Source organism: Candidatus Mycolicibacterium alkanivorans, from assembly GCF_022760805.1.
GTDB classification, from domain to species: domain Bacteria; phylum Actinomycetota; class Actinomycetes; order Mycobacteriales; family Mycobacteriaceae; genus Mycobacterium; species Mycobacterium alkanivorans.
This window is the reverse complement of sequence record NZ_JAIVFL010000001.1, coordinates 1,540,496-1,595,613: the sequence shown is the minus strand read 5'-3', so window position 1 is coordinate 1,595,613 and position 55,118 is coordinate 1,540,496. Positions and strand designations below refer to the sequence as shown.

Sequence of the window (55,118 nt, the reverse complement as noted above, 5' to 3'; positions counted from 1 at the left end):
GATGGCGCTGCAGGTGATTGCACCCCGCGGTCCGCTGACCAGGGCCTGTGTCGCTCGTTTTGGGCGTGCGGCGCGGTGGCCAGTACGATGCCTCAGGCGTCGCGGCACCCTGGGGACACCGCGCCGGCACCACCGGAGTGCCGTGGCGGTAGCCGCGACTCGCCGACTCCGGATGGAACCCAAGGAGCCGATGTGAGCACTCGTACCAAGACCCTCGGCGTGGCCGCAGCTTTTGCCGCGATCGCCGTCGCAATCCCGACGGCCGTCCAGGCCTACGCCGAACCGGCCCCCACGCCGACCGTCACCGCGGCGCCGAGCACCTCGGCGATCCCGGTTCCCAGCGTCACCCAGCTGCCCGATCCGCAGGGGCCCGCCTGTGACGCCTACAAGAACGCGGTGCCCACCGGAGCGGGTTCGTTCACCGGCATGGGCAGCGAGGTCGCGTCGGCGGCCATCGCGGCCAACCCGGATCTGAGCACGTTCAGCTCGGCCATCTCCGGCAAGCTGAATCCGGCGGTGAACATCGTCAGCGTCCTCGACGGCGGGCCCTATGTGGTCTTCGCCCCGACCAACGACGCGTTCGCCAAGCTCGACGAGGCCGCACTGGCCAAGCTGAAGAGCGATCCGACCGTGCTGCTGCCGACGCTCTTCTACCACATGGTGCTCGGCTACCTCGGCCCGGAAAACGTGGCGGGCAAGATGCCCACCCAGGACGGCCGGCTGGTCAGCGTCGAAGGCAAGGGCGGTGACATCAAGATCAACGACAGCGCCAAGGTGGTCTGCAGCTACGCCGCCAAGGGTGCGTACATCTACATGATCGACACCGTGCTGACCCCGGGTGAGGGCGGCACGCCGTCGACCTCCAGCACGTCGAGCACCTCGAGCGCCGAGACGACGCCGTCGGCGCCGAGCACCTCCACCGGGGCCCCGGCGGCTCCGGCCACCACGTCGGCCGCGCCGACCACCACCAAGGCGCCGAACGCCTAGCGCGCTTTCCAGACCGGCTTGCACTTCTCGGCGAACGCCAGGGGACCTTCCCTGGCGTCCTCCGAATTTCATCAGCGAGCCGATCTCTGCACCACCTCGTGGATCTGGTCACCACCGTGTTGCCGGTCATCGCACCGGCCCTGGCCGAGGGATTGAATCTGCCTATCCCCCAGCGCAACAACGCCGCCGGAGTCGCGTCCAACGCCGCTGACGCGGTGCGCATCGCCGGGTGTTCATCGCGGCGGCGGTGCTCGGCCAGCTCCTCGGCGATCAGCCGGGGCCCGCTCGGGGCGATCGGCCGCGACATGCAGCCTGACCCCAATGCTGCGGAAGTTGTTGTGCGCGTGGGCAAATCCGGCTTTTGTCATCGGCACCTCGGCGCCCAATTCCGACGGATCCTCCCCGCGGGCGGCTAGGTAGCCACCGAAGGCCCGGCAATTGCTGTCAGCGCGCCGACGGTCACCGTCGGGCCGGGCAATCGATCGCGACGGACCACGACCGTCCGCAGCACCGGTGCGCCGCTCGGCGCGGCGTTGATGCTCGGCAGCGGCCGTGCGCGCGCCGTCGCCCAACGCGTGCGAGATCTGGACGATGGGGGCCGTGTTGCCACGTGCATCGACGTCTTCCGGACCCCGGGGTCAGCGCCCGCAGCTACACAGAGGGGGCGGCGAGGTCGATCCAGCGCGGTTGTGGCATCGCCGGCTAGATCGGGTCGAAGCCGGCAATCAGCCAGTGGCCACTGATCTTGTCGAGGGTGACCCGCACGCTGGAGGTGGTGTTGGTCGGCGCGTCGGTGCCCACCGTGACGGTCTGGTCGACGAACAGCAGGACGACGGCGTGGTCGGGTTTGGCCGACACCGAGGCCGCCGCGGGTACGGTGGCCAGCGCCGAGATCTTCTTCTCCTTGGCGCCGGGGATGACGACGGTGTTGACCAGCTGGGTATAGGCGTCGAGGAAGTCTCCGGTCAGCCGGTCGCGGGCCGCGTTGAGGTCCTTCTCGACGGTGTCGGGCTGGTAGCTCAGCAGCGCGACGGTGGCGTCCCTGGCCGTGGCCACGGCATCGATTCGTGCGGTGTCGGCGTCGCGCCGCGACGAGTCCTCCCACCTGAGGAAACCCGCCGCCGCACCGAGCAGCAGTGCGACCAGAGGCAGGATCACGAAGGCAACCAGCCGTGACCAGCTGAACTTCTTCTCGGGCGCGGCCTCGAGCTCATCGCTCTCGGTCACCTCGACGGCGCCCTCGTCCGTCACCTCGGGTGTACCGGGCTTGCCATCGGATGTCGTCACGGTACGAACTCCACTTTCGAGACCTTTGCTTCCTCGGCGGCGGTCTTCTTGACCGTGAGCCGCATCCGCCAGTTGCGCGGCGGCTGGTTCTGCGCGCCCGCGTTTTCCGTCTTGACGGTGACGGCCACCAGGACCTGACCTTCGTTGCCGCTCACCCGCTCCAGGCCAGCCTCGTTGATCGTGCCGACGGACTTGGACTTGGCCTGCTTGACGACGTCGACGAACGGCTGGGACCGCTTGGCGAAGTCGTCGTAGAACGCGTCGGTCGACGAGTCGAGGATGCGCTGGACATCGGCGTCGGCATGCTCGAAGTCGATGGTAGTCAGATTGATCGCACCCTGGCGGCCGACGCTGACCACCAATTCGCGCAGCTGCTCGGCCTGCCGGACCTGGTAGGCACGATAGCCCAGCCAGCCCGTCAACCCACCCAGCGCCACCACGACCGCCAGCCCGACGACCATCGCGAGTCGGACGTGCGACCTGGGCTGTTCGGGGCCCGCCGCCGCCGCCTCCTCGACCGCCTCAGCGTCGGTTTCGGTCTCCGTCTTTGCGTCGGTGACTGCGACGTCGCCCTCGGGGACGTCCGGCTCGTCGGCCACTCTCGCTCCTCTGTCGACACTGGGGTCGTTTGCCCACACTCGGGCGAAAGGGTACCGGCAGTGCCTGGGAGCAGCGTCAGCGGTCGGCCGCCGCGGCCTCCAGATCGGCGATCACGATCTTGCGCATGCCCAGCATCGCCCGGGTGGCGGCGATCGCGCGGGACTCGTCGGGATCACTCGTCAGCTCGAGCAGCCGGGTGGGAACTACCTGCCAGCTCAGGCCGAACCGGTCTTTGAGCCATCCGCACTGGGACTCCTGGCCGCCGTCGACCAGCGCGTCCCAGTAGTAGTCCACCTCGTCCTGGTCTCGGCACTGAATCGTGAACGACACCGCCTCGTTGAACGAGAACACCGGTCCGCCGTTGATCCCGATGAACCGGGTGCTGTCGAGCACGAAGCCCGCGGAGACCACCTCGCCCGGCGTACCCGGGCCCGCCTCGGTGTAGCGGTTGACGAATTCGATCGACGAGTTGGGGAAGACCGACGTATAGAACGTCATCGCCTCCTCGAGGTTATCGTCGAACCACAGCGACGGCGTGATGTTCGGCATTGCTGTCTCTCCTTCCGGGGTTCGAGTAGTCAGACCGCCAGGGGCGGTGAAAGTCATCGGCCCCACACTTGGGTAACGTGCAAGCCAGGCTCAGCGGAAGGATGCCGTGCGCGACGCCGTGGTTGGCTTGAGCCTCTGCCGTTGACTCAGAAGCCACGCAGGGAGTTACTCGGACTTCTTCGGCGCAGGTTCTGACTCAACGCTTCCCTTCGCCTCGGCGTCGGGATCGGCGAGGCGCTGGTGCAGCCGGGCACGGATCTCGTCGGGGGTGTAGGCCTCGCGACAGCGCTGGTCACGTGCGACCAGCACGCCGCCGGCGACCACGCCCGCCGCACCGGCCAGCCCGATCCACTTCCAGATGTTGCGCATGCGACCACATTAAGCTGCCCTGGTGGCCGAACAGACCGTGTCGCTGACGCAGGCGTTGAGCGAGACCCGCACCGGGGATGTGTGGCTGTTCCGCGGCGCGTCCGGGCCTGACCGCGCGATCCGGGCGCTGACCAACGCGCCGGTCAATCACGTCGGCATGACGGTCGCGATCGACGACCTGCCGCCGCTGATATGGCATGCCGAGCTGGGCCACAAGCTGACCGACCTGTGGACCGGCACCAACCACCGCGGCGTGCAGCTCAACGACGCACGTGAGGCCGTCGAACAGTGGATGTTCCACTACAAACAGCGGTGCTGGCTGCGCCAGCTCACGCCGCACGCCGACCGCGAACAAGAAGACCGGTTGCTCAAGGTGATCGCCCGCATGAACGGCACCCCGTTCCCGTCGACGGCGCGGCTCACCGGCCGATGGATCCGCGGCCAGCTGCCGACGGTCAGTGACTGGACCCGTGGAATTCCGTTCCTGCACAAGAAGGTTCGCCAGTCAGCCGAACGCCGCAAGGCGGTCAAGCGGGAGGCCGGCCTGGAGACCGCGTACTGCGCCGAGACGGTGGCCCTCACCTACGAGGAGATGGGCCTGCTGCGAACCGAGAAGAACGAGAACTGGTTCGACCCCGGCAGGTTCTGGAGCGGTGACACTCTACCGCTGATCGACGGCTACCGACTGGGCGGCGAAATCGAGGTCATCTCCGGCTGATTCAGACGCGGTTGCCTGCGCCGATGCCGAAGGGCGCCTGTCCGCGCGGGCACGACAAGTCGACGTCGACGGTGGTGACTGAAGTCAAGTCGCCGCCGGAACTGTCGGGTTGTTAATGGCCACCGCTCGCCCAGATCGCCAGCATCTTGCCCTTGGGGTCGCGCAACCCGATGGCCGTGATCGTCGCGCCGGCCGGCACGTCGTAGGCGACGTGTCCGTCGATCTTCTGCCCCTGGGGCAGCTGACCGGAGTTGATACCGGGCTTGACCGCGCCCACGGCCGGGGCGATGGCCACGCCGCCGACCTGCTTCGCACCCCGCATGAGCGAATCTTAGCCAGTCAAGCTACTTCTGGAGCGTGAACTGGCCGAGGTTGGTGTAGCCCTCGCGGAACAGGCGCACGCAACCGTTGAGGTACTTGTCGTAGCGGTCGAAGACCTCTTGGGACTGAGCCGCGATGGCTTCCTCCCGATGGTCCTGCAGCGCCTGGGCCCACAGTTGAAGCGTTTTCACGTAGTGCGGGCCGAACATGTGGACGCGGGCCACCGTGAAGCCGGCGTTGGCGGCCTTCTCCTCGATCATCGGCACCGACGGCAACCGGCCGCCGGGGAAGATCTCGGTCATGATGAACTTGGCGAACCGGGCCAGTTCGAACGTCATCGGCAGCCCGAGTTCCTGCCCGTCGGCGAGGTTCACGCCGGTGATGGTGTGCAGCAGCATCGACCCGTCCGCCGGCAGCGCGTCGTAGGCCATGTTGAAGAAGGCGTCGTACCGGTCGTGCCCGAAGTGCTCGAATGCGCCGATGGACACGATCCGGTCGGCCGTGCCGTCGAACTCCTCCCACCCCTGCAGCCGCACCTCGACGTTGCGATCGGTGGCCACCTTCGCCAGCTTGGCGACGGCGTACTCCTGCTGGCGTTCGCTGAGGGTCAGCCCGATGACGTTGACGTCGTAGTTCTCCAGCGCGCGCTGCATGCAGCCACCCCAGCCGCACCCGACGTCGAGCAGCGTCATCCCCGGCTCGAGGTTCAGCTTGCCCAGCGCCAAGTCGAACTTCGCGTTCTGCGCCTCGTCGGTGGTCATGTCGTCGCGTTCGAAGTACCCGCAGGTGTAGCCCATCGTCGGGCCCAGGAACAGCTCGAAGAACTCGTTGGAGATGTCGTATATCGACTGCAGTTCCTCGTACTTCGGCTTCAAAGCGGCCATGTCCGTCCAATCCTCGGAGAAATCAGGCGAAACCCACCCTCAAGGGAGAGGCCATTTCGCTCATTCCTATGTATCGGCAAATGAGAGTCGCCTTCAGCGTATCCCGCGCACGTCGATTGACCGCGTCCATCGGGCCCTGACACACGAACCGTGCGGGGTGCGCAGCAGCACGAAAGCCCCGACGGTCAGCTTGACGTGACCAACGCCCCCTGGAGTCTGCGGACACCGTGCGGCGCGTGGTCGCGACATTCAAGAACACCGCGTCACAGGAGTGCATCGTCGGATATCCAGGTGCCGACCTGGTGACCCCGGCCGGGGGCGTGCTGATCAACGTCGCCCGGCGCCCCGCGAACGCCGCCCACCGCCTTAGGCTGACGCCCGGGGACAAAGCCATCGCCGACGTCCAGTCCTACGCCGTGGCCCCAAGACGGGAACCGCCTGCCCACGCTATGGAACGCTGGTGGTCGCCCCGCCAAACGGATCCCAGCCGCGAACGCTTCCCGTCGACCTACCGATCTGCGACGCGAGTCAGCTCCGTTGACTGAGGAATCTCGTAGACGAAGTGCGAGCAACCCTGGGCGAGCTTCCTCACTCAACGTCGGCCGCAATCGTTGACTCATCGCGCGGTCACACCGCAGCGCGGGCTGCCCAGGCTGTAGCAGTGACGGTGAACGGCCCACTGCCCATAAGTTCGAGCGCCACTGACTGCAGACGTGCTCGACCGTCCTCATCGAGTCGCTGCACGTAATCACCGGCCGGGCCGACACCGAATGTGTAAGGCTCCCACCACTCCTCGAAGGTCGGGTGCACAACGTCGACCGCAATGGACTTCTCTTCCACGTCGCGCAGGCCGGCAGCTTCGAACAACTCTCTCAGGTGCCCCCTACGGGCCCCGGAGAACAGTGCTTCGTCCTGGGCTTCCGGCTCGATCGTGTGGACCGCGTCCCAGAACGGCGCCAGGGCGCCGGTCGGCCCGTCCCACACGCATGCTCCGATGAGGCCGCCACTCCGAGTCACGCGGGCCATCTGCCTGATGCCGGCCACCGGATCCGTCATGAAGTGCACCACCAACTGCGCAAGAGCGGCGTCGAAGACGTCGGCGTCGAAAGGCAGTTCCTCCGCCGTCCCCCGACGCACGTCAATGTCTGGGAAACGCGCACGGATTGCGTCGATGAACGGCGGCGAAGGATCGATCGCCGCCACCTGGGCTCCGACCGACAACAGATGCGCCGTAAGAGCACCCGGCCCGCAGCCGACATCAAGCACATTGGCGCCTGCCCCCACACCGACGAATCCCGCGAAAGCCGCCGCGAGCGGTTCGGCGTAGCGGCCCATGAATCGCGCGTAGCGCTCTGGCGCGACGGCAAAACTCACTCACGCATGCTACCGTCGCAGACACGGGGTGCAGTCTGCCCTCGACAAGACGAGGCTCAGTTGATGAAGTCCAAGTGGGTATCGAAAGTGCGGAAGTGGTGGCTGGACCGCAAGTACGGACGTTTCTACCGGCCACCACCCAATCACCACCGCGGCTAGACCGCGCAGACAGCCGAAGCCGCGGACGACCTTTGGGATCGGTAGCCACCACGACGCCTTCTACTTGTCGCAACGGCGACGCGACCACATGCGGAATCTCGACGCAAGGAGGCCGCACATCGTGAACGCCGCCTGCAACATGCGGAAGGCCATCGTCGGAGGACTCGTGGCGGGCGGCGTCGCGCTGGCCTCAGCGCAAACTCACGGCGACGGCTCGGTACGCGTGGCCACCCGCTAGACGTTGAAGCGGAACTCCACCACGTCGCCGTCGGCCATCACGTAGTCCTTACCCTCCATGCGGACCTTGCCCGCGGCCTTGGCCGCTGCCATCGATCCGGCCTCGAACAGGTCGTCGAAGGACACGATCTCGGCTTTGATGAAACCCTTCTCGAAGTCGGAGTGGATCACCCCGGCCGCCTTCGGCGCGGTGTCACCGCGATGAATCGTCCACGCGCGCGCCTCTTTTGGCCCCGCAGTCAGGTACGTCTGCAGGTTGAGTGTGTGAAAGCCGGCCCGCGCCAACGCATCCAGGCCGCGCTCGGTCTGGCCAATCGACTCCAGCAGTTCGGCGGCCGAGTCGTCGTCGAGCTCCTGGAGCTCCGACTCGATCTTGGCGTCGAGGAATACCGCGTCGGCCGGCGCCACCATCGCCCGCAGCTCGGTAATCTTCTCGGCGTCGGTCAGCACCGACTCGTCGCAGTTGAACACGTACAGAAAAGGCTTGGTGGTCAACAGGTTCAGCTCGCGCAGGAGCTCCGAGTCCACCTTTGAGCCGGCGGCGAACAACGTCGTCCCGGAATTGAGCAGTTCCTGGGCCACCACCGCAGCCTCGTGCACCGGCTTGCGTTCCTTGTTGTTGCGGGCTTCCTTCTCCAGCCGCGGCACTGCCTTCTCGAGGGTCTGCAGGTCGGCCAGGATCAGCTCGGTTTCGATGACCTCGATGTCGGACTTGGGGTCTACCTTGCCGTCGACGTGCACCACGTCGTCATCGGCGAAGACCCGCACCACCTGGCAGATGGCATCGCACTCACGGATGTTGGCCAGGAACTTGTTGCCCAGGCCCGCGCCCTCGGAGGCGCCCCTGACGATTCCGGCGATGTCGACGAACGTCACCGGCGCCGGCAGGATGCGCTCGGAGCCGAAGATCTCCGCCAGCTTGGCCAGCCTGGGGTCAGGCAGCGGAACCACGCCCTCGTTCGGCTCGATGGTTGCGAACGGGTAGTTCGCGGCCAGCACGTTGTTGCGGGTCAGCGCATTGAACAAGGTGGATTTCCCCACATTGGGCAGACCGACTATTCCCAGGCTCAGGCTCACAGGGACCACAGTCTACGAGAGGCACGACGCGACCGGGCGGCGCCGGCAGCTCACATCCATCCGAACCCGGTACGGTCTACTTGTGTCAGCTCAGCGGACAAGGTCGTCGGTGGCGGCCGAAAGTCGCTCCCCGCACCCGAATCTGCCCGGGGTGCCGTGGTGGGCAGCTGTCCTCATCGCTGTGATCGCCACCACTATCGGCTTCGCCATCGACGCGGGTTCGAGCAACAAGCAACTCGGCGGGGTGTTCTCCGCGATGTATGCCCTCGGGTGTGTGGCCGCCGTGCTGGCTGTGCGCCAGTCCGGAATTTTCACCGCCGTGATTCAGCCGCCGCTGATCCTGTTCGTGGCCGTGCCGGGTGCCTACTTCCTGTTTCACGGTGCGAGTTTCACCGGGATCAAGGACACCCTGATCAACTGCGGCTACCCGCTGATCGAACGCTTCCCGCTGATGCTGTTCACCACGGCCGGAGTGCTGCTGGTCGGGATGGCCCGCTGGTACTTCGCCATGGCCGGACACTCGGCGGCATCGGCCGCCGACGCGACGGCTGCGCCGAGCAAGCTCGCCGAGCTGGCGGCCAAGTTCAGCGCGCTGTTCAACCGCGAGGACGCCGAAGAGCTCGCCGAACCGAAACCCACGCGCAAGCACAGCATCGACCGCCCGGCTACCGCGGAGAAACGCCCCCGTTCCGGGCGCCCCGCCAAACGGCCCGCAGCGACACGGTCCCGGCACGCCCGTCCCCCGCTGGAGGACATCACCGAGGCGGGAGACGAACGGCCGCGCCGCCAGACCACCAGGCGCCGGGCGCCGGAGTTCGACCCGGCAGAAGAGCCGCCGCGTCGCCGCCCGCGTCCACCGCGTGACGGTGACCCCCGCACGCCGCCGCCGCGCCGCCGCGAGCCACGTGAGCCCCGCGACCCGTACATTCCTGCGCCGCGGCGCGAGTACCCGGCCTACGAGCCCTGGCGGGCCCACGACCCCTACCCCTCGTCGTGCCCGCCGTACGAGCCGCCGCCGGCGGGGCGTCGCCCACCACCGGTCCCGCCTAGCGGGGACACCACGCATCACCCGGTGTCCCGGGTGCGGTATCGGGGGTCCGAGGACGACGAGAACCGCGGCCGTCCTCGCTACGAGCGCTGAGCGCTACGAGCGGGCCGGGCGGATCTCGCGGGGCAGCGCGAATACCAGCGTCTCGTTGGCCGTGGTCACCGATTGCACGGTGTCGTAACCGAACTCGGCCAGCCGCTCCAACACGCCGCGCACCAGCACCTCGGGAACCGACGCACCCGAGGTAACGCCGACGGTCGTGACACCACCCAGCCATGCCGGGTCGATGTCTTCGGCATAGTCCACCAGATGTGAGTCCTTGGCACCGGCGCCCAGCGCCACCTCGACCAGCCGCACCGAGTTCGACGAGTTGCGCGAGCCCACCACGATCACCAGGTCGCACTCCGGGGCCATGGCTTTGACCGCGCCTTGCCGGTTCTGGGTGGCGTAGCAGATGTCATCACTCGGCGGGTCCTGCAGTGTCGGGAACTTCTCGCGGAGCCGGGCGACGGTCTCCATCGTCTCGTCGACGCTCAGCGTGGTCTGCGACAACCAGATGACCTTGTTCGGGTCCCGCATGGTGACCTTGTCCACCGCGTCCGGGTTGTCGACGACCTGGACGTGATCGGGCGCCTCACCGGCGGTGCCGACGACCTCCTCGTGGCCCTCGTGGCCGATCAGCAGGATGTCGTAGTCGTCGCGGGCGAACCGCTTGGCCTCGTTGTGCACCTTGGTCACCAACGGGCAGGTGGCGTCGATGACCTGCAGGCTGCGGGCGGCGGCGGTTTCGTGGACGGTCGGGGCGACGCCGTGCGCGGAGAACACCACGATGGCGCCCTCGGGCACCTCGTCGGTCTCCTTGACGAAGACGGCGCCGGCCTTGGCCAGCGTGTCCACTACGTGCTTGTTGTGCACGATCTCGTGGCGGACGTAGACCGGGGCGCCGTGCTTCTCCAGGGCCCGCTCGACGGTCTCCACCGCGCGGTCCACGCCGGCGCAGTAGCCGCGGGGCTCGGCCAGCAGGACGCGCTTTCCGCTCGCGCGGTCGGCGGCCGTGCTCGACGCACCGGGAATCCCCACGTTGACGGTTGGCGGCATGGTTTCAGGGTACGTTCCCGCAACGCGGCCGGGCCAGCCGTAGGCTGGGGCCCATGGCAACAGCACCATATGGGGTTCGCCTGCTGGTCGGCGCCGCCGTCACCGCGATCGAGGAGACCCGCAAGCTGCCCCAGACCATCCTGATGTACCCGATGACAGTGGCCAGCACTGTCGCGCACATCGTGATGAAAGTGCAGCAGGACCTCGCGGACCTGGTGACCAAGGGCGACTCGGCGCTGGAGAGCATCTTCCCGCCCAAGGACGAGCAGCCGGTGTGGGCGACCTTCGACGAGGACCTCCCGCAGGACACCGAAGCGCCGGCCGGTGACGGTGAGCGCCTCACCGAGGGCCGCTTCGCGCTGTATTCGGTGGCTGACGGAGTGGAGACGCGCAGTCAGGAAACGGTCACCAAATCCGACCGCAAGAGCGCCACCGTGACGGCGCCGCCGATCGCCGAGGAACTCGACTACGGGTCGCTGACTCTGGCGCAGCTGCGGGCGCGGTCGCAGTCGCTGAGCGTGGCCGACCTCGAGGCACTGCTGGCCTACGAGGAGGCCTCCAAGTCCCGCGCGCCGTTCCAGACGCTGCTGGCCAACAGGATCACCCGCGCGACCGCCAAGTGACCAGCGCGCTGGGCGGCTCTGCAGAGAACCCGTTCCCGGTTCGCGCCGTCGCCATCCGGGTCGCGGGCTGGATCGACAAGCTCGGCACGGTGTGGGTGGAGGGCCAGCTCACCCAGATCAACCCTCGCAACGACTCCAAGACGGTGTTCATGGTGCTGCGCGACCCGGCCGCCGACATGTCGCTGACCGTCACCTGCCCGCGTGACCTGGTGCTCTCGGCGCCGGTGAAGCTCACCGAGGGTACCCAGGTGGTGGTGTGCGGCAAGCCCACTTTCTACACCGGCCGTGGCTCGTTCTCATTGCGGCTCAGCGAGATTCGCGCCGTCGGCGTCGGCGAGCTGTTGGCCCGCATCGAGCGGCTGCGCCGCCTGCTCGACGCCGAGGGCCTGTTCGACCCGAGACTCAAGCGGCCGCTGCCCTTCCTGCCGTCGACCATCGGACTGATCACCGGACGGGCCAGCGCGGCCGAGCACGACGTGACGACGGTGGCCGCCCAGCGCTGGCCCGCGGTGCGGTTCGCGATCCGCAACACCGCGGTGCAGGGCGCCAATGCGGTGGCGCAGATCGTCGAGGCACTCCGTGAGCTGGACGGCGATCCTGAGGTCGACGTCATCGTGATCGCCCGCGGCGGCGGCAGCGTGGAGGACCTGCTGCCGTTCTCCGACGAGACGCTGTGCCGGGCGATCTCAGCGTGCACCACGCCGGTGGTCAGCGCGGTGGGACACGAGCCCGACAACCCGCTGTGTGACCTGGTCGCCGACCTGCGGGCGGCCACCCCGACCGATGCGGCCAAGAGGGTGGTTCCCGACACCGTCGCCGAGCTGGCGCTGGTCGGCGAGCTGCGCCAGCGCAGTGCGCAGGCGCTGCGCAACTGGGTCGCCCGTGAGCACCGCACCCTGGCGCAGCTGCGCAGCCGTCCGGTACTCGCCGACCCGCTGCGCGCGATCACCCAGCGCGGTGAGGAGGTGGCGCGAGCCCGCGCCGCGGTCCGTCGCGACGTCAACCGGCTGGTGGCGGCGGAATCCGATCGGGTCGGTCATCTGGCCGCGCGGCTGGCCACCTTGGGACCGGCGGCCACCCTGGCGCGCGGCTACGCGGTGGTGCAGACCGTCGACCGCGGCGCGATCCTGCGTACGACCGCCGAGGCACCGGCAGGGGCCCGATTACGGATCCGGGTTTCCGACGGCGCGCTGGGCGCCACCAGTACCGGCCCGACGGATGGAGCCGCATGAGCGACGAGACGACGAAGCCCGTTAGTTCACTCGGGTACGAGGAATGCCGCGACGAGCTGATCGAGGTGGTGCGCGTCCTCGAACAGGGCGGCCTCGACCTGGACGCGTCGCTGAAGCTGTGGGAACGTGGCGAGGAACTGGCTAGACGCTGTGAAGGGCACTTGGCCGGAGCCCGCAAGCGCATCGAGGACGCCCTGGGTGCCCGCGAGGTGACGGACGGCTGATCCGACGTCGCCCTGGTGCACGCCGCGCAGGCGGGCCGGGGTCAGCGGTTCGTCTGCACCGCATCTGACAGCGTGGTGATGGGTGGCCAGCGCATCGCCGGCGGAGTGGCTGCACTTCCGGTTCGGCCTGCCCCGGGCCGCCGCTAGCACCCCTTGGGGTGGAACGGTTTTACCTCGACAACTACTTCTCCATCGACACGGCGCGCCGTGACTCGGCTACCAGCCGCTGGACACCACCGAAGAGGCGTTGCAGCACTGCCTGCCGTACGGCACCGATCTGTGCGCGCAGATCAATGGCGCCGGAAAGCAGACGGTCACCGTAGCTGGTCAGCGCCCGGCGATGGCGTTCATGACCACCCGACCGTAGGCGGCCTTCTGAGCGTCGTTCACGGTCTTGTCGAAGACCAGCACGATGTCCTCGACCTGCATCATGGCGGGCATCGCGCTGGCATACAATTCGGCGCGGCCGGTGCTCGCGAACTTCAGGATCATCACGGTGTCGGTGGCGCGAGCTTCCGCACACCCCGCCTCCGGGCAGGTGGCGGCTGTCGCGTCACGGGCGTTGACCGCGGGTAACTTGGCCTTGGTGATGGCGTCGAGGACGTCAGCGGTGGAGACGTCGTTGAGTATGGCGGGTCGGTGCCCGGCGGCCGGGGCCTTGTCGCCGCCGTCCCGGCTGCCACAACCCGCGAGGGTCGCCGACAGCACGAGTGCGGCCATGGCCAGTCCGCAGGTTCTTCCGCCCCGCATGTACTGAGCGTAGTTGTGGGTTCGGAGGGTACCGTCCACTGGAACCTGCTCTTAGGGAGGGATGTCGATGTCCGATGCTGTGCCGGTCACCGGCGCATTCGGATTGGTGGGTACCGCAACGGTCGAGCATCTGGCGGCAGCAGGGCGCCACGTGGTGGCGACCGATCTGGACACGGCCGCCAACCGCGAGGCCGCCGCGGCGTTGCCACGCGGTGTGACGGTCAATGACACGCCGATGCGGCCCTGCGACATCTGCGGCGGGCACAAGGTGGAGGCAGAACACATCGTGCGCGGCTCGGCGCAGGACTGGGTGATCCTGCGAATCGGCGGTGACGACAGCCACCGTCTTACCCAGGGCGAGGTGGGGCCACCGCGGCGATGGGACTTGTCGGAGCAGTGGCCGAGGGCCGCAAGGGAAATCCGGACGACGACGCCGGCGCGTCGGGCATCGGCTGGGGGACGGCGCAGGAGCTGGCCGGCGAGGGCTGGCGGGTGACGATCGCCGACCGCAACACCGACCTGGCGTCACCGCGGGCAGCCGAGCTGGGCGCGCCGCACAGCTCGGCGGCGGCGGAGGTCACCGGGTACGTCGAGAACACCGCGCTGGGCCGGCCGGGTACCCCGGAGGAAATCGCCGAGGCGGGGGTCTGGCTGTGCTCGCCACAGTCGTCATGGATGACCGGTGAGATTCTGGACCTCAACGGCGGGGCGCACCTGAAGCGGTACCCGAACATCAACCAACACTTGACCCGCCTGATGAATCAGTAGCATTGAACACAGAATTCACCCTCACCCAGAAGCGCGCGCTGGCGGCGGTCACCGTTATCGCACTGCTCTTCGGTGCCTACTTCCTGCGGCACTACTTCATGCTGGTGGTGATCGCCGCGATCGTCGCCTATCTGTTCACCCCGCTCTACAACCGCTGCCGGGGGCGGTTCAACACCGGTTTATCGGCCACGTTGACGGTACTGGCCGCGCTGGCAACAGTGATCGCGCCGGTTGGTGCGCTGATAACGGTTGCGGTGCTTCAGGCTTCACAGATGGTGGTGCACGTCGCGGACTGGGTGCAGACTGCTGATCTGTCGACGCTGGGCACCCAGGCCATCGAGTTCGTCAACAACCTGCTGGCCAAGCTGCCGTTCGGCCACTTCAGCGTGACCACCGAGTCGCTGCGCGAGACGATGGTCAGCGTCTCGCAGAACGTGGGCCAATGGTTGCTGCACTCCCTGACGGGTGCAGTCGGCGGGGTAATCGACGGGGTCACGTCGGCGATCATCTTCCTCTACGTGCTGATATCCCTGCTGACCAACCAGCAGGCCCTGCTGACCCTGGTACGCCGGCTCAACCCACTAGGCGACGAGGTCACCGACCTCTACCTCGCGAAAATGGGTGCGATGGTGAAGGGAACTGTGAAGGGGCAGTTCATCATTGCCTCCGTTCAGGGCGTCCTCGGAGCGGTGTCGATCTACATCGCCGGCTTCCACAACGGATTCTTCATCTTCGCGATCTTCCTCACCGCGCTGTCGGTGATCCCGTTGGGCAGCGGCATCGTCACCATCCCGGTCGGCATCGGGATGATCCTGTTCGGCAACATCGTCGGCGGCCTGTTCGTAGTGCTGTTCCACATCCTCGGCACCACCAACATCGACAACTTTCTGCGGCCCATCCTGGTGCCACGCGAGGCGCGACTGGACTCGGCACTCATGCTGCTGGCGGTGTTCTCTGGGATTGCGATGTTCGGGATCTGGGGCATCGTGCTGGGTCCAGTGCTGATGATCATCATCGTCACCACCATCTCGGTGTACCTGGCCGTGTACAAGGGTGTCGAGATGACGGTCGACGAGCCACCGGAGAAGCGCCGCCGCCTGTTTCGGCGCCGGATCAGGGCCGAGGTGGCGGCCGCTGCCGACGGTGGCCCCTCAGTCGACTAGGAACGGGATGGGCGGGCACTTCCGGATTTCGGGGCCCTCCGGCGGCGGGTCAGGGCCTGGGCGGTGCCCGCGGCCCCGGTTACCGATCCCAAGATCTAGAACGGTGCGTCGGTCGCGGTTCCCTCGGTGACGCAAGAGCCGGCCCGAGATCTGATGGGCCTGCGCTACGTCAGCAGCGATCGGTTGCCGCAACGCCCGCACAGGTTGCAGGGCAACGCGTTTGCCCTCGATCGCTAGACCAGTGAAGCGCTCACGCCAGGCCCCAAACAGGGCTAGGCTCGTAGATGTAAAGGATTGGAGGCACCGTTATGACCTGGTCAGGAATCCTCGGAAAGACCGCGGCGGGATTGGGCGCGCTGACGGTGCCAGCGATGTTCGCGGTTGCCGGAGCGGGGCAGGCCGCAGCAGATCCCGGTATCTGCGTCAGCGGCCCTTGGGGATATACATCCGCATGCGTCGACGGGCCAGGATGGGTCGACTGGAATCCGGGCGTCAATTGGGATTCGCCCGGCCAGATCAAGAATGCATGGTGCCCCTGGAACCCGCCCGGTCACTGGAAGGGTGGTCCACACGGCATTCCCTGTTCCTGACGTCAGTTGAGGTTTCCCCGTGGTGCTGTCCGTATCACCGTGCCATCGGGCAGTTGCCGGTCAGCCAGCACCAAACGTTCTTGAGAAGATGGTGATGTCGGCAGTAGCACTTGATGTTTGGACGGATGTGTCGGCCCTAGTGGCCACGGGATGGTGTGCGGCGATCGCCGAGCACACCCGATAGCTCAGGTACCCCTCCATGAACAGCTCGGCAACCCGCGGCAGCCGATAGCGCGGAGACAGTCCCGGATGCATCTCGCCGGACGCGCCCCGCGGCTGATCCCGAGGGCAGCGCCGATCTCGGCGGCCGTGGCATCCCAGGGATCGCACGCCCAGTACGCCTTGTCGTCATCGCCGCAGCGGCGGCGGACCAGTTCGCTGATCGCCCGCGACGCGTCTGGCGGCGGTCCTGGCCTCGCTTTCAAACATGTGTTCGAGTATGCCACCGGTGTGTGACAGATATTTGCCGCTAGATATGCCCGGGCATTCCCGGCACATCCGACATGCCGCCACCGATCGGCGGCTCCATGGGCATCGGGCTCAGGCGTCGGCGGAGGCGAAGCCTGCGGCGGTGAACGGCTCGCGGGTCCACCCGGTCAGATCGGGTTCCGGTCCGGGCTTGGGCGTCTCCTATTGTCGGCCGGGCACGATGGGCTGTTGGGTTTGCGTCGCTCCGGCGAGCGTACGGAAGTCCTCGTTGCTGCCGGCTCCGGTGATGGCCAGCTGCGCCGGGCCGCGCGAGCTGTCCAGCCGCGTCGTCCACACCGGTTCGGCGTCTTCCCCGCCCTCGTAGACCACCCACTTGACGCCGTCGACGTCCTGGGCGCCGGTCGGGACCATCGAGTGGTGGATGGAGCTGACCAGAGCGTCCTCGTCGGCGTTGCTCTGAGTAAGGCTGACGAACATCTTCGACGGGGCGATGTAGCCGACCTTCGAGGTGACGGCTTTCTCGCGTTGTCCGGTCTTCGGGTCGGAGCGGCCGGCGTCGATGCCGCCGCGGGCACCGGAGTTCGCGTGCCAGCCGTCAGGCAGCCTGGGCGGCCGGATCGGAATGCCCAGGGCGTCGGCGTCGGCCTTCAGCGCGGCCGCCGCGTCGTAGGACGGGACTGCGCCGTCGGAGGGACCGCTGGGCCGAAACGAGCACATGCCGACCAGACCGGCCAGCACGACGCAGGCCACGACCAGCGGAGCCAGCGACCAGAACATGTCGCGGCCGTCCTGAAGCAGGCGCGGCTTGGCTTCCTTCGGCGCCGGAGCCGCCAGGCCGGCGACATTTGGCTTTCGCGTCACGCCCGCCAGTATCCCAGGTCCGAAGCACCCACCGGCTTCTGGGACAATCTCAGCCATGCCTGACGCCCGTCGCCGCGAAGCACCCGATCGAAACCTTGCCCTGGAGCTCGTCCGGGTCACCGAAGCGGGAGCCATGGCCGCGGGCCGGTGGGTCGGGCGCGGCGACAAGGAAGGCGGCGACGGCGCGGCCGTCGACGCCATGCGGGAGCTGGTCAACTCGGTGTCGATGCGCGGCGTCGTGGTGATCGGCGAGGGTGAGAAGGACAACGCCCCGATGCTCTACAACGGCGAAGTGGTGGGCAACGGCGACGGGCCGGACTGCGACTTCGCCGTCGACCCGGTCGACGGCACCACGCTGATGAGCAAGGGCATGCCCAACGCGATCTCCGTGCTGGCGGTGGCTGAGCGCGGCGCGATGTTCGACCCGTCGGCGGTGTTCTACATGAACAAGATCGCCGCCGGGCCCGACGTCGCCGACTTCATCGACATCACCTCGCCGATCGCGGCGAACATCCAGCGCATCGCGAAGGTCCGCAGGGCGTCGGTCTCCGACATCACCGTGTGCATCCTGGACCGGCCCCGGCACACCAAGCTGATGGCCGAGGTCCGGGAGGCCGGCGCCAGAATCCGGCTGATCTCCGACGGTGACGTCGCCGGCGCGATCTCGGCCTGCCGGCCCGAGTCGGGCACCGACATGCTGGCCGGCATCGGCGGCACACCAGAGGGCATCATCACCGCGGCAGCCATCCGCTGCATGGGTGGCGAGATCCAGGCTCAGCTCGCTCCGACCGGCGACGAGGAACGCCAGAAGGCCATCGACCGCGGCCACGACCTGGATCGGGTGCTGACCACCAAGGATCTGGTCGCCGGGGATAATGTCTTCTTCTGTGCCACCGGCGTCACCGACGGCGACCTGCTCAAGGGTGTCCGCTACTTCGGCGGCGGGTGCACCACCCAGTCGATCGTGATGCGCTCGAAGTCCGGCACCGTCCGGATGATCGACGCCTACCACCGGCTTTCCAAACTCAACGAATACTCCGCGGTGGACTTCACCGGGGACAAGTCCGCGACCCACCCGCTTCCCTAAGAAAGGCAATTGATGAGCGACAACGGCGTCGAGGGCGAGTACCGCATCGAGCACGACACCATGGGCGAGGTCCGGGTTCCGGCAAAAGCCTTGTGGCGCGCGCAGACTCAGCGGGCCGTCGAGAACTTCCCGATCTCCTTCCGCGGCCTGGAGCGGATCCAGATCCGGGCACTGGGCCTGCTGAAGGCGGCCTGCGCTCAGGTGAACAAGGACCTGGGCAAGCTGTCGGCGGAGAAGGCCGACGCCATCATCGCCGCGGCCGGTGAGATCGCCGACGGTCTGCACGACGACCAGTTCCCCATCGACGTGTTCCAGACCGGTTCGGGCACCAGCTCCAACATGAACGCCAACGAGGTGATCGCCTCGATCTGCGAGCGCAACGGCGTCACGGTGCACCCCAACGACGACGTCAACATGTCGCAGAGCTCCAACGACACGTTCCCCACCGCCACCCACATCGCGGCCACCGAAGCTGCTGTGCGCCAGCTGATTCCGGCGCTCGAGGTGCTGCACGAGTCGCTGGCCGCCAAGGCCCGGCAGTGGCGCACCGTCGTCAAGAGCGGCCGCACCCATCTGATGGACGCAGTCCCGGTGACCCTCGGTCAGGAGTTCGGCGGTTACGCCCGCCAGGTCGAGGCCGGCGTCGAGCGGGTCAAGGCCACCCTGCCCCGGCTCGGTGAGCTCGCCATCGGCGGCACCGCCGTCGGCACCGGCCTCAACGCACCCGAGGGCTTCGGCGCCAAGGTCGTCGACGTGCTGGTGGCGCAGACCGGTCTGGCCGAATTGCGCACGGCCAAGGACTCTTTCGAGGCTCAGGCCGCCCGCGACGGTCTGGTCGAAGCGTCCGGTGCGCTCAAGACCATCGCGGCGTCGCTGACCAAGATCGCCAATGACATCCGCTGGATGGGCTCGGGCCCGCTGACCGGTCTGGGCGAACTGCAGCTGCCCGACCTGCAGCCCGGCAGCTCGATCATGCCGGGCAAGGTCAACCCGGTGATCCCCGAGGCCGTCACGCAGGTGGCCGCCCAGGTCATCGGCAACGACGCCGCCGTCACCGTCGGCGGGCTGTCCGGTGCGTTCGAGCTCAACGTCTACATCCCGATGATGGCGCGTAACCTGCTGGAGTCCTTCACGCTGCTGGCCAACGTGTCGAAATTGTTCGCCGCCAAGTGCATTGACGGCCTCATCGCCAACGAAGAGCACCTGTGCGAGCTCGCCGAGTCGTCCCCGTCGATCGTCACGCCGCTGAACTCGGCGATCGGCTACGAGGAGGCCGCCAAGGTCGCCAAGCAGGCGCTCAAGGAGAAGAAGACCATCCGCCAGACGGTCATCGACCGCGGGCTCATCGGCGACAAGCTGTCCGAGGAGGAGCTCGACAAGCGCCTCGACGTGTTGGCCATGGCGAAGGTGAAAGACGGCGAGTAACTTTCGTTCGCCGAGTGTGCGGCTAGGCGCCGTTGTTGGCCCCGCCGGAGTTGGCCCCGGTGATGTCGGTGATCGGGATGTTCGCCATCGGCTTGGGTGACGGTGTGGCCGGCAGCGTCGGGATGTCCGCGGCCGGGATGTCCTGCAGCGCGTTGGCCGGCGGGCCGTTGTCCCGCGAGCCGTAGACGCTGCCGGGTGGACGCGGGCCGAGCATCTGACTCACGGTCACCAGGTGATAGCCGTTGGCCTTGAGGACGGGGATGAACTGATAAACCAGATCGACGGTGGACGAGTACGTGTCGTGGAACAACACCACCGAGCCCGGCTTGATCTGGGTCATCAGCATGTAGCGCGTGGCGGCGGTGTTGGAGTCGTTGATCCAGTCGAACGGGATGACGTCCCACAAAATGGCGGCCAGACCGTACTGGGCGGCGACCTTGTTGACCGCGTCGTTGGTCAGCCCGCCTGCCGGACGCCACAGCGACGGGGTCTGGCCGGTGGCCGCCTTGATGGCGTCATTGGCCTTGCTGAACTGAGCCGGGACGTCCTCTGCGGGGATCGTCGTCATGTTGGGGTGTTCCCAGGTGTGGTTGCCGATCTCCATCCCGGCGTCTGCGACCCGCTTGGCGCCGGCCGGGTTGGCCGCCACCTTGTTGCCGATCATGAAGAACGTGGCCTTGGCGTCGGCGTCGTTGAGGATGCCCAGCAGCCGGTCGGTGTACGGCGTGGGCCCGTCGTCGAAGGTCAGGGCGACGCACTTGACCACCGCACAGTCCACCGCCTCGGCCCTGGCGACCCGGACGTGTCCGGTGAATCCGCCGACGATGACGACGGCGACTCCCGCGCATACGCCGATCACGGTCCGCAGATAGGACCAGGACAGGCTGTCGGGAGGGTGTCGCACCCACGAAAGTTTACCGGTCCGACCTGACCGATCCCTGTCACGGCAGGGCGCCGGGGCTGATCTCCTCCAGCATCTCGGTGACCAGGGCCGCGATCGGCGAGCGCTCGCTGCGCATCAGCGTGATGTGTGCGAACAGCGGATGGCCCTTCAGCTTCTCGATGACGGCGGCCACCCCGTCGTGGCGTCCGACGCGCAGGTTGTCACGCTGGGCCACGTCGTGGGTGAGCACCACCCGGGAACCCGCGCCCAGCCGCGACAGCACGGTCAACAGCACGTTGCGCTCCAGGGACTGCGCCTCGTCGACGATCACGAACGAGTCGTGCAGCGAGCGGCCGCGGATATGTGTCAGCGGCAGCACCTCGAGCATCCCGCGGGAGAGCACCTCCTCGAGCACCGCCGGAGAGGCCAGGCCCTCCAAAGTGTCGAACACGGCCTGCGCCCACGGGCCCATCTTATCGCTCTCGCTGCCCGGCAGGTAGCCGAGCTCCTGGCCGCCGACGGCGTACAGCGGACGGAACACCACGACCTTGCGCTGGGTGCGCCGCTCCAGCACGGCCTCGAGGCCGGCGCACAGCGCCAGGGCTGACTTGCCGGTGCCGGCCTTGCCACCCAGCGAGACGATGCCGACCGACTCATCGAGCAACAGGTCGAGGGCTACGCGTTGTTCGGCTGACCTTCCCCGGAGGCCGAACACTTCGCGATCACCGCGCACCAGCTGAACCTTCTTGTCTGCGTTCACCCGGCCCAGAGCGTGCGAGCTTCCGCCCAGCAGCCGAACACCGGTGTGGCAGGGCAGGTTTCGCGCGTCTACAAGGTCGATCTCACCTTCGGCGAAGAGCGTGTCGATGTCGTCTGCAGCCACGTCGAGCTCCGACATACCCGTCCAGCCCGAAGTGATCACGTCTTGGGCGTGGTACTCATCGGCGGGCAGACCCACCGCGCCGGCCTTGACTCGCAGCGGGATGTCCTTGGACACCAAGGTCACTCGCTTGCCCTCAGCCGCGAGGTTAGCCGCGCAGGTCAGAATGCGCGCGTCGTTGGTGTCGGTCCGGAAACCCAATGGCAGCACCGTCGGGTCGGAGTGGTTCAGTTCGACCTGGACCGTACCGCCTTGTGTCCCGACCGGAATCGGCTGATCCAGACGGCCGTGCTCGAGGCGAAGGTCGTCGAAGAGCCTCAGCGCCTGCCGGGCGAACCAGCCCAGCTCATGGTGGTGGCGCTTGGCTTCCAGTTCGCTGATCACCACGAGCGGTACCACCACTTCGTGTTCGGCGAACCGGTTGCACGCCCACGGGTCAGACAGCAAGACAGAGGTGTCGAGCACATAAGTCCGACGTTCGGGCGACAGCGATTGGGTCACGGGGCGCTCCTTCGAGCAAGCAGCTGGCCCGCGCGGCCCCGCACGAACCTTCCGGCGGACGGGGCGGCACCAGGACCGGGACCGGTCCTCTCGTAGAAGAAACGATCGGTACCGCCCGGACAGCAGAGCATGTCGCTAGCCATCACCAGCGACGCTACTCCAGTCGGAGTCGGCGCGCCGCACCGGCGCGCCGCGCCGTATGGCTGTTACGCGAGGACGAATTTCTTGAGCACCGGCTCGTCGGCCAGGCCCCAGTGCTTGATGCTGTCGGAGACCACCTTGCGGGCCGTGTCGAAGTCGAAGACACCGGCCTTGGCGACATTCTGCAACTTGTCCTGGAACTCCTGGATGTCGCCGCCGATGACGCCGAACGCACCCGCGCGACGCGCGATCGAGCTGATCGTCGAGTCGCGGTTGTACTCCTCGAGGCAATAGTTCACCAGGTTGCGGAAGAAGTCCTCGTGACGCTCCTCGTCCTTGGCGATTCGCCCGACCAGGCTCTTGAGGACCGGCTCGGCGATCTTGGACTCGAGGTTGCGCATGTACACCGCGTAGGCGGTCTCCAGGAAGGCCATCAAGACCAGGGTCTCGATCTGGGTGAGCTTGTCGCCACGGTAGCCGCGCATCACGTGCGCGACGCGGACCTGCTCGTCGGCGGCCGGGTCGACGTTACGGGTGACCACCAGATACTCACGCAGCGCGATGGCGTGCAGTGTCTCCTCGGCGGTCCACCGGCCCAACCAGCGGCCCCACTTGTCCTCGAGAATGAAGTGCTCGACGAGTTCGCGGTGGTAGCCGGACAGGTTGTCCTTGGTGATCAGCATGATCTCCACGGCGTCCACGATGTCCTGCGGCAGGGTGGCCTGCGAGGGATCCCAGTCCTTGCCGCCCAGGAAGGCGAAGTTCTCGCCCTGGTCGAACGGGACGTAATCGTGGGCATACCACTCGTCGGCCGTCTCCAGGAAACGAGCCAGATTGTCGGCGACAACCGGCTCAAGTTCCAGGGTCAGCGCATTCGCGACAGGTTTCTGTGTCATACGGTAACTGTAACTCAAAGACACGTCTGGCAAAAAATCGGTCCGCGCCCGGCGTTTCGCTCGTCAGAGGGTCAGACCGGGGTACAGCGGGTTGGCGTCGAGCAGTTCGGCGGAGGCCGCGCGCACGAAGTCGGCGGTGTTGTCGGCCAGCGTGTACTTCGCCTTCGACGTGCCATCAGCCTGCGTGTTCGACAGCACGTGCACCACCAGCTCGGCGACCCGGTCGAACTCGATGGGACCGAACCCGCGGGTGGTCAGCGCCGGCGTGCCGAACCGGATCCCCGAGGTGTACCAGGCGCCGTTGGGGTCCGACGGGATGGAGTTGCGGTTGGTGACGATGCCCGAGTCCAGCAGCGCCGACTCGGCCTGCCGGCCGGTGAGCCCGAACGACTGAACGTCGAGCAGCACGATGTGGTTGTCGGTGCCGCCGGTGACCAGCGTGGCCCCGCGGCGCAGCAGCCCCTCGGCGAAGGCCTTGGCGTTGTCGGCCACCCGCTGGGCGTAGGCCCGGAACGACGGCTGGCGCGCCTCGGCGAAGGCCACGGCCTTGGCGGCCATCACGTGCGACAGCGGTCCGCCGAGCACCATCGGGCAGCCCTTGTCGACGGCGTCGGAGTACTCGGCGGTGGCCAGCACCAGACCGCCGCGGGGGCCGCGCAGCGACTTGTGCGTGGTGCTGGTGACGACGTGCGCGTGCGGCACCGGGTCCTCGTCGCCGGTGAGCACCTTGCCGGCGACCAGGCCGGCGAAGTGGGCCATGTCCACCATCAGGGTGGCGCCGACCTCGTCGGCGATCTCACGCATCGTGGCGAAGTTGACCCGCCTCGGATAGGCGGAGTAGCCGGCCACCAGGATCAGCGGCTTGAACTCACGGGCGGCGGCGCGCACGGCGTCGTAGTCGAGCAGACCCGTCGCCGGGTCGGTGCCGTAGCTGCGCTGGTGAAACATCTTGCCGGAAATGTTGGGCCGGAAGCCGTGGGTGAGGTGGCCGCCTGCGTCCAGCGACATGCCCATCAGCCGCTGGCTGCCCAGCCTGGCGCGCAGCCGCTCCCACTCCGCCTCCGACAGGTCGTTGACGTTCTTCACCCCGGCGTCGTGCAGGGCGGGGGCCTCGATCTTGGTGGCGAGGATCGCCCAGAACGCCACCAGGTTGGCGTCGATCCCGGAGTGCGGCTGGACATAGGCGTAGGGGGCGCCGAACAGCTCACGGGCGTGCTCGGCGGCGATGCTCTCGACCTCGTCGACGTTCTGGCAGCCCGCGTAGAAGCGGTGGCCGACGGTGCCCTCGGCGTACTTGTCCGACAGCCAGCTGCCCATGGTCAGCAGCACCGCGGGCGAAGCGTAGTTCTCGCTGGCGATCAGCTTGAGCGAATCCCGTTGGTCGGCGAGCTCTTTGCGCGTCGCGGCGGCGATGCGGGGTTCGACTGACTCGATGACCTGTAATGCCGCGCGGTAGGCCTCGCTGGCGGTGGCGGCATAGTCGGTGCCTGGGGTGGCAGCCGGGCTGGAAAGCGTCGAGTCTGCAGTCATGGCCCAAGCCTATCCGCCGCTGTTCAGGCCGCGTCGACCCGCAGCGCCGTGGGGATCAGCGGCTCGTCGAGCAGCCGGCCGAACCGTTCGGTCAGGCCCACCCCGGCCGGGCGTTCGTCGAGCCACGAGCGCAGCAGCCGGTATCCCTCGACGTAGGTGCTGGTGTAAGCCCGCCACAGCGGCGAGGACAGGAACCGCAGCGACTGCCGCGCGCGGGTGTGGTCGATCAGCAGCCAGCGCTGCAGGAACGCGACGACGTCGTCGACGTCGCGGTGTTCGTCGTGCAGCATCAGCGCAGCGTCCTGGCGCACGTCGGCCAGCGCCGCGGAGGCCTCCGAAAGCTCCTCGGCGAGTTTGCCGTCGAACCGCAGGCCGAGGTCGGCGTAGATCTCCGCAGCCCAACTCCCCCAGCCAGGTCCGACCGCCGCGTACAGCGCCAGGTCGGCCAGGCCCTCGGCCATCAGGCACTGCGGGGTGTTGACCAGGAAGATGGTCTGCTCCTGCTGATCCTGGCCCTCGACCAGACCGGCCTCCTTGCGGCAGTGTTCGGTGTGATGGCCGGGGTAGGTCTCGTGGGCGACCAGCCGCGGCAGGTTGGCCATCTGCTGCTTGAGGTCGGCGTTGATCGCGACCGTCGAGCGGTAGTTGCCTTCGTAGTAGTTGAAGCCCGACCACGGCTTGTCGGTAACCACCTTGTAGACGATGGTCTCGGCATCCGGCAGCGGGTACGTCGCGCGGACCTTGTCGCGCAGGGCGCTGGAGAAGGCGTGGATGCATTCCTCGAGCCGCTGCGGCGGGATCTCGTCGGCGCTGCGGTGGGCGGCCATCCGCTCGGCCAGCGGACCGCTGCCGCCGAGCACCTCGTCGATGCGAGCGTGCGCGGCGCGGTAGCGGTCCTCGTCGCCGCGGCTGATCCGCACGTCGAAGTAGGCCTGCACTTCGTCGATGAAGCCGACGGGCTCACCGGCGAACTTGCGGGCCGCACAGGCCAGGGCTTTGAGGTGGGCGCCGATGAAGTCGGCGCGCTGGTCGGTGAAGCCGTCGGCGCGCGGAACCTGCGGCAGAGCGGCCAGCAGGCGGTCGGCCTGACGGGCCAGCTCGGCCGGCTCGGGGGCGGGCTCGTCGGCCACGGCGCGGCGCAATGCCGGATCGCCGGTGAAGGAGTCGACGTAGCCCTCCTCGATGCGGTCGAAGCGCAAGCCGAGCATGAGGTAGTCGCGGATGAGGGCGCCGGGCTGCATGCCGACCACGCTAGCTGCAAGACTGTGCCGATGGCGCGGCTGAGCGAACCCAGCCCCTACGTGGAATTCGACCGGCGTCAATGGCGCGGTCTGCGTTCGTCGACCCCGTTGAAGCTCACCGAGGAGGAGCTGACCGGACTGCGCGGCATGGGCGAGCAGATCGACCTGCTCGAGGTTGAAGAGGTTTACCTGCCACTGGCCCGATTGATCCATCTGCAGGTGGCGGCCCGGCAGCGACTGTTCGCCGCCACCGCGGAGTTCCTCGGCGAGCCGCAGCAGAACCCGGACCGGCCGGTGCCGTTCGTCATCGGCGTGGCCGGCAGTGTGGCGGTGGGCAAGTCGACCACCGCGCGCGTGCTGCAGGCGCTGCTGGCCCGCTGGGAGGACCACGCCCGCGTCGACCTGGTCACCACCGACGGGTTCCTCTACTCCAACTCGGAACTGACGCGTCGAAATCTGATGCACCGCAAGGGCTTTCCGGAGAGCTACGACCGTCGCTCGCTGATGCGGTTCGTGACGTCGGTGAAGTCGGGCGCAGACCAGGTATCCGCGCCGGTGTACTCACATCTGATCTACGACATCGTGCCCGGCGAGAAGCACGTCGTCACCCATCCAGACATCCTGATCCTGGAGGGGCTCAACGTCCTTCAGACCGGGCCGACGCTGATGGTCTCTGACCTGTTCGACTTCTCCGTCTATGTCGACGCCCGCGTCGAGGATATCGAGCAGTGGTACATCGAGCGGTTCCTGGCGCTGCGCAGTGGCGCGTTCGCCGACCCGGCCTCGCACTTCCACCACTATGCGAGCCTGACCGACACCGAGGCCGTCGCCGCCGCGCGTGACATCTGGAGTTCGATCAACCGGCCCAACCTGATCGAGAACATCCTGCCGACCCGGCCCCGCGCGACGCTGGTGTTGCGCAAGGACGCCGATCACTCCATCAACCGGCTGCGGCTGCGCAAGCTCTAGTTGATCGGCGGCGGCCCGGTGAGCGGGTTGAGCCGCTGCACCGGCAGCTCAGCGCGAAGACGACCGCCGACAGCGCCGCCACGGCTACTGCCCGAACCGCCGGTGCCGGCTGCTGTAGTCGCGCAACGCGCGCAGGAAGTCCACCCGCCGGAACGCCGGCCAGTGCGCGTCGGTGAACCACATCTCCGAATATGCGCTCTGCCACAGCAGGAATCCGGAGAGTCGCTGCTCCCCCGATGTCCGGATCACCAAATCCGGATCGGGCTGCCCCGAGGTGTAGAGATTCTCCGAGATGCCGTCGATGGTGACGGTCTCGATCAGCTGCTCGGCGGTGGCGCCGTTGGCCAGTTCCTTGCTCAGCAGCGCGCGCACGGCGTCGACGATCTCCTGCCGCCCGCCATAGCCGACTGCCAAGTTGACGTGAAACGACGCCGGCGGCAGGCCGGCGGTGGAGTCCACCGCGTCACGCAGGCGGCGGGCGGGCTCCTCGCCGAGCAGCTCCAGATCGCCGACGGTTCGCACGCTCCACCGATTCGTCGGCGCGCAGATCTCCTCGACGACGTCGGTGATGATCTCGATCAGGCAGGACAGCTCACCCGGGTCACGCTGCAGGTTCTCCGTGGAGAGCAGGTACACGGTGGCCATCTCGATGCCGGCATCGGCACACCAGCGGAGCATCTCGGCGATCTTGGCCGCGCCCATCCGGTAGCCGTAACTGACGTCGTCGTGACCAGCGTCACGAGCCCAGCGCCGGTTGCCGTCGCACAGCACGGCGATATGCCGCGGTAGCTGGGATTTGGAGCGCGCCAGCTCCTGGCGCAGCCGCATCTCGTAGAGCCGGTAAGCCGGTTCTTTGAGGCGAGGCGGAATGATCTCCACGACAAACCAGACTACTGTTAGGAACAGCGATCAGGCCCTCGTGCGCGCGATGGAGGTGACATGACCACGAGCGTCGACACCCCCGACCCCCGCCGATCGAAGTCTTCCGACAACCGCGACGCCGAAGACTTCCCCGAAGCCGTCGTCGACGCCGCCGTCGAGTTCCTCGGAAAGCCCCGCCTACGTGGCTGGATCCACGTCTATGCCGCCGTCGTCGCAGCGATCGCCGGCGCGGCCCTGGTGTCGGTGTCGTGGTCGGTGGAGTCGACGCGGGCCGGCGTCGCCACGCTGATCTACACACTGACGATCGTGGCCATGTTCACCGTCAGCGGCACCTATCACCGGGTGAACTGGACCTCACCGACCGCCCGCAAGTGGATGAAGCGGCTCGACCACTCGATGATCTTCATCTTCATCGCCGGTAGCTACACGCCATTTGCCCTGCTCGCACTTCCTGAGCGCAGCGGCTGGATCCTGTTCTGGATCGCCTGGGGCGGCGCCGCCGCCGGCGTCGCGCTCAAGATGTGCTGGCCGTCTGCGCCACGGTGGGTGGGCGTTCCGCTCTACCTGCTGCTCGGCTGGGTGGCGGTGTGGTTCATCGTGCCGATCACGAACGGCGCGGGCATCGCGGCGATGGTGCTGCTGATCGTCGGCGGCGCGCTGTACAGCATCGGTGGGGTGCTCTATGCGCTGAAGTGGCCCAACCCATGGCCGACGACGTTCGGTCACCACGAGTTCTTTCACGCCTGTACCGCGGTCGCGGCGATCTGCCACTACATCGCCATGTGGTTCGCCGTCTTCTAACGGTGCTGACGTTCTCCGGGCCCCGGAAGGCCTTCATCGACGCGATCTTGGCATCCTTGGCCACGGCGTCGAGATACTGACAGGCGGTCTGGGTGATCTGCTCGGCACTTGGCATGGCCGGAAAGCTACCCGGACACTCCGAGCGCGTTGGCGAGGTCCTTGGCGCTCGTCACCGGCAGGTCGCACACCCGGCCCCGGCACACGTAGGCGGCATCCGCAGCTCCGACCCGGTCACGTCCGGCTAGCAGCGGCGACGAGTCCACCGGCCCGCCGACGACGATCGTCCCGCCGGGTGCCATCCGCCGCGCCGCCGCCAACAGCGGCGAACTCGCATCCGCAGTGGCCACGGCCACCTGCAGCGGCCCGCGCACCGCCGCCTCTGCCACCGCCAGCCAGTGCCCCGCCGACCGCGGCGCCTTGGCCAGCAGCGGGGAGTGCGCCAGCAGTGTCTCGGCCGCGTCCTCGCCGTAGCGGCCGGCCCAGTCGCCGTCGATCATGTGGCCGATGGTCAGCAGCGCCTCGGCGATCAGCGACGCCCCCGACGGTGTCGCACCGTCCAGCGGGTCCGACGGGCGGACCATCAACTGCTCGGCATCATCGGCGCTGTCAAACCAGCGGCCGGGCCGGTCCGGATCGGCGAAGTGCCCCTGCGCCAAGCCGACCAGCTCCGCCGCCGTCGCCAGCCAGGACCCGTCACCGGTCAGCTGATGCAGCGTCAGCAACCCGGTCGCCAGCGCGGCATGGTCCTCCAGAATGGCCGCGCTGTCACCGACCACGCCACCGAGGCTGGCGCGCCGCAATCGGCCGTCCACGAAGTGCAGGTCGACGATCACCGTCGCACACCGCACCGCAGCCTCCAGAAGCCCCGGATCATCAAGGGCCACACTGGCTTCCGCGAGTGCGGTGATCGCAAGCCCGTTCCACGCCGTCACGACCTTGTCGTCTCGCGGGGGCTGCACCCGCGTCGAACGCTCGGCCAGCAGCGCGCCACGAACCCGCTCGAACCGCTGCGGGTCGTCAGGATCGGCAGGCAGTTGCAGCACCGACGAGCCGTGCTCGAATGTGCCGCGCTCCGTCACGGCGAAAACCCTTGCCGCCCAAGCTCCGTCGTCTTCGCCGAGCACCTCGCGCAGCTGTGCGGGCGTCCACACGTACGTCGAGCCTTCCGAACCCGCGGCGTCGGCGTCCAGCGAAGAGGTGAACATGTGACCGTCGGCGAGGTCGTTGATCAAGAACGAAGCGGTCTCCGCCGCCACCCGGCGCGCCAGCGGATCCCCGGTGCGCCGCGCCCAGTGCGCGTACGCCCGCAGCAGCAACGCGTTGTCGTAGAGCATCTTCTCGAAGTGCGGCACCACCCAGTCGGCGTCCACGCTGTAGCGTGCGAATCCACCGGCCAGCTGGTCGTAGATCCCGCCGCGCGCCATCGCCACACCCGTGCGCTCCACCGCGGCCAGCGGCACCGGCGAACGGGTGCGCTCGTGGGTGCGCAGCAGCGCCTCCAGCAGAGCCGACGGCGGAAACTTCGGCGCCCGGCCGAACCCGCCGCGCTCGGTGTCCTCGTCGCCAAGGATCGCCGCGACAGCGTGATCGCACAGTGCCGGTTCGATCTCGGGACCACCGCCGGGCAGTCCGGCAGCCATCCGACGCAGCTCGCCGGCCACCTGGTCGGAGGCCTGCTCCACGTCGTCGCGCTGGGTGCGCCAGGTGTGGGCGACGGCGGTCAGCAGTTGGAGGAACTGCGGTCTCGGGTAGTAGGTGCCACAGAAGAACGGCCGGCCGTCGGGGGTCAGGAAGCACGTCATCGGCCAGCCGCCCTGGCCGGTCATCGCCACCGTGGCGTTCATGTACACCGCGTCGAGGTCGGGGCGCTCCTCGCGGTCGACCTTGATGCAGACGAAGTCGGCGTTGGCGGCCGCAGCGACTTCGGCGTCCTCGAAGGACTCGTGCGCCATCACGTGGCACCAGTGACAGGCGGCGTAACCGATCGACAGCAGGATCGGGACGTCGCGGCGGACGGCCTCGTCGAGCGCCTCGGCGCTCCACTGCCGCCAGTGCACCGGGTTGTCGGCGTGCTGGCGCAGATATGGGCTGGTCGCCGTCGCCAGCGTGTTAGCCGCTGGGCTCACTCGGAGACCTCCCGCTGCCGGCTTCGGCGCCCCCGCTCTGCTCGGCCACCTCTTCGGCTGGTTCGTCGTCGAAGCTCTTCGGCAGCTTCTTGAGCTGCCGGTTCATCGACCACACCAGAATGAACACGCCGATCAGCAGGAGCACCACGACCAGCAGCCCCAGCGGGCTGGCCTTGCCGAAGTCCGGCCCGCTGTTCTTGGGCGGTTCGGCCAGCACCGACACGGTTGTCGTCAACAGGTCTATCACTCGAAGATCTCGATTCCGGCGAACAGGTCGTCTTCAGGTAGGTCAGCGGGCACCCGCGAGCGAGCAAGTTCGAACTCCTCGGTGGGCCACAGCCGCTGCTGCCACTCTATGGGGGTTGCGAAGAAGAATCCGCTGGGGTCGATCTGGGTGGCGTGCGCCTTGAGCGCTTCGTCGCGCACGCGGAAGTAGTCCGCGCACGGCACCCTGGTTGTCACCCGCCCGGCGTGGACGTCGATCTCCGGGTCCCAGTTCTCCAACCACTTGGCGAACGGACCCTCCTGACCGTTCTTGGCGAACTCGTCCTGCAGCAGCTGCAGACGCTGACGCAGGAAGCCGTGGTTGTAGTAGAGCTTGCTGATGTTCCACGGGTCGCCGGACTCCGGGTGCAGCCGGTGGTCGACGGCGGCCTCATAGGCGGCGACCGACACCTGATGGCAGCGAATGTGATCAGGGTGCGGGTAGCCGCCGTTCTCGTCGTAGGTGGTCATCACGTGTGGCCGGAACTCGCGGATCACCTTGACCAGCTCGGCGACCGGCTCCTCGAGCGGAACCAGCGCGAAACAGCCGTCGGGCAGCGGCGGTAGCGGGTCGCCCTCGGGCAACCCGGAGTCTTCGAACCCCAGCCACCGGTGTTCGACGCCGAGGATCTCGGCCGCCTTGGCCATCTCGTCGCGGCGCACGTCGGCGATGCGCCCGCGTACCTCGGGAAGGTCCATCGCCGGGTTGAGGATGTCGCCGCGCTCGCCACCCGTCAGCGTGACAACCAGCACCCGGTGACCTTCGGCGGCGTACCGCGCCAAGGTGGCCGCGCCCTTGCTGGACTCGTCGTCCGGATGGGCGTGGACGGCCATCAACCGCAGTTCGGTCACTTCTCCCTCTACCCGCTTTGGTTTTTGCTGCACCCTGCGTACTGCTGAAACACTGGCAGCACGTCCTATAGTTCCTGTCCTAATAGTTTCATCCGCGCCATGCGTACCCGTAATCCCCACCTGCTGACGAGAGATGCACTCCACACCATGACCGAGAGCCCCCCGCAGCTGCCCGAGTCGCGGTACGGGCGACAGCGGATGGCCCCGGCCACGCGGCGCCGGGTGGCGATTGCCCTGGGTGTGCTGGTCCTGGCGTTCGGCATCCTGGTCGCCGTGGTCGGCTACCAGCGCTTCGAGGGCAATGACGTCGAAGGCAGCATCGCCGCTTATCAGGTGGTCGACGATCAGACGGTGTCGGTCACGATCAGCGTGACCCGAAAGGACCCGTCGCGACCGGTGCACTGCATCGTCCGGGTCCGGTCGCACGACGGCGCCGAGACCGGCAGACGCGAGGTGCTGGTCGGGCCGTCGGATCAGAAGACGGTGCAGGTCACGGCCGCCGTGGAGTCGTACAAACCACCGTTCGTCGGCGACATCTACGGTTGCGGCACCGACGTGCCGTCCTACCTGGTGAACCCCTGATCCGGTTGCCGCCCGGCTAACAGAGAACTGCGAAAATCTGAAAACCCGCCGTCTCACCGGTGGTAGACTTGGTCAATACACGGTTCCTGCTGGGAGCCGTGTATTGCTTCATTAGCGCGTTTGCACGCTGCTCTGCGGAGGCAATACACGCGGAATTATCCGCATGTTCCCGGCAGCGACAAAAGACTGCACCGCGGGCGCCGCGGAACCACATGAATGAGGAGTACGACGATGACCGACACCGTGACCTGGCTGACGCAGGAGTCATATGACCGGCTCAAGGGCGAGCTCGACCAGCTGATCGCCAATCGTCCGGTCATCGCTGCCGAGATCAACGACCGGCGCGAGGAAGGCGACCTGCGCGAGAACGGGGGCTACCACGCCGCACGCGAGCAGCAGGGCCAGGAAGAGGCCCGGATCCGCCAGCTGCAGGAGCTGCTGAACACCGCCAAGGTTGGCGAGGCGCCCAAGGTGTCGGGTGTGGCACTGCCGGGTTCGGTGGTGACCGTCTACTACGACGGCGACAAGTCCGACACCGAGACCTTCCTGATCGCCACCCGCCAGGAGGGCATCGACCACGACAAGCTCGAGGTCTACTCCCCCAACTCCCCGCTGGGCGGTGCGCTGCTCAACGCCAAGCAGGGCGAGACGCGCGAGTACACCGTGCCCAGCGGCAAGACCGTGAAGGTCACGCTGGTCAGCGCCGAGCCCTACCAGGGGTAACCTCCTGACGCGTGGCGCGCATCGCCGAAGACCTGCTTCTCCTGCTGCTCGACAACGCCGCGGCCCAGCCCGCAGTCGAGCGGGCCAGGTTACAGCGACTCATCGCCGCGGCGGTACTGCTCGATCTGGCCTACGAATGCCGGGTCCGGCCCGCACTGGCTCACGAGCCGGTGCCGCCGGATCGGCTGGTCGCGCTGGCCGGCCGGCCGCCGATCGACCCGGTGCTGCGTCCCGCGTTGGCGTTGCTGTTGCAGGCGCCGATCACGCCGGCGGCCGCGATCGGCAAGCTGCGCAAACGCGCCGAGGACGACGTGCTCGACCAGTTGCTGCGTACCGGGCAGCTGCATCAGGTGCAGTTGTCCGCACACCGGTTGCGCCGCAACACTTATGCGTGGCCGATGGCCAACCGGGCGCGGGTGGACCGCGCGCGGTCGGCCGTCGTGGCCGCACTGTTCGACGGGCAGCGTCCAGACCCCCAGACGGCTGCGATCGTCTCGCTGCTGCACGCCGTGGACGGACTGGGCACGCTGCTCAGCCTCAACGAACGCGGCTGGCACTGGGTGCAGGCCCGCGCTGGCGAAATCGCCAGCGGCACATGGGTTGACGACAGCAGGATGAGCGACGTCAACCTCGCGGTGACGACTGCCGCGGTCCGGACGGCGTTACGCTAACGCCTGCTCGAGGTCGCCGAGAAGATCGGCCGGGTCCTCGATACCGACCGACAGCCGGACCAGGTCGTCAGGCACCTCCAACTGCGAGCCCGCAGTCGAGGCATGCGTCATCGCACCGGGATGCTCGATCAGCGATTCCACCCCGCCCAGCGATTCGGCGAGAATGAAAACCTCTGTGCGCGAGCACAATCGGTGGGCGGCCTGCGCGCCACCGCGCATCCGGACCGACACCATGCCGCCGAACCCGCGCATCTGGCGGGCGGCGACGTCGTGACCGGGATGATCGGGCAGGCCGGGATAGAGCACCCGCTCCACCGCGGGATGACCGGCGAGGAACTCGGCGACCTTGGCCGCGTTCGAGCTGTGCCGGGCCATCCGCAGTTCCAGCGTCTTGAGCCCACGCATCGTCAGGTAGGCGTCGAACGGGCCCGGCACGGCGCCGGCGCCGTTCTGCAGGAACGCGAACTTGGCGTCGAGTTCCTCGTCGTTGGTCACCAGCGCACCGCCGACCACGTCGGAGTGTCCGCCGATGTACTTCGTCGTCGAGTGCAGCACGATGTCGGCGCCCAACGTCAACGGCTGCTGAAGGGCCGGAGAGGCAAAAGTGTTGTCCACCAACACCTTTGCGTCAGAAGCCGAGCCGATCTGGACGATCGCGGCGATGTCGGCGATGGTCAGCAGCGGGTTGGTGGGCGTCTCCATCCAGATCAGCCGGGTTCGGCTGGTGATCGCCGCGCGCACCGCGTCGAGGTCGGACAGCGGCACCGGCGTGTGCTCGACGCCCCACTGGCTGAACACCTTGTCGATGAGCCGGAAGGTGCCGCCGTAGGCGTCGTCGGGGATCACCAGGTGATCGCCGGGGCGCAGCACCGCGCGCAACGCGCAGTCGGCGGCGGCCATGCCGGAACTGAACGCACGCCCGAAGTTGCCCTCCTCGACCGCGGCCAGCACCGCCTCGAGGGCGGCGCGGGTCGGGTTGCCGGTGCGGGCGTATTCGAATCCCCCGCGCAGGCCACCCACTCCGTCCTGGGCGAACGTGCTGCTGGCGTAGATCGGGGCGTTGACCGCCCCGGTAGCGGGGTCGGGCCGGTAACCGGCGTGGATGGCCTTGGTCGCGAACCCGTGCACCCGATGCCGGTCTGCGGCACTTCGCTGCTCACTCATCGCCGTCGAGCCTATCTGGACGAGAAAAGGCGCTCACCCTCGGAGTGAGCGCCTTTCCCGTCCAGATCTCAGATGGGCAAGCAGACCGTCGTCATGATCTTGTCGGCCAACGTCTGCCGCTTGGCATCCCACAACGGGAACAGGTAGCCGATGTAGCAGATGATCGCGTCGACGATGTGCGCCAGCTGACGCACGATCGACAACCCGAACCCGATCGGCTGACCGGTCTTCTCGCCGACCACCTTGAACTTGAGCACGGACTTGCCGATGCTCGAGCCCGTGGTGCCCTGGCGGTAGCCGTAGTTCCAGATCGCGAATGCGAACGCGGCCAGTCCGAACACGAACGACAGGATCAGGCCCAGCGCCGACGGCTGCGACGTGCAGGCCACGCCGTAGCCGTTGTCACCGCTGGTCGAGACGCAGTTGTTCTCACCGGTGGCGTACATGATCCCTTGGCCGACGCCGGACAGGATCGCTACCGGCAGGCTGTCGATGATCCATGCGCCGACCCGCTTGACCCACGGGGTGTAGGCCTCTTTGGGCAGTACCCTCAGCGGGCCGACGCCCGGCGGCGGAGGCGGATAGTTCCCCGGCGGGGGCGGCGGATAGTTGCCGGGCGGCGGGTAGTTCCCTGGCGGCGGATAGTTGCCGGGCGGCGGGTAGTTCCCTGGCGGCGGATAGTTGCCCGGCGGGGGTCCGGGCGGAGGCGGGTAGTCACCGGGAGGTGGCTGAGTCATTCGTCAAAGCCCTTCTTCTAGAGCGGTAGGCAGACTGTGGTCATTATCTTGTCGGCCAGCGTCTGGCGCTTGGAATCCCACAACGGGAACAGGTAGCCGATGTAGCAGATGATGCCATCGACGATGTGCGCCAGCTGGCGCACGATCGACAACCCGAGCCCGATCGGCTGACCGGTATTTTCGCTGACCACCTTGAACTTCAAGATCGACTTGCCGATGCTCGAACCCGTGGTGCCCTGGCGGTAGCCGTAGTTCCACAGCAGCCACCGGGCGGTGGCGGGAATCCGCCCGGAGGCGGGGGCGGCGGCGGATAGTTCCCCGGCGGCGGCCCTGGTGGCTGTTCGGTCATGACGCCTTCCACTGCCGACGTATTAGCTGAGGTAAAGCGGCATAAATGTACCCGAGAAGTGGCAGCGCAGCCGGGCAAAGCGCAATCCGAGCTTCAGCGCCTGCGCGGACCTTCGGAGAGAAAGCCGAGAACGTCGTGCCGGGTGATTACCCCGACCGGTTTGCCGTCCTCGACGACCATCAGCGCGTCCCAGTCGCGCAACTGGGTAGCCGCCGCGCTGACCAGCTCCCCCGCACCGATCAGCGGCAGCGGCGGGCTCATGTGCAGCGACACCGCGTCGGCCAGCTTGGCCCGGCCTTCGAACACGGCGGACAGCAGTTCGCGCTCGGATACGCTGCCGGCCACCTCGCCGGCCATCACCGGGGGTTCGGCGCCGACGACCGGCATCTGCGACACCCCGTACTCGCGCAGGATCCCGATCGCGTCGCGCACGGTCTCCGACGGGTGGGTGTGGACCAGATCGGGCAACTCGCCGGACTTCCCGCGCAACACGTCGGCAACGATCGGTTCGGGTACCGAGCCGTCGAGCCGATTACGCAGGAAGCCGTAGGACGACATCCAGGCGTCGTTGAAGATCTTCGACAGGTAGCCGCGGCCGCCGTCGGGCAGCAGGACGACCACCAGTGAGCCGGGGCCGGCCTCCCTGGCCACCTTGAGCGCGGCGACCACCGCCATGCCGCACGAGCCGCCGACTAGCAGGGCCTCTTCGCGGGCGAGCCGTCGGGTCATGTCGAAGGAGTCCGCGTCGGAGACCGCGATGATCTGGTCGGGCACCGACGGGTCGTATGCCGCCGGCCAGAAATCCTCGCCGACGCCCTCGACCAGATAAGGCCGCCCGGTCCCGCCGGAGTACACCGAGCCTTCCGGGTCGGCGCCGATGATCTGTACAGCTCCGCCGGACACCTCCTTGAGGTAGCGGCCTGCACCGGTGATGGTGCCGCCGGTGCCGACGCCGGCGACGAAGTGGGTGACCTTTCCGTCGGTGTCGGCCCAGATCTCCGGGCCGGTGGTCTCGTAGTGGCTCGCCGGTCCGTTGGGGTTGGAGTACTGGTCCGGCTTCCAAGCGCCGTCGATCTCGGTGACCAGCCGGTTGGAGACGGAGTAATAGCTGTCCGGGTGATCCGGGGGCACGGCCGTCGGGCAGACGACGACCTCGGCGCCATAGGCGCGCAGGACGTTCTGCTTGTCCTCGCTGACCTTGTCGGGGCAGACGAAGATGCACTTGTAGCCGCGGCGCTGGGCCACCAGGGCCAGCCCCACGCCGGTGTTGCCCGATGTGGGTTCGACGATGGTGCCGCCCGGCTTGAGCTGACCGCTGGCCTCGGCGGCGTCGATCATCTTCACCGCGATGCGGTCCTTGGAGCTGCCGCCCGGACTGAGGTATTCGATCTTGGCCGCGACGACACCCGAGCCCCCCGGCACGACCGAAGTCAGTTGAACCAGCGGGGTGTTACCGATCAGCTCGCTGATGTGCGGCGCGATACGCATGCCTACATGGTGTCAGGCGCCCGCGCGCCATCAGCCAGTGGCTTCGCGAATGTACTCACCGATCTGGCGCAGCGAGCGCGTCGCCTCGGGCACCAGCGAGGCGGCCAGCTGGAAGTCGTGGATCTGGCCCGGCCACACCCGCACCTCGGTGGGCACACCGGCAGCGGCCAGCCGGCGCGCCGCGAGCCGCGCGTCGTGCAGCAGCACCTCCGAGCCGGAGACGTGGATGAGCGTTCGGGGCAGTCCCGGCTCGATGTGGTCGAGCGGTTCGTAGACGCCTTCGGGCTCGCCGTCGACGACGTTCTTGGCGGCCGCCCGCGCGACCAGTGCCACGAGTGCGTCAAAAGCCTTGGGCGGGAACATCGCGTCGGTGTGGATGTTCGGGTGCGTCAGCTTCGGGCCGTGGTTGAGTTGCAACAGCGGCGAGATGGCGACCAGCGCGGCGGGCTCTTCGCCTTCGGCCTGCAGCCGCTGAGCCAATGCCACCGAGAGGTAGCCGCCGGCCGAGTCGCCGGCGAGCACGATCTGGTCGGGCTCGTAGCCGCGCAGGCGCAGCCACCGGTAGGCGTCGTAACAGTCGTCGATGGCGTTGCCGATGCTGTGCTTGGGGATCAGCCGGTAGTCCACGACCAGCACCGGTGAATCGGCGTACTTCGACAGGGCGATTGAAATCCGGCTGTGGGAATTGACCCCGCACGTCAGGAACGCGCCGCCGTGCATGTAGAGCACCACGCGGCGGTTGCCGTCGGCGGGGAGCACGCCGGGCGCGCGGACCAGTTGGGCCGAGGCGTTGGTCAGACCGACGGTGGCGCGCACGGTGCCGGGGGTGGGCATGATGGCACGGGCGACGAGGTCGACCAGTCCGAAGGGCCACGGCCAGTGCGGCACGTGACTCAGGACGGCCAGGGAGGGCCACATGGTCACCCTGGTGCCCAGGGAGACAAGTCGCGCGGCGATGCTGGGGCCGTCCTCGACGACCTCGACCGGGGCGCCGTCGCTGACCGGATACCGGCGCGGGCGGGCACGAGTTCGATGTGGGGCGGAGGCCCGGACCATATTGGGTGCGGTCATCGTCAACACTCCCTACGCCTTTGTAGATGCGTGTCCCGAGACTCGCCAGCGAACCTCGGTAACTCAGCTTGTCACCTGCAATACATACAACAACTAGCAAGTTGTTTTCTTACCGCAAGTGATACCTGTCCGTAATCCCGGGGCCACTGTCGCGACCGAATTCCCCGTGACGAGCCACCTAAACTGGCGATGTGGACAGACGCGCTCCGCGCAGGTCGACGGTTGTGCTGGGGGTGGCGGGAGTTCTCGCTTCCACCGGTGGCGCCGTGCTCGGTGCCCGCAACCTACTCAACGGCCAGGCTGCGCAGGCCCGCACCGTGATCCCCAAGTCCTGGGATGTTCCGCCGCGCGCCGACGGCGTGTATGCGCCGGGTGGCGGGCCGGTGCGCCGCTGGGAACGGGGCGTCCCCTACGACCTGCACCTGATGGTGTTCGGTGACTCGACGGCCACCGGCTACGGCTGTCGCGACGCAGACGAGGTGCCCGGCGTGGTGGTCGCCCGCGGGCTCGCCGAGGAGTCCGGCAAGCTGATTCGGCTATCGACCAAGGCGATCGTGGGTGCGACGTCCAGGGGGCTCTCGGGTCAGGTGGACGCCATGTTCGTCGCCGGTCCCCCGCCCGATGCGGCCATCATCATGATCGGGGCCAACGATATCACCGCGCTCAACGGCATCGTTCCGTCGGCGCGGCGTCTGGGCGCTGCCGTACAGCGACTGCGCGCCAGCGGAGCGGTGGTGGTCGTGGGGACGTGCCCGGATTTCGGCGTCATCACCGCGATCCCCCAGCCGCTGCGCTTCGCGGCCCGATCGCGCGGCTTGCGGCTGGCGCGCGCGCAGGCCTCGGCGGTGCGTGCCGCAGGCGGTGTGCCGGTGCCGCTCGCGGACCTGCTGTCGCCGAACTTCATCTCGACCCCGGAGCTGATGTTCTCCGAGGACAAGTACCACCCGTCGGCGGCCGGTTATGCGTTGGCCGCCAGCCAGCTGCTGCCCGCGCTGTGCCATGGACTCGGTGAATGGACCGGAGCCACCGTGCCCGATCTGCCGTGGGCGGCGCGGACCGACCGGCCGCTGAGCGCGCGGCTCGGCCCGCTGGGCCGGCTGTTGCGCCGCCGCGCAACCGGGGTGCCCGCACCGATCGTGGTGACCGCGAGCTAGATTCTGGGTTACCGCCGACCTAGGAGCCGTCTCTCATGCCCGAAGCCGTCATCGTTGCCACTGCCCGCTCGCCGATCGGCCGCGCGATGAAGGGCTCGCTGGTCGACATACGACCCGACGACCTGGCCGCGCAGATGGTGCGCGCCGCGCTGGACAAGGTGCCCGCGCTGGATCCCACCCAGATCGACGACCTGATCATGGGCTGCGGCCAGCCCGCCGGCGAGTCGGGCTTCAATATCGGCCGCACCGTCGCCGTGCAACTGGGCTACGACTTCCTGCCGGGTACCACGGTGAACCGGTACTGCTCGTCGTCGTTGCAGACCACCCGGATGGCGTTCCACGCGATCAAGGCCGGCGAGGGCGACGCGTTCATCTCGGCGGGCGTGGATACCGTGTCGCGGTTCACCAAGGGCAACGCCGACGCGTGGCCGGACACCAAGAACCCGGTGTACAACGCGGCCGGCGAGCGCACGGCGGCGGCCGCGGCCGGCGCCGAGGAGTGGCACGATCCCCGCGAGGACGGCCTGCTGCCCGACGTGTACATCGCGATGGGGCAGACCGCGGAGAACGTGGCGTGCTACACCGGCATCAGCCGGGAAGACCAGGACCGCTGGGGTGTGCGGTCGCAGAACCGTGCCGAGGAGGCGATCAAGAGCGGCTTCTTCGAGCGCGAGATCGTCCCGGTGACGCTGCCCGACGGCACGGTCGTCAGCAAGGACGACGGCCCGCGGGCCGGCACCACGTATGAGGCGCTGAGCCAGCTCAAGCCGGTGTTCCGCCCCAATGGCACGGTCACAGCGGGTAATGCCTGTCCGTTGAACGACGGCGCGGCGGCGCTGGTGATCGTCTCCGACGCCAAGGCCAAGGAACTCGGTCTGACGCCGCTGGCGCGCGTCGTGGCCACGGGGGTGTCGGGGTTGTCGCCGGAGATCATGGGCCTGGGACCGATCGAGGCGGTCAAGAAGGCGCTGGCGAACGCGAAGATGTCGATCTCGGACATCGACCTGTACGAGATCAACGAGGCGTTCGCGGTGCAGGTGCTCGGCTCGGCGCGGGAGTTGGGGATGGACGAGGACAAGCTCAACGTCTCCGGCGGGGCGATCGCGCTGGGGCATCCGTTCGGCATGACGGGCGCGCGGATCACTGCCACGCTGCTCAACAACCTGCAGACCTACGACAAGACGTTCGGTATCGAGACGATGTGCGTCGGCGGCGGCCAGGGCATGGCCATGGTCATCGAACGGCTCTCCTGATTTGCGTTGAGTGTGCGTCCAGGGCGGGAATCCACTCGGAATCTCGCCCTGGACGCACACTCAACCTCTGATCGATCGCAGCGCGGACCCGTCGCACAATGTCTGCGGGTGTGTCGCCTGCGACCACTCGCACCACCAGCCACCCGAGCGCAGTCAGCGCTTCGATGCGACGAATGTCTCTGGCGTATTGCACGCGATCGGTTCGGTGGTGATCGCCGTCGTACTCGACCGCGACCTTGACGTCCTCCCAGCCCATGTCGAGGTAATAGGTGGATCCGTCCGGCGCCCGGACCGGAATCTGCGTACGCGGTCGCGGCAGGCCGGCCTCGATGAGCAGCAATCGCAGCCAAGTCTCTTTGGGTGATTGCGCTCCTGGGTCGACGAGGTCGAGAACAGCCTCGAGTCGTCGCAGACCCCGGCGGCGCGGATGGCTGCGTGCAACATCCTGGATTGCCTCGACTGTCACGCCGGTCGCGCTCATCAGTGCGTCGAGGCGAGCGACCGCGATACCGACCGGGGCGCGCCGGCCTAGGTCGAACGCCGTCCTCGCAGGGGTGGTGACCGGTAGGCCCCGTACACGCTGAATTTCCCTGTCGGACAATCGGTCCCGACGTGTACTCACACCTACCGGCGCCCTGGGCTTGTCGCAGATGAGGTCGATGGGGATGTCGGCGTTGATCCACTTCGCGCCGTGGAGAGCCGATGCCGCCAAACCGGCGAGCACGCCAACGCGTCCCGACCACAGCCACGCCGCAAAGCTGCGTTCGCACAGGGAAGGTTGGGTATCGGTTGCGACATAGATCCCCGGGAATATCGCCCGGTACCTGGTGCGCAATTGATGCCGATTGACCTCACCACTACGCAGAGCCTCCGAGCCGATGAACGGGGCCGACGGCGAGCGCACGCCGGAAGGCTCCCTCCAACCTCACCCTTGAGGCACTTCACCCCTGTTGAGTGTGCGTGTATGGCGACGAATCGCTCGAAATCTCGCCCTGGACGCGCACTCAACGCACAACAAGGCCCCGGCCGGAAGACCGGGGCTTTGTGCGGGAATTGCTAGCGCTGCTGGAAGTAACTCAGCAGACGCAGGATCTCCAGGTACAGCCACACCAGGGTGACGGTCAGGCCGAGGGCGACGCCCCACGCGGCCTTCTCCGGCGCACCGGCGCGGATCATCTGGTCGGCAGCGTCGAAGTCCAGCAGGAAGCTGAACGCCGCGATCGCGATGACCACCAGCGAGAAGATGATCGACATCGTGCCGCCGTTGCGCAGCGGGCCGCCGTCGTGCGTGCCGAACATGGACAGGACGAAGTTTCCGAGCATCAGCACCAGAACGCCGACCATGCTGGCCACCAACATGCGGGTGAACTTCGGGGTGACGCGGATGGCGCCGGTCTTGTAGACCACGAGCATGCCGGCGAACACACCGATGGTGCCCAGCACAGCCTGGCCGATCAGCGAGCCGGCATTCGCGCCGGACACCACGATGTTGGCCATCACGAACGAGATCGCACCGAGGAACAGGCCCTCGAGGGCGGCGTAGCTCAGCACGATCGCCGGGTTGTCCTGCTTGCGGCCGAAGGTCGCCACGAGCACCAGTGCCAGGCCGCCGAGCGCACCAACGAGGGTGAACGGCATCGCCAGCGCGAGGTTGGCCGACACCATGAAGTAGGAGATGACCGCCACGACGGAGAGCACACCGAGGGTGATGCCGGTCTTGGTGACGACGTCATCGATGGTCATCGGCCGCGAGACACCGGTCTGCGACGGGTACTGCGTGGTGTAGGGGTCGGCCTGGTAGGCCACCTGCTGGGCGCCGGCTACACCGGAGCCGAACTGTGCGTATCCCCCTCGCTGCTTGGGCAGCGAACGAAATACCGGATTGCTGGTCTCCCGCACCGTCGATCCTCTCCTGGAAGTCGCGTGAACACACCGTCAACGAACGGCAAGCGGACCGGGTTCCCAGGAAGTTCACAAACTTCGCCGAAATTGTCCGGGCCGTACGAAAGTCGACCCTACCTGTGCGCGACGTCGAGTGGGTGCCGATCTAGGTCACCCTCGTGATGGTAAAACTAGGATGTCCAACCATTCGACGTAAGGACGACCTCTGTGACGGCTGATACCGACGAAGTCCTGGCCCGGGTCGACGGCAGCGTCGGTCTGGTGACGCTCAACCGGCCGAAGGCCATCAACTCCCTGACCCACAACATGGTCACGATCCTCAACCGGGTGCTCCGCGAGTGGGCGGACGACCCGCACCTCACCACGGTCGTGCTCAACGGCGCCGGCGAGCGCGGCCTGTGCGCCGGCGGCGACATCGTCGCGATCTACGAGAGCGCGCGCGCCGGGGGCGCCGACGCGCGAACGTTCTGGTTCGACGAATACCTGCTCAACGCCTACATCGCGCGCTATCCCAAGCCCTACGTCTCGCTGATGGACGGCATCGTGATGGGCGGGGGCGTCGGGGTCAGCGCACACGGCAACGTCCGCGTGGTCACCGACACCACCAAGATGGCGATGCCGGAGGTCGGCATCGGGTTCATCCCCGACGTCGGCGGCACCTACCTCCTCTCGCGCGCCCCCGGCCTGCTCGGCCATCACGCCGCGCTGACCGGCGCGCCGTTCGGCCCGGGCGACGCGATCGCCATGGGCCTCGCCGACCACTACGTTCCACACGAGGCAATGGAGGCGTTCACCGCCGCCGTCGTCGGCGAGGGCGTGGAAGCCGCCGTGCGAGCCTACGAACAAGAGCCGCCAGCGAGTCAGCTTGCGGCACAACGCGCTTGGATCGACGAGTGCTACGCGGGTGAGACAGTTGCCGACATCGTCGCCGCCCTGCGCGGCCACGCCGAGGGCCCGGCCAACGACGCGGCAAACCTGATCATGACGCGCTCCCCGGTATCGCTGTCGGTGACCCTGGAAGCGCTGCGTCGCGCCAAGAAGCTGGACACCCTCGAAGACGTGCTGGCGCAGGAGTACCGGACGTCGTGCGCATCGCTGCGCTCGCACGACCTGGTCGAGGGAATCCGCGCGCAGGTCGTCGACAAGGATCGCAACCCGATGTGGTCCCCGGCGTCGCTGGCCGCGGTGACCGAGCAGGATGTTGAGGACTACTTCACCCCGGCAGACCCGGACCTGACGTTCGAGGAGGACAAGTGAGCTACGAGACCATCCTGGTCGAGCGCGAGGACCGCGTGGGTATCATCACGCTGAACCGCCCACAAGCCCTCAACGCGCTCAACAGTCAGGTCATGGCCGAAGTCACCACGGCCGCAGCCGAATTCGATGCCGACCCCGGCATCGGCGCCATCATCGTCACCGGCAACGCCAAGGCGTTCGCCGCAGGCGCCGACATCAAGGAGATGGCCGCGCTCTCGTTCTCGGAGGTCTTCGAGGCCGACTTCTTCGCTGCGTGGGGCAAACTCGCCGCGGTGCGCACCCCCACCATCGCCGCGGTGGCCGGCTACGCGCTGGGCGGCGGCTGCGAGCTGGCGATGATGTGCGACATCCTGATTGCCGCCGACACCGCGAAATTCGGCCAGCCCGAGATCAAGCTCGGCGTGCTCCCGGGCATGGGCGGCTCGCAGCGGCTGACCCGCGCCATCGGCAAGGCCAAGGCCATGGACCTCATCCTCACCGGCCGCAACATCGACGCCGCCGAGGCCGAGCGCAGCGGGCTGGTGTCGCGAGTGGTCCCGGCCGACGACCTGCTCACCGAAGCCAAGGCGGTGGCGACGACGATCTCGCAGATGTCGCGTCCGGCGGCCCGGATGGCCAAGGAGGCGGTCAACCGCGCCTTCGAGTCCACCCTCGCCGAGGGCCTGCTCTACGAACGCCGGCTGTTCCATTCCGCCTTCGCCACCGATGACCAGACCGAGGGCATGGCCGCCTTCACCGAGAAGCGCCCTGCCAACTTCACGCACCGTTAGGTTCGTCCGGTGAGCGACGTCGAGCTGGAAACGGCCCCGCCCCCGCCCCCGCGGAGCGCAAGCCGGACTGGTGGCAGCGTCGCTACACGTTCACCGGCACAGCGGTCGGCCTGGTGTTCCTGTGGCTGTCGCTCACCCCGTCGCTACTGCCCCGCGGACCGCTGTTCCAGGGTCTGGTCAGCGGTGCCGCCGGCGCCATCGGCTACGCGCTGGGTGTGTTCGCCATCTGGCTGGTGCGGTTCATGTTGTCGCGCCCGTCGAGCCCGCCCGCCCCGCGCGCGGCGTGGCCGGTGCTGGTGATCGCCGGCATCGTCGGCCTGATCTTCTCGATCTACTACTTCCACGTCTGGCAGGACGAGCTCCGCGACCTGATGGGTGTGCCACGGCTCAAGTGGTACAACTACCCGCAGGTCGGGGTCATCTCGGTGATCATGCTGTTCGTGTTCGTCGAGATCGGCCAGTTGGTCGGCAGGCTGATCCGGTTGCTGGTTCGTCAGCTCAATCGCGTTGCGCCACCGCTGGTTTCGTTCGTCGTGGTGGTCGCGATCGTGCTGGGACCGACCATCGCGATCCTCAACGGCGTGGTGATCAAGGGCACCATGAGCCTGCTGAACAAGACCTTCGCCTCGGTGAACGACGAGATGGACCCGAACAACCCGACGCCCACCACTCCGCTGCGCTCAGGTGGGCCCGGCTCACTGGTCACCTGGAGCACGCTGGGCCATCAGGGGCGCATCTTCGTGGCCGGCGGCCCCACCGTCGAGTAGCTGACGAAGTTCAACGGCACCCCCGCGGTGGAGCCGATCCGCGCCTATGCGGGCAAGAACTCGGCCCCCGACATCCGGGCGACGGCCGAGCTGGCGGCCCTCGAGCTGGAACGCGACGGCGGATTCAAGCGCAAGGTAATCGCCGTCGCGACGACCACCGGTACGGGCTGGATCAACGAGGCCGAGGCCTCCGCGCTGGAGTACATGTACAGCGGCGACAGCGCGATCGTGTCCACGCAGTACTCGTTCCTGCGCAGCTGGCTGTCGTTCCTGGTGGACAAGGAGAACGCCTGGCAGGCCGGGCAGGCCCTGTTCGAGGCCGTCGACGCCCGGCTGCGGGCGATGCCCGAGGCGCAGCGACCCAAGATCGTGGTGTTCGGCGAGAGCCTTGGCTCCTTCGGCGGCGAGGCGCCGTTGCTGAGCCCCAACAACATCATCGCCCGGACCAACGGTGCGCTGTTCAGTGGTCCGACGTTCAACAACACGATGTGGGACGACATCACGGTCAACCGGGACGATGGCTCGCCGATGTGGTTGCCGATCTTCGACGACGGCGCCAACGTCAGGTTCGCCGCCCAGCCGGACAACCTGGGCCGTCCCGACAAGCCGTGGGACAACCCGCGGATCGTCTACCTGCAGCACGCCTCCGATCCGATCACCTGGTGGAATCCGGATCTGCTGTTCGCCAAACCGGACTGGCTGCGCGTGCCGCGGGGATGCGACGTCTCACCGGACATGAACTGGATACCCGTGGTGACGTTTCTGCAGGTGTCGGCGGACATGGCGGTGGCCATCGACGTGCCCGACGGTCATGGGCACCGTTACGTGCGCGAGGTGGTGAACGCGTGGGCCGCGGTGTTGCAGCCGCCCGGCTGGACCCCGGAGAAGACGGAGAGGTTGCGCGGTATCGTCAAGGCGCCCGAATAGCGGCGACCATGGTCGAAGGCGACCGGCAGTGCCACCGGCAAGCGCCCGTCGAGCAGCTCGAGGTCGGCACAGTAGTCAGCTGAGATCGGCCAGCACACCGGTCTGAGCCAGCGCCTGGTAACCACCGACCACGTCGGCGGCCCGGTGCAACCCGAGATCCAGCAGCGACGCCGCGGCCAGGCTCGAGGTGTAGCCCTGCGAACACAGCACCACCCACTGCACGTCGTCGCCAACGGCCTGGGGCAGCCGGGCATCGCTGGTGGGGTCACAACGCCACTCCAGGACGTTGCGTTCGACCACTAGGGCGGCAGGCACCTCGCCCTCGGCGGCGCGTTGCGCCGCCGGACGGATGTCGACCAGTACCGCGCCTCGGCGAAGGGCCTCAGGCACCTCGGCGGCCTCGAGCCGGCGCAGCCGGGCCCTCGCGGTCGCCAGGGTCGCGTCGATGCGGCTCATCAGCCCTCGGGTCCGTTGGTGAGTTCGGTGTGGGTGCGGCGCACCGTATTGCGTTCGGAGACTTCGTAATACGACATCACGGTGAGCGGCGGTGAGTAGGCGTGCACGCTCAGTGTGGTCGATGCCGCCGCCACTGTGGGAGCCCCGACCACGTCGTGCACCCAGCCCAGCGGAAACGCGGCCTGGTCCCCCGCGTCGAGCCGTCGGCGGCGCAATTGCTCACCGTCCCAACGGTATTCGTGCAGCGCGCCGGACAGTACGGTGAGCGCGCCAAGCGACCCGCCGTGGTCGTGCAGTTCGGTGGTGTGACCGGGCACCCAGCTGATCAGCCAGACGTCGAGCTCGTCGTCGGTGTGCAGCCGGGTGAACCAGCGCGCGTCGGCCGGCGGCCCGCCCGGCGGCAGCAACCGGTCGAACCGGCCGCCCAACACCTCGTCGGCGAACTGGTCGGTGGTGTGCAGGAGGTCGGGCAGCCGCAGCCGGGTCGGCGACGACACGGCGGGTGCGGCGGCGGGGAAGATGGCGACAGCGGAGGCTGATCCTGAGAACGGCATGGCAAGAAACTCCGGTGATGGCAGGGGCGGAACGGGGTTGGGCTAGGGTCGACAACACTTCCGAGATCCGGTGCGCTCAATCACAGCCGCCAGTGTTGCATAGATTGAACCCGTGCGCCGCTACCGATGTCGCTCCCTGTACCCTTCCGCCATGGTCGTTACGGCCGCGACAGCCGCACTGATAGCGTGCTCCTCGGGCGGCGGCGGCCACGCCACCTCCGGGGCGCCGGCGCCGTCGAGCAGGGCGCAGCAGTCGGTGGAAGAGGGCAAGCCGTCGGAGCCGATCGGGGTGTCGGCCGGCGGTGTCACCACCCGGATCGACGTCCCCGCCGAATCCACCGAGGAGCAGTACGCGCAGGCCTGCGTGGCCGCCAAAAAGTGGATAGAGTCCCAGGGCGGCGATCCCGCCACCCTGGTCGAGCCGATGCTCAAGGAGTTGCAGGCCGGCACCGAGCCGGGGCCGGCGACGTTCAACAGCACGTGGGCCCAGCTGTCCACCGCGCAGCAGGCCGCGGTGATCATCGCGGTGCGCGCCGCAGCACAGGCCGGCTGCTGACCCGGTTCGAATCACGGGTAGCAAAAGCACCGGTAGCAAAAGTCGGCCGACCCACCTGATTCCTGCCTCCGGCCGATCACTTCCTGCCAACGGAATTATTGGCCTGACCAGGTGGTTTGTTGGTGTATGAAGCCCCACAAGACCACCAGGTTCGCATTCACGGCGCTGGTCGGTGGCGCGCTCAGTGCCGCCCTGATCGGCCTGGCCGCTCCGGCCACCGCCGCCCCGACCGAGACCAGCGATCACCACAGCACCGGTGTCATCGATTCCCTGGGCTACACGGTTGTGTCCGACAACACCATCGACGCCCTGCAGCGCGACTGAGACCGCGCAGTGCGCAGAATGGAGTCATGGCCGGACAACCCACCGCTGGCCGGGTCGCGCTGGCGCTCGGCAGCGGCGGCCCGCGGCTATGCCCACATCGGCGTCATCAACGAGCTGCGCGAGCGCGGGTACGAGGTTGTCGGCGTCGCCGGATCCTCGATGGGCGCACTGGTCGGCGGCTTGCACGCAGCCGGCTCGCTGGATGAATTTGCTTCCTGGGCAAAGACTCTGACGCAGCGAGCCGTGCTGCGGCTACTCGACCCTTCCATCACGGCGGCCGGGGTGCTGCGCGCCGAGAAGATCCTCGACATGGTCCGCGACGTCCTCGGTGAGGCCACCATCGAGAACCTGCCGATCCCCACACGGCGGTGGCGACCGACCTGATCACCGGTAAGTCGGTGTGGCTGCAGCGCGGGCCCGTCGACGCCGCGATCCGGGCGTCGATCGCCATTCCCGGCGTCATCGCACCGCACGTGCTCGACGGCCGCCTGCTGGCTGACGGCGGCATCCTCGACCCCGTGCCAATGGCACCGATCGCGGCGGTCAATGCCGACCTGACCATCGCCGTCAGCCTCGGTGGGGCCAACACCGACGCCACCCAGGATCAGACCGCGAGCCCCGAGACGCGAGCCACCACCGAATGGCTGAACCGGCTGCTGCGCAGCACCTCCGCCCTACTGGAGACCGCGCCCGCCAAATCGGTGCGAAGCCGCTTCGGCAGCGCCGAGGAGCCCGCGAAGGACGCGGCCGACACCGAGCAGGACAGCACCGAGCAGCTGGTGGACTCCTCCCGCGAGGCTTCGATCCCCAAGCTCGGCAGCTTCGCGGTGATGAACCGCACCATCGACATCGCGCAGGCCGCGCTGGCCCGCCACCAGCTGGCGACCTATCCGCCCGACCTGCTCATCGAAGTGCCCCGGACGGCGCGCCGCAGCCTGGATTTCCACCGCGCCGCCGAGATCATCGACCTCGGCCACGAGCTCACCGCGCACGCCCTGGACACCCTCAGGCCAGAAAGTCCCTGACCGTGCGCGCCACCCGGCACGTTTCGGCGAACCCGCGTTCACAGATGAGTTCTCCTGCAGCGCGGAGCATTTCAACGCGGCGGGCCTCGTTGCCCTCGGCCGCTGGCGCCGGGTCGGCCATCTCGTCAGAATCTCCTCGCTGCACCTGGAACGATCAATCAAACGCCCGTGTTACCGAACACCCGAACGCGGGCCGATCGGGTCAGGGTTTCGGCCGTGCGCACCACCGTGGCCCTGATCGCGCTGGGCCGCCGCGGCGGTCGGGCTGAGATCGCTGTGCTGCAGTAGATGCCGCGGCGGATCCGGAAACACATGCGGCCGTGAGATGTTCAGGTCGGCGTCGACGTGCACCAGCTCACCGGGCTCGAGCAGGCGCCAGGCCGGATTGCCGTCCATCGGCTCGCTGGCGAACACCACCGAGGGCAGCCGCGTCAGATGGTCAGATCGGGCCCGGATCCGATCCGAACGAAGTTCGAAAGCCCCGCCGGCACCGCGACGGTCGAGCATATAGAGGTCGTGGGTTTCGGGGTAGCGCAGCGCCCAGAAGTCCGTCGCGGTGCACAGCAGTACGTTGACGGCGTAGAGCGGCAGGTTGTCGGCCACCCATCCGATCGCATCAACCATGCCCGCGCCTACGTTACCGCCGTGTTCCCGGATGCAGGCGGTGATCAGCGCGAAGACCCGCTCGGAATCGGTCTGGCCCTTCACAAGTCGGAGAGCTCCCAGCGATGCCAGTCGCTCGTCGAGCCGGTCGAGACCCTCGACCACCCCGTTGTGGGCAAAGATCCGGCCGTCCTGCAGGAACGGGTGGGTGTTGACCACGTCGAGCTTTCCGGTGGTGGCGTAGCGGACATGGGCAACGAACGTCGTCCCGGTCATCTCTTTTGCCTCACAGGCGAATTCGCGGTCATGCCACGCGGCCATCGGCTGCTTGCGCACATCGGAGTGGCCGTGTGCGTCGAACACCCCCAGTCCGGTGCCGTCCGGGTTGCGACGGCTCTGCTCGGCCAGGTTGTCGGGTGCATGGAGCAACCAGAAGGTCGCGGTCACGGCGGTGCGCCCGGCGTGCAGGCCGAACAGACGGCACATTGGCGTCAGCCCACCAAGTGGCCGGACAGGGTCTCCAGCGCCTGCCGGGCGTAGCCACGCCAGATCCTCGCGAAAACCGGCAACGCCGGGGCGGTCAATGCCGACTTTGGGTGCAACGTCCACCGCCAGGTCACCTTGGTGCCGGTGCCCCGGGGCGCGAAGACCCACTCGCCCTCGACGTGGCCGATCAGCGGCGCCATTGCACCACGGACATCGTTGAGCGTGTAGCCAAAGGAGCGCGGCGGGTCGACGCTGGTGAGCGTCTCGCGCATCCCGCCCCCGCCGACCAGCGAGATGGTGCGCGTCTGGCCTATGGTCGACCAGTCCCCGGTCTGGCCGTGCACGGCTTTGATCGGCGGGATGGGCCCGTACCAGCGCGCAAACAGTTCGGGCAGTGGTATCGGCAGTGTCTTGGCAAGCGCTTCCTCCGGTGAGATCGGGATAGCGCGAGACTGCTCGACGACAACGGAGTGGGCCATCACCCGATGGTAGTGCGACCTCAGCGGCTCAGGTGCGGTGCTGCTCGACCGGTGATCAGCGGCAGATCGACGAAAGTCACGATGCTGGGTTCCGCGGCGCACGTAACCGGAATCGCGTTGACGCAGGTTTGCCGGTTTGGGCGTCAGGAGAGGATGACCACCTCGTAGGCGTTCTCGGCGTGGCGTGAGCGGATGGTTTTCTTGTCGTACTTGCCGACACTGGTGCGCGGAATCTCGTCGACGAAGGCCCACCGCTCCGGCAGCCACCAGCGAACGACCTTGTCCACCAAGTACTCTCGCAGCTCCTGCGGGGTGACCTCGGCGCCCTCCTTGACCACCACGGCCGCCAGGGGCCGCTCCTGCCAGCGGTCGTCGGGCACGCCCACTACCGCGGCCTCCCGCACGGCGGGGTGTCCGATGAGATGGTTCTCGAGGTCCACCGAGGAGATCCATTCGCCGCCGGATTTGATGACGTCCTTCGCCCGGTCGGTCAGGGTGATGTAGCCCTGCGAGTCGATGCGGCCGACATCGCCGGTGCGCAGCCAGCCGGACTGGAACTTCGACTCGTCGGTGTTGCGGTAGTACGACCCGGTGATCCACGGCCCGCGCACCTCGAGCTCGCCGACGGCTTCGCCGTCCCAGGGCAGCACACCACCCTCGTCGTCGACGATGCGGGCTTCCACACCGCATATCGGCCGACCCTGCGTCCCGCGGACCTCCCACTTTTTGCCCGCCGGCGTGTTGGGCGCCGGCCAGGCCAGGGCGGCCATCGGCGAGGTCTCGGTCATCCCCCACAGCTGGCGGATCTGCACGCCGTACTTCTCCTCGAACGTCTTCATCAGCGACACCGGAACCGCCGAGCCGCCGCACGCGACCAGCCGCAGTGACGAAATGTCATGTCCCGGTTCGCGATCCAGATAGTTCATGACGTCGTTCCAGATCGTCGGCACCGCCCCGGCGACCGTGGGCCGCTGGGTCTCGATGAGGTCGACCAGCGACTTGGCGTCCATGTGCCGGTCGGGCAGCACGATGTCGGCGCCGGCCATCAACGCTGCGTACGGCAGGCCCCAGGCGTTGGCGTGGAACATCGGCACGATCGGGAATGCCTTGTCCGAGAAGCTCAGTCCCGTACCGTTGCCACTGCATACGGCCATCGAGTGCAGGTAGCTCGAGCGGTGCCCGTACACCACCCCCTTGGGGTGGCCGGTGGTGCCGCTGGTGTAACACATTGCGGCGGCGGAGTTCTCGTCGACGTCGGGCCAGTCGAACTCGTCGGACTCGGCGGCGGTGATCTCGTGGTAGCGCACCACCCTCTTGCCGGATCGTTCGAAGGGCTCCAGGTCGCCGGCGCCGACGGCGATGACGGTGTGCACCGTCTCCATCTTCGGCAGTACGGGGGCCAGGACGGGCGCCAGCGAGAGGTCGGCGATCACCACCTGGTCCTCGGCCTCGTAGGCGACGAACTCGATCTGCTCAGGGAAGAGCCTGATGTTCAGCGTGTGCAGCACCGCCCCCATTGACGGCACCGCGACGTAGGCCTCCAGGTGCTCCTGGTTGTTCCACATGAAGCTGCCCACGCGGTCGTCGCCCTCGACTCCGAGCCGGCGCAACGCGTTGGCCAGGCGGGCGGCTTGGCTGCCCACCTCCCGGTAGGTGGCGTGCCGGTAACCGTCCCCGGTCGCCGTGGTAACCACCCGGTCGCCGTGGACACTGACGGCGTATCTCAGGATCGCGGCGACCGTCAACGGGAACTGCTGCATGGTGCTGTGCATGGGAGTTATACTAGCGCCGCGCACGGGCGGCTATCCGCACACCCCACAGATGCGTCGGCCGGCGGCGGCCCGGCGCGGGCCTCCCGCCGGTTGCAGTCGCTCGATCGTCACGGCGTCCGGCTCCGCAGAGCCGCGGGGAGTAATCCCGATGGCTCTGCAACGTTGGCCCCGACCCCAGCGATGTAGTTGGAGGATGATTGGGTCCTCACACATCGGGAGGCGCTAATGCGCAGAACACGGATGCTTGCCGCGATCGCGGCAGCGGGCGCAGTCGTCGCCGGCCCGGCAGCGGCGGCATGGGCCGACACCTCCGCGCAGGAGACCATCAATCGACTCCAACAGCAGGGCTACACGGTCAACATCGACCGGCTCGGCACGGGCCCGATGTCGCAGTGCGTGGTCACCAGCGTCCGCAATCCGCAGACGGTGACCCAGTGGCTCCCCTACGTCGGACCCACCCTTGGCCACAACAGCGGCACCGTTCTCGTCCCGGTCGTCACCAGCCAGACCATCTCGGTGTCATTGGACTGCAGCGGAAAATAGCGCCGTGGCTACACACCGCGGTCAGTTGTCGACGTCGACACGGATGGTGAGCAGGTTGTCACCCATGGCGCGCACCGCGGCGCTGTTCATCCGCGGCAATGCGGCCAGCCCCGGTTACGAGTACCACCCGGCCGGTGAGTGACCGGAGACGTCGGACGCTATTACCATGGCTCCACGTTGCGCGAGTGTCGCCGAGATGGCCGCGACCGGCTCCGCACCCTTCAGGCGCACCGACCGAAGTGCCGCCGCCCAGGCGGCCAGCTCGTCGAGCATCTGATCCACCGCCGGGCGCTACCCGCCAGCCCCGGCCCGGCTCGGGCCACGGGAACCCGGGTCATGATCAACATGCCGACAGTTTCCCGCTCCGCCGACTCGGTCGCGCCGAAGACGTGGCCGCAGTCGTCGCCTTCGCTTTTTCCGACGACGCGGATCACATCACCGGTACGGAGATCGTGGTCGATGGCGGCTACCTCGCCATGGGCCATTGACCCCAGCCGGAACCCATTCCCCGTCGACGTGCTGCAAGTTGTCGGCTGGCACATCGCTCCGGCTGCGCCCTTGGTCATCCCCGCAACATCAGGCCGAAGCCGTGAAGTTGCGAATTCCCGATACTGGGTTGAGTCCTCCCGGTAAGAGTCGGGTCTGCTCAATACGGATTCAGGTGCTGCTGCAGGCCACCGGGGTGTGTGCACCTGCATGCCGCAGTCGTCGACACCTCGCGAGATGAACTGCGTGAGCGCATTGAGGGTGCGCGCGAGCGGTTTGTCGGCGGCACCTGCGGACCGACCTGCAGATTCGGAACATAGCCGTTGGGTTACGGTGTTGCCGCCGTCACACCACCACGCGTTCCCGAATTGCGCTCGCTGCGAGAGTTTCTCGGTTCCACACAGCCGATCCTGCTCGATTGGATGGTCGGCTTGGTCTTCCCCTGCCAACACCCGATGCTGCACGCCGACGGTGTCACCGAAGTGCCCCGCTACCGGATCAGGCCGAACTACCCGGGCAAACTGCAAAACCCCGACACCTGGCAAGAAGGGCAAAACGGTGGACTGCTCGGCATCACCGACGTGCTTCTCCGCGCCCACGTCATGGCAACGTATCTCTCTGATGATTGGGGCCGTGACTGGGGCTCGCTGCGACGATTTGAATCGGCCCGTAGCTACCTACGACATGCGCGACAGACGCGCTCTGTAAGCGGATTGAAGCTGCGCACGAGAACCGGTGTTGACCGCTCGTTCATCTACAACCCCGGCCACTGCTGTAGTTGTGCGACTGGGCGCTCAGAACGTGTGCGCCTCGATCATCGAGATTGCAGAATCAAGGGCGATCTGGAGGGCAGCGGTTGTCCGCTGTATCTGGGTTACCAGTAGGCCGCCTTCGTAGGCGGTGACGATGAGAACGGCCAGGCGCTGGCAGTCGGTATCCGGACGTAACTCGCCGTTGTCGCGCATGATTTCTAGCGCGTTGGCGACCAAGTCGGTGAGACGCTGTAGTCCGTCACGAATGAGGTCGAGCAGTTCGGGGTCGGTGTCCAGGATCTGTTCGGCAAATGTGGCGAGCGGGCATCCGGCGCGCGGGCCTAGGCGATGTGCGGCGAGCACGACTGCGTCACGCCAGAGACGGATATCCGCAAGGGACGTCATGTTGGCGAGGAGTTCGTTGGCCAGTGTGATCTCGGT

55 protein-coding genes and 9 pseudogenes (1 of these 64 cut by a window edge) are annotated in these 55,118 nt (G+C 67.6%); 29 read left to right on the top strand and 35 right to left on the bottom strand.

Annotated features, from left to right (window positions below; all coding sequences use genetic code 11):
* Positions 1–192 precede the first annotated feature (192 nt).
* Together K9U37_RS08030 and K9U37_RS08025 are read left to right on the top strand one after the other, a co-directional pair.
* Entirely contained in the window at positions 193–987 is a 795-nt protein-coding gene (locus K9U37_RS08030; RefSeq protein WP_243071246.1) for a fasciclin domain-containing protein, read from the top strand.
* Between the two features lie 98 nt (positions 988–1,085).
* Positions 1,086–1,403 (top strand): hypothetical protein, encoded by a 318-nt coding sequence (locus K9U37_RS08025; protein WP_243071245.1) that lies wholly within the window; start codon positions 1,086–1,088, stop codon positions 1,401–1,403.
* A 286-nt stretch (positions 1,404–1,689) separates the two neighbouring features.
* On the opposite strand, the gene K9U37_RS08020 is transcribed toward K9U37_RS08025, so the two are convergent.
* The 4 genes from K9U37_RS08020 to K9U37_RS08005 all read right to left on the bottom strand — a co-directional run bounded on the left by K9U37_RS08020 (position 1,690) and on the right by K9U37_RS08005 (position 3,792).
* The gene (locus K9U37_RS08020) at positions 1,690–2,274 is read right to left on the bottom strand and encodes an Rv1363c family protein (RefSeq protein WP_243071244.1); all 585 of its coding nucleotides are present in this window, start codon (positions 2,272–2,274) and stop codon (positions 1,690–1,692) included.
* The gene (locus tag K9U37_RS08015) at positions 2,271–2,873 is read right to left on the bottom strand and encodes an Rv1363c family protein (RefSeq protein WP_243071243.1); all 603 of its coding nucleotides are present in this window, start codon (positions 2,871–2,873) and stop codon (positions 2,271–2,273) included. Before K9U37_RS08015 ends, K9U37_RS08020 begins: the two co-directional genes overlap by 4 nt.
* Positions 2,874–2,949: 76 nt before the next feature.
* A complete protein-coding gene (locus K9U37_RS08010) occupies positions 2,950–3,423 on the bottom strand; it encodes a VOC family protein (RefSeq protein WP_243071242.1) in 474 nt (157 codons plus the stop codon).
* 165 nt (positions 3,424–3,588) lie between these two features.
* The gene (locus tag K9U37_RS08005) at positions 3,589–3,792 is read right to left on the bottom strand and encodes a hypothetical protein (protein WP_243071241.1); all 204 of its coding nucleotides are present in this window, start codon (positions 3,790–3,792) and stop codon (positions 3,589–3,591) included.
* 37 nt (positions 3,793–3,829) lie between these two features.
* On the opposite strand from K9U37_RS08005, the gene K9U37_RS08000 reads away from it, so the two are divergent.
* Entirely contained in the window at positions 3,830–4,510 is a 681-nt protein-coding gene (locus tag K9U37_RS08000; protein WP_243073276.1) for a guanylate cyclase, read from the top strand.
* A 112-nt stretch (positions 4,511–4,622) separates the two neighbouring features.
* Here the strand turns inward: K9U37_RS08000 and K9U37_RS07995 are convergent, their stop codons facing one another.
* Together K9U37_RS07995 and K9U37_RS07990 are read right to left on the bottom strand one after the other, a co-directional pair.
* Positions 4,623–4,832: a hypothetical protein gene (locus K9U37_RS07995; protein ID WP_243071240.1), complete on the bottom strand. Its 210-nt coding sequence runs from the start codon at positions 4,830–4,832 to the stop codon at positions 4,623–4,625.
* A gap of 22 nt (positions 4,833–4,854) precedes the next feature.
* Entirely contained in the window at positions 4,855–5,715 is an 861-nt protein-coding gene (locus K9U37_RS07990) for a cyclopropane mycolic acid synthase family methyltransferase (RefSeq protein WP_243071239.1), read from the bottom strand.
* 227 nt (positions 5,716–5,942) lie between these two features.
* Between K9U37_RS07990 and K9U37_RS07985 the strand changes: the two genes are divergently transcribed.
* The gene (locus tag K9U37_RS07985) at positions 5,943–6,260 is read left to right on the top strand and encodes a DUF4232 domain-containing protein (protein ID WP_308197355.1); all 318 of its coding nucleotides are present in this window, start codon (positions 5,943–5,945) and stop codon (positions 6,258–6,260) included.
* A gap of 82 nt (positions 6,261–6,342) precedes the next feature.
* Here the strand turns inward: K9U37_RS07985 and K9U37_RS07980 are convergent, their stop codons facing one another.
* Together K9U37_RS07980 and ychF are read right to left on the bottom strand one after the other, a co-directional pair.
* Positions 6,343–7,089 (bottom strand): class I SAM-dependent methyltransferase, encoded by a 747-nt coding sequence (locus K9U37_RS07980; protein WP_243071237.1) that lies wholly within the window; start codon positions 7,087–7,089, stop codon positions 6,343–6,345.
* Between the two features lie 393 nt (positions 7,090–7,482).
* Positions 7,483–8,562, bottom strand: a complete 1,080-nt coding sequence (gene ychF / locus K9U37_RS07975; protein WP_243071236.1) for a redox-regulated ATPase YchF — start codon at positions 8,560–8,562, stop codon at positions 7,483–7,485.
* Positions 8,563–8,671: 109 nt separating this feature from the next.
* On the opposite strand from ychF, the gene K9U37_RS07970 reads away from it, so the two are divergent.
* Complete coding sequence (locus tag K9U37_RS07970) at positions 8,672–9,703, top strand: DUF6542 domain-containing protein (RefSeq protein ID WP_243071235.1); 1,032 nt, start codon at positions 8,672–8,674, stop codon at positions 9,701–9,703.
* A gap of 3 nt (positions 9,704–9,706) precedes the next feature.
* Here the strand turns inward: K9U37_RS07970 and K9U37_RS07965 are convergent, their stop codons facing one another.
* Entirely contained in the window at positions 9,707–10,708 is a 1,002-nt protein-coding gene (locus K9U37_RS07965) for a 4-hydroxy-3-methylbut-2-enyl diphosphate reductase (protein ID WP_243071234.1), read from the bottom strand.
* Between the two features lie 53 nt (positions 10,709–10,761).
* On the opposite strand from K9U37_RS07965, the gene K9U37_RS07960 reads away from it, so the two are divergent.
* Genes K9U37_RS07960 through K9U37_RS07950 form a run of 3 tightly spaced genes read left to right on the top strand, consistent with a single transcriptional unit; the run spans position 10,762 to position 12,787 of the window.
* Positions 10,762–11,331, top strand: a complete 570-nt coding sequence (locus K9U37_RS07960) for a lipid droplet-associated protein (RefSeq protein ID WP_243071233.1) — start codon at positions 10,762–10,764, stop codon at positions 11,329–11,331.
* A gap of 8 nt (positions 11,332–11,339) precedes the next feature.
* Entirely contained in the window at positions 11,340–12,563 is a 1,224-nt protein-coding gene (gene xseA, locus K9U37_RS07955) for an exodeoxyribonuclease VII large subunit (protein WP_243073275.1), read from the top strand.
* Positions 12,560–12,787 (top strand): exodeoxyribonuclease VII small subunit, encoded by a 228-nt coding sequence (locus K9U37_RS07950; RefSeq protein WP_243071232.1) that lies wholly within the window; start codon positions 12,560–12,562, stop codon positions 12,785–12,787. The genes xseA and K9U37_RS07950 overlap by 4 nt, the downstream gene beginning before the upstream one ends.
* A 327-nt stretch (positions 12,788–13,114) precedes the next feature.
* On the opposite strand, the gene K9U37_RS07940 is transcribed toward K9U37_RS07950, so the two are convergent.
* A complete protein-coding gene (locus tag K9U37_RS07940) occupies positions 13,115–13,537 on the bottom strand; it encodes a hypothetical protein (RefSeq protein WP_243071231.1) in 423 nt (140 codons plus the stop codon).
* Positions 13,538–13,604: 67 nt separating this feature from the next.
* Between K9U37_RS07940 and K9U37_RS20170 the strand changes: the two are divergent.
* From K9U37_RS20170 to K9U37_RS07925, 3 genes and pseudogenes are all read left to right on the top strand, one after another.
* Positions 13,605–13,868, top strand: a pseudogene (locus tag K9U37_RS20170) (hypothetical protein); the annotation flags it as partial.
* Between the two features lie 47 nt (positions 13,869–13,915).
* Positions 13,916–14,305 (top strand): SDR family oxidoreductase, encoded by a 390-nt coding sequence (locus K9U37_RS07930; RefSeq protein WP_252393955.1) that lies wholly within the window; start codon positions 13,916–13,918, stop codon positions 14,303–14,305.
* 2 nt (positions 14,306–14,307) lie between these two features.
* Positions 14,308–15,468 (top strand): AI-2E family transporter, encoded by a 1,161-nt coding sequence (locus K9U37_RS07925; protein ID WP_243071230.1) that lies wholly within the window; start codon positions 14,308–14,310, stop codon positions 15,466–15,468.
* Between the two features lie 601 nt (positions 15,469–16,069).
* On the opposite strand, the pseudogene K9U37_RS20435 reads toward K9U37_RS07925, so the two are convergent.
* Both K9U37_RS20435 and K9U37_RS07920 read right to left on the bottom strand, forming a co-directional pair.
* Positions 16,070–16,216 (bottom strand): annotated as a pseudogene (locus K9U37_RS20435) (HNH endonuclease); the annotation flags it as partial.
* A 472-nt stretch (positions 16,217–16,688) separates the two neighbouring features.
* On the bottom strand, positions 16,689–17,348 hold the full coding sequence (locus K9U37_RS07920; RefSeq protein ID WP_243071229.1) for a DUF4245 domain-containing protein: 660 nt from the start codon (positions 17,346–17,348) through the stop codon (positions 16,689–16,691).
* Between the two features lie 55 nt (positions 17,349–17,403).
* Here K9U37_RS07920 and glpX point away from each other — a divergent pair, with 55 nt between their 5' ends.
* Positions 17,404–18,435, top strand: coding sequence for a class II fructose-bisphosphatase (gene glpX, locus K9U37_RS07915; protein ID WP_243071228.1), 1,032 nt, complete (start codon positions 17,404–17,406; stop codon positions 18,433–18,435).
* 12 nt (positions 18,436–18,447) lie between these two features.
* The gene (locus tag K9U37_RS07910; protein WP_243071227.1) at positions 18,448–19,860 is read left to right on the top strand and encodes a class II fumarate hydratase; all 1,413 of its coding nucleotides are present in this window, start codon (positions 18,448–18,450) and stop codon (positions 19,858–19,860) included.
* A gap of 22 nt (positions 19,861–19,882) precedes the next feature.
* Here K9U37_RS07910 and K9U37_RS07905 read toward each other — a convergent pair whose 3' ends face one another.
* From K9U37_RS07905 to K9U37_RS07885, 5 genes are all read right to left on the bottom strand, one after another.
* Positions 19,883–20,764: a polysaccharide deacetylase family protein gene (locus K9U37_RS07905; protein ID WP_243071226.1), complete on the bottom strand. Its 882-nt coding sequence runs from the start codon at positions 20,762–20,764 to the stop codon at positions 19,883–19,885.
* A gap of 37 nt (positions 20,765–20,801) precedes the next feature.
* Positions 20,802–22,124, bottom strand: a complete 1,323-nt coding sequence (gene phoH2, locus K9U37_RS07900) for an RNA 5'-3' helicase PhoH2 (RefSeq protein WP_243071225.1) — start codon at positions 22,122–22,124, stop codon at positions 20,802–20,804.
* A gap of 206 nt (positions 22,125–22,330) precedes the next feature.
* A complete protein-coding gene (locus K9U37_RS07895) occupies positions 22,331–23,161 on the bottom strand; it encodes an acyl-ACP desaturase (protein ID WP_243071224.1) in 831 nt (276 codons plus the stop codon).
* A 63-nt stretch (positions 23,162–23,224) separates the two neighbouring features.
* Positions 23,225–24,691: a glycine hydroxymethyltransferase gene (locus K9U37_RS07890; RefSeq protein WP_243071223.1), complete on the bottom strand. Its 1,467-nt coding sequence runs from the start codon at positions 24,689–24,691 to the stop codon at positions 23,225–23,227.
* 23 nt (positions 24,692–24,714) lie between these two features.
* Entirely contained in the window at positions 24,715–25,932 is a 1,218-nt protein-coding gene (locus tag K9U37_RS07885) for a DUF885 domain-containing protein (protein ID WP_243071222.1), read from the bottom strand.
* A 30-nt stretch (positions 25,933–25,962) separates the two neighbouring features.
* On the opposite strand from K9U37_RS07885, the gene coaA reads away from it, so the two are divergent.
* Complete coding sequence (coaA, locus tag K9U37_RS07880) at positions 25,963–26,901, top strand: type I pantothenate kinase (protein WP_243071221.1); 939 nt, start codon at positions 25,963–25,965, stop codon at positions 26,899–26,901.
* 84 nt (positions 26,902–26,985) lie between these two features.
* Here coaA and K9U37_RS07875 read toward each other — a convergent pair whose 3' ends face one another.
* Positions 26,986–27,780 carry a (2Z,6E)-farnesyl diphosphate synthase gene (locus K9U37_RS07875; protein WP_243071220.1) on the bottom strand — a complete coding sequence of 265 codons (795 nt, stop codon included), beginning with the start codon at positions 27,778–27,780 and terminating at the stop codon, positions 26,986–26,988.
* A gap of 60 nt (positions 27,781–27,840) precedes the next feature.
* Between K9U37_RS07875 and trhA the strand changes: the two genes are divergently transcribed.
* Positions 27,841–28,584 (top strand): PAQR family membrane homeostasis protein TrhA, encoded by a 744-nt coding sequence (trhA, locus tag K9U37_RS07870; protein ID WP_243071219.1) that lies wholly within the window; start codon positions 27,841–27,843, stop codon positions 28,582–28,584.
* Positions 28,585–28,709: 125 nt separating this feature from the next.
* Here trhA and K9U37_RS07865 read toward each other — a convergent pair.
* Positions 28,710–30,759: pseudogene (locus K9U37_RS07865) on the bottom strand (thioredoxin domain-containing protein).
* A 194-nt stretch (positions 30,760–30,953) separates the two neighbouring features.
* A complete protein-coding gene (gene mca / locus K9U37_RS07855) occupies positions 30,954–31,826 on the bottom strand; it encodes a mycothiol conjugate amidase Mca (RefSeq protein WP_243071216.1) in 873 nt (290 codons plus the stop codon).
* 147 nt (positions 31,827–31,973) lie between these two features.
* On the opposite strand from mca, the gene K9U37_RS07850 reads away from it, so the two are divergent.
* From K9U37_RS07850 to K9U37_RS07840, 3 genes are all read left to right on the top strand, one after another.
* On the top strand, positions 31,974–32,408 hold the full coding sequence (locus K9U37_RS07850; protein ID WP_243071215.1) for a DUF4307 domain-containing protein: 435 nt from the start codon (positions 31,974–31,976) through the stop codon (positions 32,406–32,408).
* Between the two features lie 231 nt (positions 32,409–32,639).
* Complete coding sequence (gene greA / locus K9U37_RS07845) at positions 32,640–33,131, top strand: transcription elongation factor GreA (RefSeq protein ID WP_243071214.1); 492 nt, start codon at positions 32,640–32,642, stop codon at positions 33,129–33,131.
* 11 nt (positions 33,132–33,142) lie between these two features.
* A complete protein-coding gene (locus K9U37_RS07840) occupies positions 33,143–33,802 on the top strand; it encodes a GOLPH3/VPS74 family protein (RefSeq protein WP_243071213.1) in 660 nt (219 codons plus the stop codon).
* Here K9U37_RS07840 and K9U37_RS07835 read toward each other — a convergent pair.
* The 5 genes and pseudogenes from K9U37_RS07835 to K9U37_RS07815 form a co-directional block, all read right to left on the bottom strand.
* The gene (locus tag K9U37_RS07835; RefSeq protein ID WP_243071212.1) at positions 33,794–34,966 is read right to left on the bottom strand and encodes a cystathionine gamma-synthase; all 1,173 of its coding nucleotides are present in this window, start codon (positions 34,964–34,966) and stop codon (positions 33,794–33,796) included. The genes K9U37_RS07840 and K9U37_RS07835 overlap by 9 nt on opposite strands.
* Before the next feature lie 68 nt (positions 34,967–35,034).
* Positions 35,035–35,703: an Rv1078 family RDD domain-containing protein gene (locus tag K9U37_RS07830; protein ID WP_243071211.1), complete on the bottom strand. Its 669-nt coding sequence runs from the start codon at positions 35,701–35,703 to the stop codon at positions 35,035–35,037.
* A 17-nt stretch (positions 35,704–35,720) separates the two neighbouring features.
* Positions 35,721–35,969: pseudogene (locus tag K9U37_RS07825) on the bottom strand (RDD family protein); the annotation flags it as partial.
* A gap of 176 nt (positions 35,970–36,145) precedes the next feature.
* The gene (locus K9U37_RS07820; protein WP_243071210.1) at positions 36,146–37,540 is read right to left on the bottom strand and encodes a cystathionine beta-synthase; all 1,395 of its coding nucleotides are present in this window, start codon (positions 37,538–37,540) and stop codon (positions 36,146–36,148) included.
* A 30-nt stretch (positions 37,541–37,570) separates the two neighbouring features.
* A complete protein-coding gene (locus tag K9U37_RS07815; RefSeq protein ID WP_272888020.1) occupies positions 37,571–38,611 on the bottom strand; it encodes an alpha/beta hydrolase in 1,041 nt (346 codons plus the stop codon).
* Positions 38,612–38,802: 191 nt separating this feature from the next.
* Between K9U37_RS07815 and K9U37_RS07810 the strand changes: the two genes are divergently transcribed.
* Both K9U37_RS07810 and K9U37_RS07805 read left to right on the top strand, forming a co-directional pair.
* A complete protein-coding gene (locus tag K9U37_RS07810) occupies positions 38,803–39,765 on the top strand; it encodes an SGNH/GDSL hydrolase family protein (RefSeq protein WP_243071209.1) in 963 nt (320 codons plus the stop codon).
* Between the two features lie 35 nt (positions 39,766–39,800).
* On the top strand, positions 39,801–41,018 hold the full coding sequence (locus K9U37_RS07805) for an acetyl-CoA C-acetyltransferase (RefSeq protein WP_243071208.1): 1,218 nt from the start codon (positions 39,801–39,803) through the stop codon (positions 41,016–41,018).
* Here the strand turns inward: K9U37_RS07805 and K9U37_RS07800 are convergent.
* Together K9U37_RS07800 and K9U37_RS07795 are read right to left on the bottom strand one after the other, a co-directional pair.
* Positions 40,999–41,922 carry a type IV toxin-antitoxin system AbiEi family antitoxin gene (locus K9U37_RS07800; RefSeq protein ID WP_243071207.1) on the bottom strand — a complete coding sequence of 308 codons (924 nt, stop codon included), beginning with the start codon at positions 41,920–41,922 and terminating at the stop codon, positions 40,999–41,001. The two genes, K9U37_RS07805 and K9U37_RS07800, sit on opposite strands and share 20 nt — an antisense overlap.
* Positions 41,923–42,074: 152 nt before the next feature.
* The gene (locus K9U37_RS07795; protein ID WP_243071206.1) at positions 42,075–42,917 is read right to left on the bottom strand and encodes a Bax inhibitor-1/YccA family protein; all 843 of its coding nucleotides are present in this window, start codon (positions 42,915–42,917) and stop codon (positions 42,075–42,077) included.
* 210 nt (positions 42,918–43,127) lie between these two features.
* On the opposite strand from K9U37_RS07795, the gene K9U37_RS07790 reads away from it, so the two are divergent.
* The 3 genes and pseudogenes from K9U37_RS07790 to K9U37_RS07780 all read left to right on the top strand — a co-directional run.
* Positions 43,128–44,177: an enoyl-CoA hydratase/isomerase family protein gene (locus tag K9U37_RS07790; protein ID WP_243071205.1), complete on the top strand. Its 1,050-nt coding sequence runs from the start codon at positions 43,128–43,130 to the stop codon at positions 44,175–44,177.
* The gene (locus K9U37_RS07785) at positions 44,174–44,947 is read left to right on the top strand and encodes an enoyl-CoA hydratase (RefSeq protein ID WP_243071204.1); all 774 of its coding nucleotides are present in this window, start codon (positions 44,174–44,176) and stop codon (positions 44,945–44,947) included. The genes K9U37_RS07790 and K9U37_RS07785 overlap by 4 nt, the downstream gene beginning before the upstream one ends.
* A 23-nt stretch (positions 44,948–44,970) precedes the next feature.
* Positions 44,971–46,641 (top strand): annotated as a pseudogene (locus K9U37_RS07780) (alpha/beta hydrolase); the annotation flags it as partial.
* 75 nt (positions 46,642–46,716) lie between these two features.
* On the opposite strand, the gene K9U37_RS07775 reads toward K9U37_RS07780, so the two are convergent.
* Entirely contained in the window at positions 46,717–47,097 is a 381-nt protein-coding gene (locus K9U37_RS07775) for a rhodanese-like domain-containing protein (RefSeq protein ID WP_243071203.1), read from the bottom strand.
* Positions 47,097–47,651 carry a cysteine dioxygenase gene (locus K9U37_RS07770; RefSeq protein ID WP_243071202.1) on the bottom strand — a complete coding sequence of 185 codons (555 nt, stop codon included), beginning with the start codon at positions 47,649–47,651 and terminating at the stop codon, positions 47,097–47,099. Before K9U37_RS07770 ends, K9U37_RS07775 begins: the two co-directional genes overlap by 1 nt.
* Positions 47,652–47,802: 151 nt before the next feature.
* On the opposite strand from K9U37_RS07770, the gene lpqV reads away from it, so the two are divergent.
* From lpqV to K9U37_RS07755, 3 genes and pseudogenes are all read left to right on the top strand, one after another.
* On the top strand, positions 47,803–48,207 hold the full coding sequence (gene lpqV, locus K9U37_RS07765) for a lipoprotein LpqV (RefSeq protein WP_243071201.1): 405 nt from the start codon (positions 47,803–47,805) through the stop codon (positions 48,205–48,207).
* 126 nt (positions 48,208–48,333) lie between these two features.
* Entirely contained in the window at positions 48,334–48,531 is a 198-nt protein-coding gene (locus K9U37_RS07760; protein WP_243071200.1) for a hypothetical protein, read from the top strand.
* 26 nt (positions 48,532–48,557) lie between these two features.
* Positions 48,558–49,556: pseudogene (locus K9U37_RS07755) on the top strand (patatin-like phospholipase family protein).
* Between the two features lie 171 nt (positions 49,557–49,727).
* Here K9U37_RS07755 and K9U37_RS07750 read toward each other — a convergent pair.
* The 4 genes and pseudogenes from K9U37_RS07750 to K9U37_RS07735 form a co-directional block, all read right to left on the bottom strand.
* The gene (locus K9U37_RS07750) at positions 49,728–50,645 is read right to left on the bottom strand and encodes a class II glutamine amidotransferase (protein ID WP_243071199.1); all 918 of its coding nucleotides are present in this window, start codon (positions 50,643–50,645) and stop codon (positions 49,728–49,730) included.
* A gap of 5 nt (positions 50,646–50,650) precedes the next feature.
* The gene (locus tag K9U37_RS07745; protein WP_243071198.1) at positions 50,651–51,124 is read right to left on the bottom strand and encodes an SRPBCC family protein; all 474 of its coding nucleotides are present in this window, start codon (positions 51,122–51,124) and stop codon (positions 50,651–50,653) included.
* 20 nt (positions 51,125–51,144) lie between these two features.
* Positions 51,145–51,249, bottom strand: a pseudogene (locus K9U37_RS07740) (hypothetical protein); the annotation flags it as partial.
* An 18-nt stretch (positions 51,250–51,267) separates the two neighbouring features.
* The gene (locus K9U37_RS07735; RefSeq protein WP_243071197.1) at positions 51,268–52,896 is read right to left on the bottom strand and encodes a long-chain fatty acid--CoA ligase; all 1,629 of its coding nucleotides are present in this window, start codon (positions 52,894–52,896) and stop codon (positions 51,268–51,270) included.
* Between the two features lie 225 nt (positions 52,897–53,121).
* Between K9U37_RS07735 and K9U37_RS07730 the strand changes: the two genes are divergently transcribed.
* Entirely contained in the window at positions 53,122–53,439 is a 318-nt protein-coding gene (locus K9U37_RS07730; RefSeq protein ID WP_243071196.1) for a hypothetical protein, read from the top strand.
* 21 nt (positions 53,440–53,460) lie between these two features.
* On the opposite strand, the pseudogene K9U37_RS20430 reads toward K9U37_RS07730, so the two are convergent.
* Positions 53,461–53,547: pseudogene (locus K9U37_RS20430) on the bottom strand (nitroreductase family deazaflavin-dependent oxidoreductase); the annotation flags it as partial.
* On the opposite strand from K9U37_RS20430, the gene K9U37_RS07720 reads away from it, so the two are divergent.
* Both K9U37_RS07720 and K9U37_RS07715 read left to right on the top strand, forming a co-directional pair.
* Positions 53,538–53,927: an SDR family oxidoreductase gene (locus K9U37_RS07720; RefSeq protein ID WP_243071194.1), complete on the top strand. Its 390-nt coding sequence runs from the start codon at positions 53,538–53,540 to the stop codon at positions 53,925–53,927. The pseudogene K9U37_RS20430 and the gene K9U37_RS07720 sit on opposite strands and share 10 nt — an antisense overlap.
* Before the next feature lie 339 nt (positions 53,928–54,266).
* A pseudogene (locus K9U37_RS07715) lies at positions 54,267–54,590 on the top strand (arabinosyltransferase C-terminal domain-containing protein); the annotation flags it as partial.
* Positions 54,591–54,719: 129 nt separating this feature from the next.
* Here K9U37_RS07715 and K9U37_RS07710 read toward each other — a convergent pair.
* On the bottom strand, positions 54,720–55,118 hold the 3' portion of the coding sequence (locus tag K9U37_RS07710) for a TetR/AcrR family transcriptional regulator (protein WP_243071193.1). Its footprint extends 249 nt past the window's final position; 399 of the gene's 648 nt are visible here — the last part of the coding sequence; its start codon lies beyond the right edge, outside the window; the stop codon is at positions 54,720–54,722.

Coding starts and splice junctions, on each gene's coding strand:
- K9U37_RS08010 (WP_243071242.1), bottom strand. CDS start 3,423: ATGCCGAACATCACGCCGTCGCTGTGGTTCGACGATAACCTCGAGGAG.
- K9U37_RS08005 (WP_243071241.1), bottom strand. CDS start 3,792: ATGCGCAACATCTGGAAGTGGATCGGGCTGGCCGGTGCGGCGGGCGTG.
- K9U37_RS07995 (WP_243071240.1), bottom strand. CDS start 4,832: ATGCGGGGTGCGAAGCAGGTCGGCGGCGTGGCCATCGCCCCGGCCGTG.
- K9U37_RS07990 (WP_243071239.1), bottom strand. CDS start 5,715: ATGGCCGCTTTGAAGCCGAAGTACGAGGAACTGCAGTCGATATACGAC.
- K9U37_RS07965 (WP_243071234.1), bottom strand. CDS start 10,708: ATGCCGCCAACCGTCAACGTGGGGATTCCCGGTGCGTCGAGCACGGCC.
- K9U37_RS07960 (WP_243071233.1), top strand. CDS start 10,762: ATGGCAACAGCACCATATGGGGTTCGCCTGCTGGTCGGCGCCGCCGTC.
- K9U37_RS07950 (WP_243071232.1), top strand. CDS start 12,560: ATGAGCGACGAGACGACGAAGCCCGTTAGTTCACTCGGGTACGAGGAA.
- K9U37_RS07940 (WP_243071231.1), bottom strand. CDS start 13,537: ATGCGGGGCGGAAGAACCTGCGGACTGGCCATGGCCGCACTCGTGCTG.
- K9U37_RS07930 (WP_252393955.1), top strand. CDS start 13,916: ATGGGACTTGTCGGAGCAGTGGCCGAGGGCCGCAAGGGAAATCCGGAC.
- glpX (WP_243071228.1), top strand. CDS start 17,404: ATGCCTGACGCCCGTCGCCGCGAAGCACCCGATCGAAACCTTGCCCTG.
- K9U37_RS07910 (WP_243071227.1), top strand. CDS start 18,448: ATGAGCGACAACGGCGTCGAGGGCGAGTACCGCATCGAGCACGACACC.
- K9U37_RS07895 (WP_243071224.1), bottom strand. CDS start 23,161: ATGACACAGAAACCTGTCGCGAATGCGCTGACCCTGGAACTTGAGCCG.
- K9U37_RS07890 (WP_243071223.1), bottom strand. CDS start 24,691: ATGACTGCAGACTCGACGCTTTCCAGCCCGGCTGCCACCCCAGGCACC.
- K9U37_RS07885 (WP_243071222.1), bottom strand. CDS start 25,932: ATGCAGCCCGGCGCCCTCATCCGCGACTACCTCATGCTCGGCTTGCGC.
- coaA (WP_243071221.1), top strand. CDS start 25,963: ATGGCGCGGCTGAGCGAACCCAGCCCCTACGTGGAATTCGACCGGCGT.
- trhA (WP_243071219.1), top strand. CDS start 27,841: ATGACCACGAGCGTCGACACCCCCGACCCCCGCCGATCGAAGTCTTCC.
- K9U37_RS07850 (WP_243071215.1), top strand. CDS start 31,974: ATGACCGAGAGCCCCCCGCAGCTGCCCGAGTCGCGGTACGGGCGACAG.
- greA (WP_243071214.1), top strand. CDS start 32,640: ATGACCGACACCGTGACCTGGCTGACGCAGGAGTCATATGACCGGCTC.
- K9U37_RS07835 (WP_243071212.1), bottom strand. CDS start 34,966: ATGAGTGAGCAGCGAAGTGCCGCAGACCGGCATCGGGTGCACGGGTTC.
- K9U37_RS07830 (WP_243071211.1), bottom strand. CDS start 35,703: ATGACTCAGCCACCTCCCGGTGACTACCCGCCTCCGCCCGGACCCCCG.
- K9U37_RS07820 (WP_243071210.1), bottom strand. CDS start 37,540: ATGCGTATCGCGCCGCACATCAGCGAGCTGATCGGTAACACCCCGCTG.
- K9U37_RS07815 (WP_272888020.1), bottom strand. CDS start 38,611: ATGACCGCACCCAATATGGTCCGGGCCTCCGCCCCACATCGAACTCGT.
- K9U37_RS07805 (WP_243071208.1), top strand. CDS start 39,801: ATGCCCGAAGCCGTCATCGTTGCCACTGCCCGCTCGCCGATCGGCCGC.
- K9U37_RS07775 (WP_243071203.1), bottom strand. CDS start 47,097: ATGAGCCGCATCGACGCGACCCTGGCGACCGCGAGGGCCCGGCTGCGC.
- K9U37_RS07770 (WP_243071202.1), bottom strand. CDS start 47,651: ATGCCGTTCTCAGGATCAGCCTCCGCTGTCGCCATCTTCCCCGCCGCC.
- lpqV (WP_243071201.1), top strand. CDS start 47,803: ATGGTCGTTACGGCCGCGACAGCCGCACTGATAGCGTGCTCCTCGGGC.
- K9U37_RS07760 (WP_243071200.1), top strand. CDS start 48,334: ATGAAGCCCCACAAGACCACCAGGTTCGCATTCACGGCGCTGGTCGGT.
- K9U37_RS07750 (WP_243071199.1), bottom strand. CDS start 50,645: ATGTGCCGTCTGTTCGGCCTGCACGCCGGGCGCACCGCCGTGACCGCG.
- K9U37_RS07745 (WP_243071198.1), bottom strand. CDS start 51,124: ATGGCCCACTCCGTTGTCGTCGAGCAGTCTCGCGCTATCCCGATCTCA.
- K9U37_RS07735 (WP_243071197.1), bottom strand. CDS start 52,896: ATGCACAGCACCATGCAGCAGTTCCCGTTGACGGTCGCCGCGATCCTG.
- K9U37_RS07730 (WP_243071196.1), top strand. CDS start 53,122: ATGCGCAGAACACGGATGCTTGCCGCGATCGCGGCAGCGGGCGCAGTC.
- K9U37_RS07720 (WP_243071194.1), top strand. CDS start 53,538: ATGCGGCCAGCCCCGGTTACGAGTACCACCCGGCCGGTGAGTGACCGG.